Annotated in this window: 47 protein-coding genes and 1 tRNA gene (2 of these 48 only partly in view); 24 read left to right on the forward strand and 24 right to left on the reverse strand. The window is 71.3% G+C overall.

Annotated elements, in window-relative coordinates; translation table 11 throughout:
* Positions 1 to 926, forward strand: partial view of an acetate kinase gene (locus tag FBY41_RS02895; protein WP_141841902.1) — the 3' portion only. It extends 247 nt beyond the left edge of the window; only the last 926 of its 1173 coding nucleotides appear in the window; the start codon falls outside the window, past its left edge; it ends in the stop codon at positions 924 to 926.
* Positions 927 to 1012: 86 nt separating this feature from the next.
* Here FBY41_RS02895 and FBY41_RS02900 read toward each other — a convergent pair whose 3' ends face one another.
* Positions 1013 to 1885 carry an SDR family oxidoreductase gene (locus FBY41_RS02900; RefSeq protein WP_141841903.1) on the reverse strand — a complete coding sequence of 291 codons (873 nt, stop codon included), beginning with the start codon at positions 1883 to 1885 and terminating at the stop codon, positions 1013 to 1015.
* A 161-nt stretch (positions 1886 to 2046) separates the two neighbouring features.
* On the opposite strand from FBY41_RS02900, the gene FBY41_RS02905 reads away from it, so the two are divergent.
* A complete protein-coding gene (locus tag FBY41_RS02905) occupies positions 2047 to 3276 on the forward strand; it encodes an AI-2E family transporter (protein WP_260439525.1) in 1230 nt (409 codons plus the stop codon).
* Between the two features lie 84 nt (positions 3277 to 3360).
* Here the strand turns inward: FBY41_RS02905 and FBY41_RS02910 are convergent, their stop codons facing one another.
* From FBY41_RS02910 to FBY41_RS02930, 5 genes are all read right to left on the reverse strand, one after another.
* On the reverse strand, positions 3361 to 4488 hold the full coding sequence (locus FBY41_RS02910; RefSeq protein WP_141841904.1) for a hypothetical protein: 1128 nt from the start codon (positions 4486 to 4488) through the stop codon (positions 3361 to 3363).
* Positions 4489 to 4558: 70 nt separating this feature from the next.
* Positions 4559 to 5191, reverse strand: a complete 633-nt coding sequence (locus FBY41_RS02915) for a GNAT family N-acetyltransferase (RefSeq protein ID WP_141841905.1) — start codon at positions 5189 to 5191, stop codon at positions 4559 to 4561.
* Between the two features lie 16 nt (positions 5192 to 5207).
* Positions 5208 to 5747 (reverse strand): MogA/MoaB family molybdenum cofactor biosynthesis protein, encoded by a 540-nt coding sequence (locus FBY41_RS02920; RefSeq protein WP_141841906.1) that lies wholly within the window; start codon positions 5745 to 5747, stop codon positions 5208 to 5210.
* Positions 5740 to 6165: a cyclic pyranopterin monophosphate synthase MoaC gene (moaC, locus tag FBY41_RS02925; RefSeq protein WP_260439628.1), complete on the reverse strand. Its 426-nt coding sequence runs from the start codon at positions 6163 to 6165 to the stop codon at positions 5740 to 5742. Before moaC ends, FBY41_RS02920 begins: the two co-directional genes overlap by 8 nt.
* A gap of 145 nt (positions 6166 to 6310) precedes the next feature.
* Entirely contained in the window at positions 6311 to 8956 is a 2646-nt protein-coding gene (locus FBY41_RS02930; protein ID WP_141841908.1) for a UTP--glucose-1-phosphate uridylyltransferase, read from the reverse strand.
* Positions 8957 to 9015: 59 nt separating this feature from the next.
* On the opposite strand from FBY41_RS02930, the gene FBY41_RS02935 reads away from it, so the two are divergent.
* A complete protein-coding gene (locus FBY41_RS02935) occupies positions 9016 to 9633 on the forward strand; it encodes a 5-formyltetrahydrofolate cyclo-ligase (protein ID WP_141841909.1) in 618 nt (205 codons plus the stop codon).
* Between the two features lie 62 nt (positions 9634 to 9695).
* Here FBY41_RS02935 and FBY41_RS02940 read toward each other — a convergent pair whose 3' ends face one another.
* The gene (locus FBY41_RS02940) at positions 9696 to 12305 is read right to left on the reverse strand and encodes a penicillin acylase family protein (RefSeq protein WP_311769350.1); all 2610 of its coding nucleotides are present in this window, start codon (positions 12303 to 12305) and stop codon (positions 9696 to 9698) included.
* Between the two features lie 205 nt (positions 12306 to 12510).
* Here FBY41_RS02940 and FBY41_RS02945 point away from each other — a divergent pair, with 205 nt between their 5' ends.
* The 5 genes from FBY41_RS02945 to mscL all read left to right on the forward strand — a co-directional run bounded on the left by FBY41_RS02945 (position 12511) and on the right by mscL (position 16719).
* Entirely contained in the window at positions 12511 to 13998 is a 1488-nt protein-coding gene (locus FBY41_RS02945; RefSeq protein ID WP_141843048.1) for a potassium/proton antiporter, read from the forward strand.
* A gap of 63 nt (positions 13999 to 14061) precedes the next feature.
* Positions 14062 to 14445 (forward strand): FmdB family zinc ribbon protein, encoded by a 384-nt coding sequence (locus tag FBY41_RS02950; protein WP_141841910.1) that lies wholly within the window; start codon positions 14062 to 14064, stop codon positions 14443 to 14445.
* Between the two features lie 73 nt (positions 14446 to 14518).
* The gene (locus tag FBY41_RS02955) at positions 14519 to 15403 is read left to right on the forward strand and encodes an S-methyl-5'-thioadenosine phosphorylase (RefSeq protein ID WP_141841911.1); all 885 of its coding nucleotides are present in this window, start codon (positions 14519 to 14521) and stop codon (positions 15401 to 15403) included.
* A gap of 16 nt (positions 15404 to 15419) precedes the next feature.
* On the forward strand, positions 15420 to 16175 hold the full coding sequence (locus FBY41_RS02960) for an SAF domain-containing protein (RefSeq protein WP_141841912.1): 756 nt from the start codon (positions 15420 to 15422) through the stop codon (positions 16173 to 16175).
* 160 nt (positions 16176 to 16335) lie between these two features.
* Positions 16336 to 16719, forward strand: a complete 384-nt coding sequence (mscL, locus tag FBY41_RS02965) for a large conductance mechanosensitive channel protein MscL (protein ID WP_141841913.1) — start codon at positions 16336 to 16338, stop codon at positions 16717 to 16719.
* Between the two features lie 161 nt (positions 16720 to 16880).
* Here mscL and FBY41_RS02970 read toward each other — a convergent pair whose 3' ends face one another.
* The 6 genes from FBY41_RS02970 to FBY41_RS02995 form a co-directional block, all read right to left on the reverse strand.
* On the reverse strand, positions 16881 to 17300 hold the full coding sequence (locus tag FBY41_RS02970; RefSeq protein ID WP_141841914.1) for a tetratricopeptide repeat protein: 420 nt from the start codon (positions 17298 to 17300) through the stop codon (positions 16881 to 16883).
* A 126-nt stretch (positions 17301 to 17426) separates the two neighbouring features.
* Complete coding sequence (locus FBY41_RS02975; RefSeq protein ID WP_141841915.1) at positions 17427 to 21605, reverse strand: AAA domain-containing protein; 4179 nt, start codon at positions 21603 to 21605, stop codon at positions 17427 to 17429.
* 193 nt (positions 21606 to 21798) lie between these two features.
* Positions 21799 to 23643, reverse strand: a complete 1845-nt coding sequence (locus FBY41_RS02980) for a CocE/NonD family hydrolase (RefSeq protein ID WP_141841916.1) — start codon at positions 23641 to 23643, stop codon at positions 21799 to 21801.
* A gap of 183 nt (positions 23644 to 23826) precedes the next feature.
* Positions 23827 to 25101 carry an N-formylglutamate amidohydrolase gene (locus FBY41_RS02985; RefSeq protein WP_141841917.1) on the reverse strand — a complete coding sequence of 425 codons (1275 nt, stop codon included), beginning with the start codon at positions 25099 to 25101 and terminating at the stop codon, positions 23827 to 23829.
* A 38-nt stretch (positions 25102 to 25139) separates the two neighbouring features.
* Positions 25140 to 25829 carry an ArsR/SmtB family transcription factor gene (locus tag FBY41_RS02990; protein ID WP_141841918.1) on the reverse strand — a complete coding sequence of 230 codons (690 nt, stop codon included), beginning with the start codon at positions 25827 to 25829 and terminating at the stop codon, positions 25140 to 25142.
* A complete protein-coding gene (locus FBY41_RS02995) occupies positions 25822 to 27096 on the reverse strand; it encodes an MFS transporter (protein WP_141843050.1) in 1275 nt (424 codons plus the stop codon). The genes FBY41_RS02990 and FBY41_RS02995 overlap by 8 nt, the downstream gene beginning before the upstream one ends.
* A 231-nt stretch (positions 27097 to 27327) precedes the next feature.
* Here FBY41_RS02995 and FBY41_RS03000 point away from each other — a divergent pair, with 231 nt between their 5' ends.
* Together FBY41_RS03000 and FBY41_RS03005 are read left to right on the forward strand one after the other, a co-directional pair.
* A complete protein-coding gene (locus FBY41_RS03000) occupies positions 27328 to 28263 on the forward strand; it encodes a threonine/serine dehydratase (RefSeq protein WP_260439526.1) in 936 nt (311 codons plus the stop codon).
* 183 nt (positions 28264 to 28446) lie between these two features.
* Entirely contained in the window at positions 28447 to 29253 is an 807-nt protein-coding gene (locus FBY41_RS03005; protein WP_141841920.1) for a hypothetical protein, read from the forward strand.
* A 257-nt stretch (positions 29254 to 29510) separates the two neighbouring features.
* Here FBY41_RS03005 and FBY41_RS03010 read toward each other — a convergent pair whose 3' ends face one another.
* Complete coding sequence (locus tag FBY41_RS03010) at positions 29511 to 29708, reverse strand: hypothetical protein (RefSeq protein ID WP_141841921.1); 198 nt, start codon at positions 29706 to 29708, stop codon at positions 29511 to 29513.
* Between the two features lie 137 nt (positions 29709 to 29845).
* On the opposite strand from FBY41_RS03010, the gene FBY41_RS03015 reads away from it, so the two are divergent.
* Together FBY41_RS03015 and FBY41_RS03020 are read left to right on the forward strand one after the other, a co-directional pair.
* Complete coding sequence (locus FBY41_RS03015; RefSeq protein ID WP_141841922.1) at positions 29846 to 30679, forward strand: nucleotidyltransferase domain-containing protein; 834 nt, start codon at positions 29846 to 29848, stop codon at positions 30677 to 30679.
* Positions 30680 to 30857: 178 nt separating this feature from the next.
* Positions 30858 to 30933: transfer RNA gene (locus FBY41_RS03020), tRNA-Arg, on the forward strand.
* 138 nt (positions 30934 to 31071) lie between these two features.
* Here the strand turns inward: FBY41_RS03020 and FBY41_RS03025 are convergent.
* Positions 31072 to 31440, reverse strand: a complete 369-nt coding sequence (locus tag FBY41_RS03025) for a VOC family protein (protein ID WP_141841923.1) — start codon at positions 31438 to 31440, stop codon at positions 31072 to 31074.
* Between the two features lie 63 nt (positions 31441 to 31503).
* On the opposite strand from FBY41_RS03025, the gene FBY41_RS03030 reads away from it, so the two are divergent.
* Positions 31504 to 31962: a MarR family winged helix-turn-helix transcriptional regulator gene (locus FBY41_RS03030; RefSeq protein ID WP_141841924.1), complete on the forward strand. Its 459-nt coding sequence runs from the start codon at positions 31504 to 31506 to the stop codon at positions 31960 to 31962.
* Between the two features lie 201 nt (positions 31963 to 32163).
* Complete coding sequence (locus FBY41_RS03035; RefSeq protein ID WP_141841925.1) at positions 32164 to 33198, forward strand: M36 family metallopeptidase; 1035 nt, start codon at positions 32164 to 32166, stop codon at positions 33196 to 33198.
* Positions 33199 to 33276: 78 nt separating this feature from the next.
* Here the strand turns inward: FBY41_RS03035 and FBY41_RS03040 are convergent, their stop codons facing one another.
* Positions 33277 to 34641 (reverse strand): hypothetical protein, encoded by a 1365-nt coding sequence (locus FBY41_RS03040; protein WP_141841926.1) that lies wholly within the window; start codon positions 34639 to 34641, stop codon positions 33277 to 33279.
* Positions 34642 to 35000: 359 nt separating this feature from the next.
* Between FBY41_RS03040 and FBY41_RS03045 the strand changes: the two genes are divergently transcribed.
* The 5 genes from FBY41_RS03045 to FBY41_RS03065 all read left to right on the forward strand — a co-directional run bounded on the left by FBY41_RS03045 (position 35001) and on the right by FBY41_RS03065 (position 40746).
* Entirely contained in the window at positions 35001 to 35384 is a 384-nt protein-coding gene (locus tag FBY41_RS03045; RefSeq protein WP_141841927.1) for a hypothetical protein, read from the forward strand.
* Between the two features lie 87 nt (positions 35385 to 35471).
* Positions 35472 to 36341: an aminodeoxychorismate lyase gene (locus FBY41_RS03050; protein ID WP_141841928.1), complete on the forward strand. Its 870-nt coding sequence runs from the start codon at positions 35472 to 35474 to the stop codon at positions 36339 to 36341.
* Between the two features lie 92 nt (positions 36342 to 36433).
* Positions 36434 to 37123: a GIN domain-containing protein gene (locus FBY41_RS03055; protein ID WP_141841929.1), complete on the forward strand. Its 690-nt coding sequence runs from the start codon at positions 36434 to 36436 to the stop codon at positions 37121 to 37123.
* Between the two features lie 122 nt (positions 37124 to 37245).
* Positions 37246 to 39909 (forward strand): MGH1-like glycoside hydrolase domain-containing protein, encoded by a 2664-nt coding sequence (locus FBY41_RS03060; protein ID WP_141841930.1) that lies wholly within the window; start codon positions 37246 to 37248, stop codon positions 39907 to 39909.
* A gap of 177 nt (positions 39910 to 40086) precedes the next feature.
* Positions 40087 to 40746, forward strand: a complete 660-nt coding sequence (locus tag FBY41_RS03065; protein ID WP_141841931.1) for a DUF1269 domain-containing protein — start codon at positions 40087 to 40089, stop codon at positions 40744 to 40746.
* A 216-nt stretch (positions 40747 to 40962) separates the two neighbouring features.
* Here FBY41_RS03065 and FBY41_RS03070 read toward each other — a convergent pair whose 3' ends face one another.
* The 5 genes from FBY41_RS03070 to FBY41_RS23265 all read right to left on the reverse strand — a co-directional run bounded on the left by FBY41_RS03070 (position 40963) and on the right by FBY41_RS23265 (position 44324).
* Complete coding sequence (locus tag FBY41_RS03070; RefSeq protein ID WP_141841932.1) at positions 40963 to 41541, reverse strand: hypothetical protein; 579 nt, start codon at positions 41539 to 41541, stop codon at positions 40963 to 40965.
* A gap of 1 nt (position 41542) precedes the next feature.
* Positions 41543 to 42289 (reverse strand): hypothetical protein, encoded by a 747-nt coding sequence (locus FBY41_RS03075; RefSeq protein ID WP_141841933.1) that lies wholly within the window; start codon positions 42287 to 42289, stop codon positions 41543 to 41545.
* 27 nt (positions 42290 to 42316) lie between these two features.
* Positions 42317 to 43066: a DUF2589 domain-containing protein gene (locus FBY41_RS03080; protein WP_221629196.1), complete on the reverse strand. Its 750-nt coding sequence runs from the start codon at positions 43064 to 43066 to the stop codon at positions 42317 to 42319.
* 48 nt (positions 43067 to 43114) lie between these two features.
* Positions 43115 to 43492 (reverse strand): hypothetical protein, encoded by a 378-nt coding sequence (locus FBY41_RS03085; RefSeq protein ID WP_141841934.1) that lies wholly within the window; start codon positions 43490 to 43492, stop codon positions 43115 to 43117.
* Between the two features lie 220 nt (positions 43493 to 43712).
* A complete protein-coding gene (locus FBY41_RS23265) occupies positions 43713 to 44324 on the reverse strand; it encodes a LuxR C-terminal-related transcriptional regulator (RefSeq protein ID WP_185748859.1) in 612 nt (203 codons plus the stop codon).
* Between the two features lie 406 nt (positions 44325 to 44730).
* Here FBY41_RS23265 and FBY41_RS03095 point away from each other — a divergent pair, with 406 nt between their 5' ends.
* A complete protein-coding gene (locus FBY41_RS03095) occupies positions 44731 to 46137 on the forward strand; it encodes a WS/DGAT/MGAT family O-acyltransferase (protein WP_185748860.1) in 1407 nt (468 codons plus the stop codon).
* Positions 46130 to 47953, forward strand: a complete 1824-nt coding sequence (locus FBY41_RS03100; protein WP_141841937.1) for an AMP-dependent synthetase/ligase — start codon at positions 46130 to 46132, stop codon at positions 47951 to 47953. The genes FBY41_RS03095 and FBY41_RS03100 overlap by 8 nt, the downstream gene beginning before the upstream one ends.
* Before the next feature lie 80 nt (positions 47954 to 48033).
* Here the strand turns inward: FBY41_RS03100 and FBY41_RS03105 are convergent, their stop codons facing one another.
* Positions 48034 to 48984: an alpha/beta fold hydrolase gene (locus FBY41_RS03105; protein WP_185748861.1), complete on the reverse strand. Its 951-nt coding sequence runs from the start codon at positions 48982 to 48984 to the stop codon at positions 48034 to 48036.
* A gap of 189 nt (positions 48985 to 49173) precedes the next feature.
* Here FBY41_RS03105 and FBY41_RS03110 point away from each other — a divergent pair, with 189 nt between their 5' ends.
* From FBY41_RS03110 to FBY41_RS03120, 3 genes are read left to right on the forward strand one after another with little or no spacing between them, the layout of a single operon-like run.
* Positions 49174 to 50349 carry a toll/interleukin-1 receptor domain-containing protein gene (locus FBY41_RS03110; protein ID WP_185748862.1) on the forward strand — a complete coding sequence of 392 codons (1176 nt, stop codon included), beginning with the start codon at positions 49174 to 49176 and terminating at the stop codon, positions 50347 to 50349.
* Positions 50350 to 50368: 19 nt separating this feature from the next.
* Positions 50369 to 53116 (forward strand): RyR domain-containing protein, encoded by a 2748-nt coding sequence (locus FBY41_RS03115; RefSeq protein ID WP_185748863.1) that lies wholly within the window; start codon positions 50369 to 50371, stop codon positions 53114 to 53116.
* 11 nt (positions 53117 to 53127) lie between these two features.
* Positions 53128 to 53631, forward strand: coding sequence for a hypothetical protein (locus FBY41_RS03120; protein WP_185748864.1), 504 nt, complete (start codon positions 53128 to 53130; stop codon positions 53629 to 53631).
* A gap of 33 nt (positions 53632 to 53664) precedes the next feature.
* Here the strand turns inward: FBY41_RS03120 and FBY41_RS03125 are convergent, their stop codons facing one another.
* Positions 53665 to 54018, reverse strand: a complete 354-nt coding sequence (locus tag FBY41_RS03125; RefSeq protein WP_141841942.1) for a hypothetical protein — start codon at positions 54016 to 54018, stop codon at positions 53665 to 53667.
* Positions 54018 to 57500: the 3' portion of an AAA family ATPase gene (locus FBY41_RS03130; protein ID WP_141841943.1), read on the reverse strand. 2007 nt of this gene lie beyond the right edge of the window; 3483 of the gene's 5490 nt are visible here — the last part of the coding sequence; its start codon lies beyond the right edge, outside the window; the stop codon is at positions 54018 to 54020. The genes FBY41_RS03125 and FBY41_RS03130 overlap by 1 nt, the downstream gene beginning before the upstream one ends.

Genomic DNA, 57500 nt, shown 5'->3' on the forward strand with positions numbered 1-57500 from the left:
TCGTCCACGGCGGTCCGGACTTCTCCGAGCCGGTGCTCATCGACGACGCCGTCGTCGCTCGCATCGAGTCCTTGAGTCCCCTTGCGCCACTGCACAATCCGGCGGCTGTGACCGGCATCGAGGCCGCACGAGCCCACTTCGCGGTGCCCCACGTCGCCGTCTTCGACACCGCCTTCTTCTCGACCCTGCCGCCCGAGGCCTCGACGTATGCGTTGCCCCGTGACCTCGCGGAGCAGCACTCGATCCGCCGCTACGGCTTCCACGGCACGTCGCACCGCTTCGTGTCGCAGGCGACGGCCGAGCTGCTCGGCCGCCCCGTCGAGGAGCTCAACCAGATCGTGCTCCACCTCGGCAACGGCTGCTCGGCCTCGGCGATCCGCGGTGGCGTGGCGATCGAGACCTCGATGGGGCTCACCCCGCTCCAGGGACTCGTCATGGGCACCCGCTCGGGTGACGTCGATCCCGGGTTGCACGCCTTCCTCGCGCGGCAGGTGGGCCTGTCGATCGACGAGATCGACACCGTGCTCAACAAGAAGTCGGGCCTGCTCGGCCTCAGCGGTGTCAACGACTTCCGTGAGCTCGCCCAGCGGGTCGACGCCGGCGACGAGGGGGCACGTCTGGCGTTCGACATCTTCGTCCACCGGCTCACGCACTACGTCGGCGCCTACCTCGCCCACCTCGGACGGGTCGACGCGATCGTCTTCACCGCCGGCGTCGGCCAGAACAGCGCCCGGGTGCGCGCCGCGCTCGCCGAGGGTCTCGAGGGCCTCGGCATCTCCGTCGACCCCGATCGCAACGAAGCCGGCGGTGGCTGCTTCTCGCACGCCGCCGTCATCTCGCCCGACGGCAGCCCGGTCGTCGTCGCGGTCGTACCGACGAACGAGGAGCTCGCGATCGCCCGGCAGACCGCCGACCTCGTGCGCTGACCCGCGATTCGAGGTGATCGCCGCACCCACGCCACCTCCGGCATCACCTTGAATCAGGGTGTGGTGACGGGAGGGGCCAAGGAGGTTCAGGGCTGGCTGTGCTTCGACTGCAGGTGCTCGCGCAGCGACATCGGCCGCCGCCCGGTGAGGCGCTCGACGTCGTCGCTCACCCCGTCGAGCTCGCCCGCGCGCACCGCCGTGTAGGTCGACACCCAGGCGTCCACCTGCCAGTCCGGGGCCCCGTATGCCGCGCGAGACGCATACGCCTCCTCGACCGTCTCGTCGTGGAAGCTGACGTCACGACCGGTCACCTCACGGATGACCGCAGCCATGTCGGCGAAGGACAGCGCCTCGGGACCGGTGAGGTCATAGGTGCGCCCGACGTGCGCGGCCGGGTCGCGCAGCACCGCCACGGCGGCGCGGGCGATGTCGTCGTGCGAGACCACCGCGGCTCGTCCGTCGCCCGCCGGCCCCCGGATGACGCCGTCCTGCCCGACCAGCGCGTCCACGAACTCGAGGTAGAGGTTGTCGCGCAGGAAGGTCCAGGCCATGCCGGACGCCTTGAGGTGCTCCTCCGTCGCCCAGTGGTCACGCGCGAGAGTGAAGGTGGCCGAGGGCGCGGCTCCGAAGAACGAGACGTAGACGACGTGGGCCACCCCGGCCGCGGCGGCCGCGTCGACGAAGGTGAGGTGCTCCTGCAGCCGGTCCTCCTGCTCGGCCGCCGACACCATGAAGAGCGTGCGCACCCCGGCGAGCGCCCGCTCGGCAGCCGCCCGGTCGCCGTAGGTGCACTCGCGCACGGCCGCTCGCTGAAGGCCCGGCGCCCGGGACGCGTCGCGCACGAGCAGCCGTTGCGCCACGCCGCGATTTGCGAGGTCGCCGGCGACGAGCCCGCCGAGCCAGCCCGTCGAGCCGGTGACGGCGAGATCGGGGCCGAGGTCTTCGCGCGTGCGCTCCATCCTCCGACCCTACGCAGCCGCGCCCGTCACGTCACCGGCCCAGCACATCACCGGCCAGCCCGTCACCGGCCCGGAGCGTCTCAGGGCGCCGACAGCGCCAACACGTCGACAGAGCCGAGCCATGCGACACAGACCCCACCGGGCAGCATACGGTGGGCCTCGTGACCGACAACACCACCGACACCGTGGCTGACGACAACAGCCGAGACGTGCCCGACGCCGAAGCCTCGGCGCCCGGCCACACGTCGCACTACGTGCCCGCCCCCGCTCCCGACGTGGAGCGTCCGGCGACGGGGATCGGGGCCGTCCCGAACGGCGTCAAGGCGGCCAGCGAGTGGTCCTGGCGCCTCCTGCTCATCGCCGCAGGCCTCTTCGGCCTCGGCCTGCTCGTGCGCTCGGTGTCCGAGGTCATCGTGCCCCTCGCCATCGCCATGCTGCTCACGGCGCTACTCCGACCCGTCGCGCTGCGGCTGCGCTCCGTCATGCCGGCCGGCGCCGCGGCGGGCCTCACCGTGCTCGGCACGATCCTCGTCGTCTCTGCGCTCCTGACGCTCGTCGGCAGCCAGTTCACGAAGGGGTTCTCGGACCTCACGACCCAGGTCGCCGACGGCCTGGCCCAGATCCGCGACTGGGTGCGCACGACGTTCAAGATCAGCGACGCCCAGTTCGACGGCTACTGGGACACGATCCGCGAGAAGGTCAGCAACTCGGGCAACCTCGGCGACACCGCCACCGCCTTCGGCCTCACGGCGACCCACTTCGTCGCGGGCCTGTTCATCTCGCTCTTCGCGCTCTTCTTCTTCCTCTACGAGGGCCCGCGCATCTGGGCGTGGGTCGTGCGCCTCTTCCCCCGCACCGCGCGTGACCGCGTCGACTCGTCCGCGGTGATCGCCTGGGACCAGCTCTCGGCCTTCGTGCGCGCGACGATGATCGTCGCCTTCGTCGACGCCGTCGGCATCGGTGTCGGTGCGGCGATCCTGGGCGTGCCCTTCGCCTTCGCCATCGGCATCCTCGTCTTCCTGCTCGCCTTCATCCCGATCGTCGGTGCGCTGCTGTCCGGCTTCGTCGCGGTCGTGCTGGCTCTCGTCTCGCACGGCCTCGGCGTCGCGCTCATCATGCTGGCCATCGTGATCGGCGTGCAGCAGCTCGAGTCGCACGTGCTCCAGCCGTTCCTGCTCGGCAAGGCCGTGAGCGTGCACCCGCTCGCCGTCATCCTCGCCATCGCCATCGGCTCCATCACCGCCGGCATCGTCGGCGCCCTCGTGGCCGTCCCCTTCGCCGCCGTCATCAACGCCGTCGGCAAGCACCTGTTGATCGGTGAGTCCCGCGAAGAGCTCGAGCACGAGCTCGAGGAACGGGCCCATGAAGGCGGGTCGCCGGCCACTGCCTGAGGCTGCGACCCGTGTGGCCGACGCCCCGGGACGACGAAACGCCCCGACGCCGTGTGGCGTCGGGGCGTTTCGTCGTGCAGGGGTCTAGCCGGAGACGGCGCGCCGGGCGAAGAGCGCCCGGTCGTCGAGCTCCTCCGCCTCGTCGGCGAACTCCGGGGTGTCGAAGACGTCTGCCGGGATGCCGTCGTCGGTGTAGCGCGGCTCCGCCTTGGCCTTGAGCGCGTAGGTCGGCACCGGCACCGGCACGGGGCTCCAGCTGCCGGGCACCTCCTCCGCGGCCGCAGGCGCCGCTGCCGGCTGCACGTGCACGCCACCCGTCTGGGCCGCCTGCACGTCGAAGACGCCGTCGTATGCCGTCGCCGCGGCAGCCGCTGCCACCGCGGGCTCCTGCACGGGGCCGGCGTGGGCGACCTGCTGCGGGCGGCCCTGCTGGTGACGCGCCCGATCAGCGGCCCGGCGGGCCTCCTCGATGGCGCGGTGGCTGATGACCTGGGTGGCCTCGCTCGACAGGACCGGTGCCGGGGCGCCGCCGGGGCGCCGCCGGTCGGAGCCGCGGTCGGCCCGCTGGTCGGCACGGTGGTCGGCCCGGTGCGCGCGGTCGGCCTGGGCCTCGGTGCGCAGCCAGTAGAGCACCGCGACGAGGGTGACGAAGGCGAAGGGCACCGAGACCCAGAGCAGGACTCCGGTGATGGCGAGCACGATGGACACCGGCAGCCAGAGCAGCGCGAGCAGCAGCAGCGCGGCCCGCAGCCGGCGCTGGGCCATCGAGACCCGGTGCGGCCGGCTCGGGCGCCCCTGGTGGGCTCGGTCTCGACGTGATGGGCTGTGGGACACGGGCATTCGATCCACCTCACCGCGGTGTGCGTCGGACGGATGCTGCTGGTCGATCTCGCGCCGGTCGTCGAGGCGATCGCTCGCTCGCCGGGCGACGAGGGGCGAGCTGGGCCGCGCGGCACCCGCGGGCACTGCGCGCTTGACGTCGACGGTGGCGCGGGAAGCGGCAGCGGGCTTGACGGCATACGAGTTGGGGCGGGGTGCGCGCAGCTCGGTCTGCGGGAGCAGCGGGCGCTTCTCGAGCACGCGCATCGCCTTGGAGAAGCCCTCGACGGAGCGGGTGGCGGCGGCGTCCTCACGGCGACGGACCCAGTGCTGCAACAGGTAGGCAGCCCAGATCGCGACGATCACCACGAAGATCAGGCTCCCCACTTGCACGAACCCCACGGTAGGCCGGGGGCGCTGGCGCACCATGCATATCGGGTGCGTGTCGCGCAAGAGGCTGGTGTTACGGCTGTGACAGACGAGCCATGAGGCTCGAGCCACCGAGGTCTTCCGTCGTGACGGCGAACGAGCGGTGGTCGCGCCACGCGCCGTCGATGTGCAGGTAGCGCTCGCGGATGCCCTCGTCGCGCAGGCCGAGACGGCGGGCGACGCCGAGCGAGGCGACATTGTCGAGCCGGATGTTGACCTCGATGCGGTGCAGCCCCGCGGGCCCGAGCGCGTGGTCGACGGCGAGCGCGAGCGCGCGGCTCGCGATGCCGCGCCGGGTCACCGCGTGCGAGACCCAGTAGCCGGCGGCGCCCGAGAGCTGGGCCGCCCTGATGATGCCGAAGATGTGCACCTGCCCGACGATGCGTCCCTCGACCTCGATGGCCCACGGCATGGCGCGGTCGGCCCGCGCCTCCGTGTCGAGGTCGCGCACGAACTGGCGGAACGACACGGGCGTGCGGGGCTCGGCGCCCGGCGGCAGCGTCGGCTCCCAGGGCTGCACGTGGTGGGCGTTGTCGCGGCGCACCTGCTGCCACTCCGCCTCGTCGGAGGCCCGGAGCGGGCGCAGCACGATGGCCGGCTCCGCCGAGGCGTCGCGCAGCACGACGGGCCACCGAGCCTGCCCGTCGCGGTGCGGCCGCCACGGCATCCTCACGCGGCCGCGCTCACGGGTTGTGGCTGCGGTGGTCGCTGCCGGGGATCTGCGCGAGCGCGTGGCCGAGCACCGGCTCGAGCACGTCGAGAGCGTCCGCCACGCCGCCGCGTGAGCCAGGCAGGTTGACGAGGAAGGTGCGGCCCGCGACCCCCGCGAGACCGCGCGAGAGCATGGCCGTCGGCACACCCTTGGCGACCCCCGCCGCCCGGATCGCCTCGGCGACGCCCGGCACGAGCCGGTCGAGCAGCGGCAGCGTCTGCTCCGGGGTGGCATCGGTCGGGGTCAGCCCCGTGCCGCCCGTCGTCAGCACGAGGTCCGGCTCGCTCGCGAGCGCGTCACGCAGTGCGAGCCCGAGCTCGTCGCCGTCGGGGACGACGACCGGGTGACCGACCGAGAAGCCCCACGAGACCAGCCGGTCGACGATGACGGGACCGGACCGGTCGGCATACGTGCCGTCGGCGGCCCGGGTCGACGCGGTCACGACGACGGCCCGCCGACCGGCTCCGAAGCCGGGGGCGGTCTCGTGGCCGGGGACGGGCGGCCTACTCATGCCAGTCCCCCGAGCGGCCACCCGACTTCGCGGTGACCCGGACGTCGGTGATCCGACCGTGCTTGTCCACCGCCTTGACCATGTCGATGAGGGCGAGGGCGGCGACGCTCACCGCCGTCAGCGCCTCCATCTCGATGCCGGTGCGGTCGGCGGTGCGCACGGTCGCGGTGATCTCCACCCCCTCGTCGACGACGAGCAGGTCGAGTGCCACGCCGTGCACGGCGATCGGGTGGGCGAGCGGGATGAGGTCGGGGGTGCGCTTCACGGCCTGGATGCCCGCGACCCGGGCGACCGCGAGCGCGTCGCCCTTGGGCAGGTCGCCCCCACGCAGGGCCGCGACGGCGCGCGGGCTGAGCAGCACCCGGCCCGCAGCGCTGGCCTCGCGGGCCGTGACGACCTTGGCGGACACGTCGACCATGTGCGCGCTGCCGTCGGCGCGCACATGCGTCAGCCGTGGGGTGTCGGGCGTCTCGGCGCCGGGGCTCTCGACGGCGGAGCCGGCGCCAGCGGTGGAGTCGGTGCCGGCGGTGGAGTCGGCGCCGGGGCCTTCGACCTCGCCCATCTCAGGCCTCGCCGTCGAGGAGGATGACGTCGACGTGCTCGCCGGCGACGAGCTCGGTGATGTCCTCGGGCACGACGAAGAGTCCGTTCGCCCGCGACAGGTCGGCGAGGAAGTGCGAGCCCTGGCCGGCCACCGGCGAGGCGAGCAGCTCGCCCTCGGGCGAACGCGACACGACGGCGCGGCCGAACTGCCGCCGCCCCTCGGGTGAGCGCACCCCGGCGGTGATGCTCGCGGCGCGCAGCCGGCGCTTCTCGGGCTTGAGCCGCATGAGGCGACGCAACGCCGGGCGCACGAAGACCTCGAAGGAGACGAAGGACGACACCGGGTTGCCCGGCAGCGCGAAGAGCGGCACGAGCCTCCCCTCCGGCCCGGTGAGGTGGCCGAAGCCCTGCGGCTTGCCGGGCTGCATCGCGACCTTGACGAAGTCGATGCCCTCGCGGCGCAGCGCGCTCTTGACGACGTCGTAGGCGCCCATCGAGACGCCGCCGCTCGTGATGATGACGTCGGCCACCCCGACGACCTCGTCGAGCACCTCGAGCAGCTCCTCGTCGGTGTCGCCGACAGCCGTGCGGATCTCGGCCGAGGCACCGGCGGCCACCGCGGCCGCCCAGAGCATCGAGGAGTTGGAGTCGTGGATCTGGGCCGGGCCGAGCGGATCGCCCGGGGCGACGAGCTCGTCACCCGTCGACAGCACGACGACGTGGGGACGGCGGTGCACCTCGACGGTGGCGTGACCGCACGCCGCAAGCAGGGCGATCGTGCGCGGACCGACGATCTCGCCGGCCGACACGACGACCGCGCCGGCGGCGACGTCCTCGCCGCGTGGGCGCACGAAGCGTCCGCGTCGCACCGCGGCGCGGCACTCGACCTCGCCCTCGGCGGCCCCGTCGGTGTCCTCGACGGCGATGACGGAGTCGGCACCCTCGGGCAGCTTGGCCCCGGTCATGATGCGGGCTGCCTCGCCCGGGTCGACCCGGAAGCCCGGGTCGTCACCGGCCGCGACCTCACCGACGATGCGCAACCGCACCGGCTCGGTGCCGGCACCCTCGAGCGACTCGGCGACGACGGCATACCCGTCCATCGAGGAGTTGTCGAAGCCCGGCAGGTTCACCTTCGCCCGCACGTCGCGCGCGACGACGAGCCCGAGGCTCTCGGTGAGCGGGATCGGCGCCGTCGGGGCCGGCTCGAGCGAGGCGAGGATCGCCCGCAGGTGCTCGTCGACGGTGCGCACGTCGGACGGGGTCGGGCGGGCCGGGGGCTGCTCCGGTTGGACCGGCTCGCCGAGCACCGCGTGGTCGCGCACCCGGTGGTAGCCGTCGATGAGCACCTCGCCGACGAGCGTGACGTCACGACCGAAGACGGGGTCGCCGATGACCCGCAGGCTCGTGCAGTCGCGCATCGAGGGCACGCCCTGCGGGAAGCGCTGCTCGAAGCCCGACACGAAGCGGTAGGCGGAGTCGAGGTCGACGTAGGGCTCGGGGCGGTCGCTCGAGGCGACGACGTGGTAGCTCTCGTCGAGGGAGAAGAAGTCGGAGCGCAGGACGAGCAGGTCGTTCGTCGTCTTCACCGGGCGGAAGCGGGTGCGCGGCACGAGGATCGCCTCGGAGCCCTCGAAGACCTCGATGGCCGTGCCCATGGCCGACTCCATCTGGATGACCTCGGGCGAGGAGGGGTCGGCGGGGTCGACGGTCTTGTGGTTGACGATGATCGGCAGCCCGAGCACACCCTCGCGGGCCGTCATGCGCTCGCGCAGGACCTCGAGGTTGATCCAGACGTTGTTGGCGTTGAAGGTGCTGTGGCGGCGGATGTCGCGGAAGAAGCGCTCCTCGCCGTCCTCGACCATCGCCGTGTCGCGCAGCACGATCCGCCCGTCCGACTTGCGCACGGCGAGGTGGCCACCCTTGCGGTCGCTCTTGGTGCGGCGGCAGACCTCGGCGACGAAGGGCACGTCGTGCTCGACCATCCAGGCCGCGACGTCCGGGTCGCACGTGGCGCCGAGGTTGTCGGAGTTGGAGAGGAAGGCGAAGCGAATACCCTTCTCCAGCAAAGAGTCCAGCACGCCCGAGGTGACGAGCGAGACGTAGACGTCACCGTGGCCGGGTGGGCACCACTCGAGCTCGGGGTCCTGCGGCCACTTCACCGGCACGAGGTCGCCCGGGGTGAGCTTGGGCTCGGCGTTCTGGATGAAGTCGAGCGGCAGCCCGTCGACGGCGAGCGAGTCGTACTTCGCGAGGATCTTCAGCGACTCCTCCGACGTGCGGAAGGAGTTCATGAGCACGAGCGGCAGCTCGACGCCCCAGCGCTCACGCAGCGCCAGCACCTGCAGCGCGATGATGTCGAGGAAGGTGAGGCCGTCGCGCACCTCGAGGGCCGACTTGGCGCCGGTCATGCCCATGCCCGTGCCGAGTCCGCCGTTGAGCTTGATGACCGCCGTCTGCGACAGCGCGCGCCGGGCCTCCTCGTCGGTGACCTGCACCTCGCCGAGGGCCTGGATCTCGCCGAGGGGCTCGATGCTGTCCTCGGGGATGGTGCCCTGCGCGCCCGCCTCGAGCTGCTCGTAGTAGTACTCGAACACCTTGATCGCCTCGGGCCCGAGGCCGCGCCGGCGCATCAGGTCCACGGATTCGCGCAGCCCCTGGTCACTCATGGCCATCACCCTACGATGGACGGCATGGGCCGGAGCCACGTGAGAGCGAGGAGCGACCCGTGAGCGGCCCGTCGAAGCGTGACCTGCGTCACGCCGCCCGCGCGCGCAGGGCCCGGCTGGCCGTCGAGCTGCGCGGGCGCGACGGCGGTGCGGGGGTCGCCGAGGCCGCCGAGGCGATCGCAGAGACCGTGCTCCGTTTCGTGCCCGACGGCGGCCGGGTCGCGGTCTACGAGTCGCTGCCCGACGAGCCACCGACCGGCCGCCTCGTCGAGCGGCTCCTCGAGTCGGGCCACGAGGTCATCGTCCCCGTCGTGCTCGACGACTTCTCCCTCGAGTGGCGGTATGCCGTCCGGGGGACCGTGGGTGACCAGGGCACCGTCACGCGGCGGCAGGGTCCGCCGGACGCGTCGGAGCGCTCGGGCTGGCTCGGCGTCGACGCGCTCGCGGGGTGCGACCTCGTCGTCACGCCCGGCCTCACCGTCGACCGGCACGGCACGCGCCTCGGGCAGGGCGGCGGCTGCTACGACCGCGCCCTCGCCCACCGCGACCCGGCCGCACCCGTCGTCACCCTGCTGCACGAGGGCGAGGCGAGCGAGCTCGACCTGCCCCTCGACGAGCACGACCAGCCGGTCGACGCCTACGTCACGACGACCGGCCGCCTCGTCCGCCTCCGCTGAGGGCGGCCCGCACGCCGCGCGGGTCTGCACGGCCGACGCGGGAGCCGGCCGGACGGCATACGTCAGCCGGTGGCAGGAGCGCCGGGCGGCACGAGCGTCAGCTCGTCGGACGACGCCTCGCGCACGGCGTTCTCGGTGAAGGGCCACGGGAAGGTCTCGTTCGCGGCCCAGGCGTCGATCTGGTCGGCGTAGTGGTCGGAGTAGGTGTGCCCCGACTGCCCCGTCGAGTTGACCCAGAGCGAACCGTCGAGGTTGGCGAGGTCGACGACCATGCGCATCGACGGGCCCGCGACGACGTCGTAGCCCGGCGACGCGGCGTTCCACGAGTTGGCGTTGACGATGGAGTTGCCGCCGCCGAGCTCGATGTCCTCACGGTTGAAGATGCTGCGCACGACCTGCGGCAGCGAGTCGTCGCCCATGACGGGGTGCTGCAAGTCGAGCTGGTGGAGGCGGCCCCAGCGCCACGTCGCGGGCACCTTGCCGAGCTCGCGGGCGAGGTCGAGGCGGGCATCGACGAGAGCCCGCTTGAGGATCTCGCCCGAGCCCTCGGTGAGTCCGGGAGTCGTCTTGTCGTCCCACCACTCGTTCTTGGGGTCCTTGAGCAGCTGCTCGATGACGATCATCCAGCGGCTACCGCCATCGGGCGCGAGGTCCGGCGGGATCTCGTCGAAGGTGTAGTCGAGCAGGTGCTTCCACACGGCGTTGTAGTAGGCCGCCGAGGCGGAGTCGCGCGACTTGTCGTTGGGCTGGCTACCGTCCCAGTCGCGCAGGAGGCGCTGTGCCTGGGCGGTGAAGCTGTCGACCTGTACGGCGAGGAGCCGCTCGACGAGACCCGGCGCGTAGGTGTTGCGCACGTCGCCCTGGATCTCCGACATGTCCTGGGGCGAGACCTTCGACGTCGCGGCGAGCAGGGTGCGGATGCGCTGGGCCCGGAAGCCGTAGTCCCACTCGGTCGTGAGGAAGGGCTTGGCGCTCGCCGTCACCGCCTGGTTGGCCGTGACGATGAAGCCCTCCTGCGGGTCGAAGGTGTGCGGCAGGTCGGCAGCCGGCACCCACCCCTTCCAGTCCCACTGGCTGTCCCAGCCCGGCGCGGGCCAGTAGCCGGGCGGGGCGCCCGGCGTCGCCGAGCGGCGCACGGGGATGCGGCCCGGCGTCTGGTAGCCGATGTGGCCCGCGGTGTCGGCGTAGACGAGGTTCTGCGAGGGCACGGTGAACTCCGCGGCGGCCGCGCGGAAGTCGTTCCACCCCGCAGCCTTGTTGAGCGCGAAGATCGCGTCGCCGGCGGTGCCCGGCGTGAGGGCCGTCCAGGCCAGCGACACGGCATACCGGTTGGACTGAGGTGCGCCGCGCACGACGACGCGGTCACCCGCCTCATCGACCGAGGCGGAGACGTCGGACATGATCGGGCCGTGCACCGTGCTGCGCACCGTGATGGTGACGTCGGCGCCGCCCGCGACCTTGATCGTCTCCACGCGCTTCTCGAGCGGCATGCGCTCACCGTCGCGAAGGTAGGTGTCACCCGTGACCTGCTCGAGGTAGAAGTCGGTGACGTCGGGACGCAGGTTCGTCATGCCCCAGGCGATGCGCTCGTTGTGACCGATGACGACGCCCGGAACTCCCGAGAAGGTGAAGCCCGACACCCGGAAGGGGCACGCCTGCGTCACCTGACGGCACTGGAGGTTGACCTGCGACCATATGCCGGGGATCGAGAGCGCCAGGTGGGGGTCGTTGGCGAGCAGCGGCTTGCCTGTCGTCGTGCGCGAGCCGGAGACCACCCACGAGTTCGAGCCGATGTCATCGCCCCGGCCGAGGGTGGAGGGCGCCGCGTCGAGGGCCGCGACGGCCGCGTCGACCGCCTTGGCGCCGTCGGCGCTGCGCAGGGCGGTGAGGGCAGCGGGAGCGGCCGGCACCGAAGAGGCCGCCTGGTCGCTCGCAGAGTCCTTCGCCGCGCCCGGCGTCCAGTCGTCGCCCGAGAGGATCGGCTGGTTGCGGTCGAAGGGGTAGGGCGGATAGAGCAGCGCGATCTGGCGCAGCGAGATGCCGCGGCGGGAGAGCCGGGCGCGGGTCAGCTCGTCGTTGTAGTCGCCCCGCAGGTCCCAGGCGAGGGCCTTGAGCCAGGCCAGCGAGTCGATGGGCGTCCACGGCTCGACGCGGTAGCTCGGGTTGCGGCGCTGGAGCACGGTGTACTCGAGCGACATCTTCTCGGGCGACTCGACCTGGCGGATGTAGGCGTTGACCCCGTCGGCGTAGGCCTGGAGGTACTGCCGGGTCTCCGGTGCGAGCCGCGGCAGCTCCTGCTCGGCGACGCGGCGCCAGCCCATCGTGCGCACGGCCTTGTCGGACTCGAGGCCGGCTGAGCCCACCATCTCGGACAGGCGGCCGGCCGTCAGGTGGCGCCGCAGGTCCATCTCGAAGAAGCGGTCCTGCGCGCTGACGAAGCCCTGGGCCCGGAAGAGGTCGCTCGCGTTGTCGGCATAGATCGTCGGCACGCCGCGGTCGTCGCGCAGCACCGAGACCTTGCTCGTGAGCCCCTCGATCGTCAGCTCACCCGCAGTCTGCGGGAAGCTCTGCCGCACGGTCGACACGCCGAGCACCCCGACCCCGACGACCGCCATGACGAGCAGGACGGCGACGATGATCAGGACCCGACGAGCTCGCTTCAACCGTGGCACGCACCGAGCCTAGGACACCGCCGGGACCACCAGACGCAGCCGTGCGCCGCCGGTGCCACATCGTTGCCGAACCGTCGATCTTCGCGCGATCTTCGCGCGATCTTCGCGCCGGACTGCCCGGCGAGGCCGGTGGGCCAAGTGGTTTCATGGGCGCACACGTCAGGAGCTGCCCGTGATCTCGCTCGCGTCCATCACGTCGTCGGGAATGGATCTCGACGACCTGACACGCGTGCTCCTCATCGGCTCGATCGTCCTGCTCGTCGCCGTGGCCGCCGTGCGCCTCTCGGTGCGCTCCGGTCTGCCGTCGCTGCTCATCTACCTCGCCATCGGCCTGGCCCTCGGCAACGCCGGGCTCGGCATCCAGTTCGACAACGCGTCGGTGACGCGCGTGCTGGGGTATGCCGCCCTCGTCCTCATCCTCGCCGAAGGTGGCCTCACGACGTCGTGGGGCAACATCAAGGACTCCGTCGCGCCAGCTGCGCTGCTCTCGACCGTCGGCGTCGTGGTGTCGGTCCTCGTCGTCGCGGTCGCCGTCCACACGCTCCTGCCGCTCAGCTGGACGATCTCGCTGCTCGTCGGCGCCATCGTCAGCTCGACCGACGCGGCCGCGGTCTTCTCCGTGCTGCGCAACGTGCCGCTGCCGAAGCGCCTGTCGGGCATGCTCGAGGCCGAGTCCGGCTTCAACGACGCTCCGGTCGTCATCCTCGTCGTCGCGTTCTCCGCGCAGGGCGTGCCCGGCGGCGACTCGCTCTCGTGGTGGCAGCTCATCCTGTTCGCCGCGCTCGAGCTCGCCGGCGGAGCCGCCGTCGGCATCGGGGTGGGAGTGCTCGGTGGCCAGCTGCTGCGTCGGGTCGCCGGTGGGTCGTCGGCCCTCTTCTCCATCGGCGTCATCTCGCTGACGGTCCTCGCGTATGCCGTCGGCGCCTCGCTCCACGTGTCGGGCTTCCTCGCGACATACCTCTGCGCCCTCGTGCTCGCCAACATGGGGCTGCCCAACCGCACGTCGTTCCAGAGCTTCGGCAGCGCTCTCGGGTGGCTCGCGCAGATCGGCCTCTTCGTGCTGCTCGGCCTGCTCGCCGACCCGACCGTCCTCGCCACCCAGCTCGTCCCCGCCGTCATCATCGGCCTCGTGCTGCTGCTCGTCGCACGACCGCTGTCGGTGTTCGCGTCCGTGTCATGGTTCCGGATGTCGTGGCGCGACCAGGCCTTCCTGTCGTGGGCGGGCCTGCGGGGCGCCGTGCCCGTCGTGCTCGCGACCGTGCCCCTCACCGAGGGCACACCCGACACGGAGTGGATCTTCGACCTCGTCTTCGTGCTCGTCGTCGTCTTCACCATCGTCCAGGCGCCGACGCTGCCGTGGGTGGCGAGGCGGCTCGGCCTCACGGAGCAGGTGCACTCTGTCGACGTCGACCTCGAGAGCACGACCCTCATCGAGATCGGTGCCGACGTGCTCCAGGTCTCCGTCGGCGACGACTCGCGCCTGCACGGGGTGGCCGTCTTCGAGCTGCGCCTGCCCAAGGGCGCCAACGTCACGCTCATCGTGCGGCGCGGCGAGGGCTTCGTGCCCGAGCCGCACACGACGATCCGCCACGGTGACCGGCTGCTCGTCGTCACGACGTCGGCGGTGCGCTCGGCCACCGAGCGGCGCATCCGCGACGTCAGCCGTGACGGGCGCCTCGCCGGCTGGCCCTAGCCCGGCTGGTCGTAGACTGACGGGCGGTTCCATCCCCCCACCTTTCGAGCTCGAGGTTCACCCATGCCCACCTACTCCTACGCGTGCACGGCCTGCGGCCACGCCTTCGACATCCGCCAGTCGTTCACCGACGACTCCCTGACGGTGTGCCCGGCGTGCGGGGAGACGACGCTGCGCAAGGTGATCCACCCGGTCGGCATCGCCTTCAAGGGCTCGGGCTTCTACAAGACCGACTCGCGCGCCTCGGGCTCGGGCGGCGCGGGCAAGCCTGCCGCGGCTGCGTCCGGCGGGTCGGGCGAGTCGTCGGGGTCTTCCGGGTCGTCCGAGACGTCGGGCTCCGGCGGGGCCGCCGCGAGCACCTCCGACTCCGGCTCCAGCACGGCCCCGAAGCCGGCCGCGTCCTCGCCGTCCAAGCCCGCCGGCAGCTCGTCGTCCACACCCTCCTGACCGTCGAGGGGCGTTGTCCCCAACCCGGTCGTATGCCTCTCGCCGGGCACCGCTCGCGTCCTAGGCTTCCCGCATGACGACGATCGCCGACCCCGACACCTCCGGATCCACCTCGCCGACGCCGGCCGTCCCGCTCGGGGCGCGCGCCGAGATCGGCGTGATCGGCGGGTCCGGGCTCTACGACTTCCTCGAGACCTACGAGACCGTCGAGGTCGAGACCCCCTTCGGCCCACCGAGCGACCCGCTCGTCGTGGGCGAGGTCGAGGGGCGCATGGTCGCCTTCATCGCGCGCCACGGCAGCGACCACCGCTTCGCGCCGCACCGGGTCAACTACCGCGCCAACCTCTGGGCGCTGCGTGCGCTCGGCGTGCGGCAGGTCCTCTCGCCGTGCGCGGTCGGGTCGCTGCGACCGGAGTACGGCCCGGGCACGATCGTCGTCCCCGACCAGGTCGTCGACCGCACGTGGGGTCGGGCGCAGACGGTCTACGAGGCCGAGGGGCCGGTCGTGCACGTGTCCTTCGCCGAGCCCTACTGCCCCAACGGCCGCCAGGTCGCCGTCGATGCCGCGCGGCTCTCGCCCCTCGAGGTCGTCGGCGACGGCACGCTCGTCGTCGTCAACGGGCCGCGCTTCTCCTCGCGGGCCGAGTCGCTCATGCACCAGCAGATGGGCTGGAGCATCGTCGGCATGACGACGATGCCCGAGGCGGCCGTTGCCCGCGAGCTCGCCCTCTGCTTCACGACGATCGCCATGGTCACCGACCTCGACGCCGGGGTCGAGGGCGGTGAGGCAGTGACCCATGAGGAGGTGCTGCGCGTCTTCGCCGACAACGTCGAGCACCTCAAGGCGCTGCTGCGCGACGCGATCGGCCAGCTCCCCGCCCACGAGGACGACGCCGAGGCGACCTGCCCGTGCCGCCGCGCCCTCGACGGCCTCGAGCTGCCGATCGCCCTGCCCTGATCGGCAGGGTCGACACGTGGGGTTCGCACGACGCGTGCGGGGCCGTGCGATGCGGAGCGGGCAACGGAGTGCCGACACCCTGATGGGCGCGGCGACGGGCACCGGCCCCTCCCCCGCACCGCGTCGCCGGTCGCTCAGCGCCCGGCAGCGCCTGGCCCGGCGGGCTCGCTGGCGGCGGTGGGCCGCGGCACTGCTCGCGGCTGCAGCCTCCGCCGTCGCCGTGTCGGCCGTGGCCCCGCGAGCGACCCAGACCGGTGGGCGCGAGGTCGTCGTGGCCGTGCGCGACCTCGCTGCAGGAGCCGTCGTCACCCGCGACGACGTCGAGGTGGTCGCGCGCCCGGAGGGCACGGTCCCCGAGACCGGCCTCACGGCATACGCCGACGTCATCGGTCGCACGACTGCAACGGTGGTGTCGTCGCGCGATGTCCTGACCGCGGAGCGGCTCGTCGGGGCCGCCCTGCTCGCGGGGCAGCCTCCGGGCTCGGTGGCGATGTCGGTGCCGGTGCTCGACGTCGGTGACGCGACGCGACCGGGCGCGAGGGTCGACCTCTACACGACAGCGGCCGGCGAGGCCGCGGCGACGGACGTCGTCGTGCTCGCGGTCCGCCGACCCACGGAGTCTGCGGCTCTGCTCGGGGGAGGCACCTCACCGCAGCTGACCGTCGCCCTCGACGCGGCCGAGGCGTCCGCGGTGGCACGCAGCCTCAGCGGCCTCGACGGCGGGCAGGGACTCGTCGTCGCCGTCCGGCCACTGACCGGTCCGTCACAGTAGGCTCGGCACGCACGGTGGCAGGGGCACAGGTCGGCCGCAGCCATCGCACGATCGACCACGACGACCGTGCCGGCGGCGCTGCCGGGCAGAGGTCACCTCACCGCACCGCGCCGCGGTCGCCAGAGACCCCCTCGGGGGCGCAGAGAAAGGGATCACCTTCATGCTCAAGGGTTTCAAGGAATTCGTCATGCGAGGCAACGTCGTCGACCTCGCGGTCGCCGTCGTCCTCGGCACAGCCTTCACCGCGATCGTCACCGCGATCGTCAACGGGCTCATCAACCCCATCATCGCCGCGATCTTCGGCAAGCCCGACCTGACGCAGGTCGCGAACTTCACCATCAACGGCGCCGAGTTCTCGCTCGGCCTCATCCTGGCCGCTCTCTTCAACTTCATCGTCGTCGCTGCGGCGATCTACTTCATCGTCGTCCTGCCGATGAACAAGCTGCTCGAGCGGCTCGCCCAGCGCCGCGAGCCGGAGCCTGACGCTCCGTCGCCCGAGGTGCTGCTCCTCACGGAGATCCGCGACTCGCTGCGCGCTCGCTGACCAGCACACGACGAAGGGCGGGAGCCACCCGGCTCCCGCCCTTCGTCGTGCCGCAATCGAATCGAAAGAGCAGTTCGTCGCCGCCCCACGCAACCGCGCGGGCACGCTCCACAGCGCGACGAACTGCTCTTTCGATTTCCCAAGGGGGCCGGGGCGGACCGTCAGTCGGTGGGCTGCCGGGCGGGCGCCGCATACGCCTGCGGACGCTCAAAGTCACCGAGGATCTCGGCGAGGGCGAGCGGGCGCGCGGCCTCGTCGTGACGGCCGGCGCGCTGGAGCGTGCGGCCGAGGAGCAGGTGGGCGTAGCCGTCGGTCGGCGACTCCGCGGTGATGCGGTTCAACGTCGCCTCTGCGCGGCCGAGCTGCGCCGAGTGGAAGTACGCGCGTGCCAGCAGCAGCCGCAGGTCGTCGGTGCCGTGGAGCACTCCGTCCTCGGCGACGGCCGTTGCGCTCTCGGACGTGCCGCCCTCGATCTCCTCGACGAGGTCGGCCAGCGCGAGCGCGGCCTCGCGGAAGTCACCGCGCTCGAAGAGACCCTGGGCGATCGAGAGCCGCAGGGTGAAGGGCGTCATCGTGTTCATGCGCCCGTCAACGCACGCACGACCACGCTCATTCCGCCGCCACCCCATCGACGCCCTCCCCCGATTCGAGGTGATCCCGGCACTGAGGTCGGTGCCATCATCACCTCGAATCGGCGTGAGGTCGGGTCACTCGTAGTGCGGAGGGCGCTGCTCCTGCAGCCAGGTGTCGCCGACCCCGGACCCGGCGGGCCGCTCGCCCCAGCCGAGGTCGAGCTCGTCGCTGCTGCGGCCCAGACCCGTGCCCGGCTCGGCAGCGGCGCCGCCGGCAGCCCCGTCTCCGTCGGCGGCCGGCCCTGCCGCGGCACCGGTGCCCTTGCGGAAGACCCGCCGCCGCTTGCGCTTCGACGCGGCGCCGGCCGACTTGCCGGGGGCCTTGCCCTTGGGCGACGTGGCGTCGGCTGCGGCTCCCGCACCTGTTGCCGGGCCGTCTCCTGCCGTGCCGTCGGGGGGCTCCTCCTCTGCGGCGGCTCCGGTCGAGTCGGCTGACACGTCGACCTGGCCTGCGCCGTCGCCGGTCCGGTCGGGGCCGGAGCCGGAGCCGCTCTCCCTCGGCGGCGGCTGGATCGCCTTGACGATCGTGACGATGCGAGCGATCTCGCGGGCCGGGTCGCGGAAGAGGTCGGTCGTCCACGCACGCTCGTGCAGCCAGCCGAGCCGGCGCAGCTGCTCGGGGCGCAGGCGGTCACGGTCGCGCGTGCTGTGCAGGGCGGCATACCGCGGCCCATCGGTCTCGACGGCGAGCAGCCCACGCCCACGGTGGTAGGGGTCCTCGACGACGAGGTCGATGCGGTGGGTCGCGGTGCCGAAGTCCTCGTGCACCGTAAGCCCCTCGCGCCGCAGGCGGGCGGCGAGGTCGCTGCGCAGCGGATCGGTCGTCATCGGCGCGTTGGCGAAGAGGGTGTCCTCGTCGCCACGCCCACCCCCGGCCTCGGCGTAGGCGAGGAAGTCGCGCAGCATGATCGCGCCGCGGGCCTTGAGCCGCGCGGGGTCGAGGTCGGACGCGCGCAGCGCCGACACGACCGTCATGCGGGAGCGGGCACGCGTGATGGCGACGTTGAGACGGCGCTCGCCACCCTCGATGTTGAGCGGTCCGAAGCGGTGCAGGACCCGACCGTGAGGCGTCTTGCCATAGCCGATCGAGAGGATGATCGCGTCGCGCTCGTCGCCCTGCACCCGCTCGAGGTTCTTGACGAAGAAGCGCTCGTCGCGGTCGTCGGCGAAGAAGGACGCCAGCTCGGGCGCGCCGCGCAAGGCGTTCGTGACGGCTTCGTCGAGCCGGTCGGCGTGCGTGATGCCGAGGGCGATGACTCCGAGCGACTCGTGCGGGCGGGTGCGCGCGTGCTCGAGCACCAGCTCGACGACCCGCGCCACCTCGCCGTCGGTCGTCTCGATGGTGTCGACCCCGGCCTGGACCACGGCCTGCCCGTCGACCGGCTCGAAGACGACTGCGGAGTCGATCGCGGTGCCGGGGAAGGTCGTGAGCCGCCCGTCGTACATCTGCGTGTTGGCGAAGGCGATGAGCCGCTCGTCGCGGCTGCGGTAGTGCCACGTGAGGTCACGCGTCGGCAGCGCGGCGGCCAGCACGTCGAGCACCGACTCGAATCCCTCGGTGAGCACGTCGTCGGCGGGCGTCGCGCTCGCGCTCTGGTCGTCGGACACGACGGTGAAGAAGTTCGTCGGAGGCAGCTGCCGCTCGTCACCCGCGACGACGACCTGCCGCGCGCGTGAGATCGCCGAGATGGCCTGGGCCGGCTGCACCTGCGACGCCTCGTCGAAGACGACGACGTCGAACCACTTGCCCGGTGGCAGGGTCGACGCGACGACGAGGGGGCTCATCGCCCAGCAGGGCTTGATCGCGGTGAGGGCGGATGACGCCTGCGGCATGAGATCGCGAAGAGCCTTGTGCCGCCGCGCCTTCCCACCCTCGGCGCGCACGAGCGCCTCCTGGGCCGGGTTGTCGGCGAGCACCTCGCGCACGTTGCGTGCGACGGCCGCCCGCACGCGCTCGACCGTCGCCTCGAGGTGGGCGCGGTCGGCGGCCGCGAACTCCTCGACGTCACGCCGCAGCCCCGCGCCGTCGTGGGCGCCGTATGCCGGGTCGCGCACGGTGATCTCCTTGGCCAGCGACGCCCACCACACGTGGTCGACCTCCGCGATCACCTGGTCGGTGCCGATGCCCCGCCGGGCGAGGTCCTCGACGAGCTCACCGAGGCCGACGCCACGCAGCTCGTCGAGGACCGCCGTCACCTGCGGCAGGACCGCGATGCGCTCCGGCCGGCTGGCGAGGTCGGCGAGCCGGGTGCGCAGGTCGCCGAGCGGCAGGGCGGCGAGCCGCAGCCCGTCGCGGCCGGGCCGCAGCCGGGTGTCGAGCCACGCGAGGTCCTCCTCGAGCCCGGAGAGGACGGCGAGGCCCTCGTCGAGCCGCGGGGAGATCTCCGGTCGGCCTCCACCGCCGACGAGGGCGAACCAGCTCTGCCGCTGCTCGCTCGCCGCGACGAGCTCCGCGTGGAGGTTGGCCGGCGGGCGGCCCGGTCGGAGCAGCCGCTTCGTCTGCCGGCGGACGCGCCACCGGTCGAGCCAGCCCATGTCGATGTTGCGGGTCTGGCGCCAGTCGCGCGACCCGGTCGCCGCGATGAAGTCGTCGAGCGGGGTGTCGAAGACCTCGGGCCGGAAGACCTCGAGCGTCTGCCTGACCATCGACATCGTGTGGAAGGCGGACGACCAGTCGTCGACGGAGTTCGCGCCGGGCACCCGCGACTCGGCGAGGATCTGGTTGAGCTGGTCGCCGAGCGCGTCGAGCCCCCCGCTGCTGCGCCGGCTCGTGATGTCGAGGGCGCGCAGGGCGTCGTCCTGCGTGAGGATGCGCGCGCCGAACCACGGGTCGTCGTCGTCGCGGGTCCAGGCGCCCAGGCCGACGGCGTCGCGCAGTCGCCGGGCGAGCTCGGTGATGCGGGTGCGGCTCAGCTTCGCGAGGTCGGCACTCGTCAGGCGCACGTGCGACAGCGGCGCGGGCCGTCGGCTGCCGAGCTCGACGAGGGCCTGCTGCACTTGGTGGGCGCTGACGCCCCACGGCTCGCGCGTCTTGTGCAGGGCTTCGACGTGCCGCTGGAGGCGGGCGCGTCGCTCGCGCAGCGTGGCGACGGCGTCGTCAGCCACGCTCGGGTCGTGCGCGAGCGCGCCGTCGAGGGCCTTCGAGAACTGCTGGGCCGTCGCCCGCTTGTTCGTCGGGCCGTCGTAGGCGTCGAGCACGAGGTCGCCGAGCCCGAGCCGGTCGAGCCGGGTGAGCACGGCGTCGATGGCCGCGCGCTTCTCGGCGACGAAGAGCACCGACTTGCCCTCGGCCGCCAGCGTCGCGATGAGGTTGGCGATGGTCTGCGACTTGCCCGTGCCGGGAGGGCCCTTGACGACGAGATGGGCCCCGGCGCGTACGGCCTCGATGACCGCCTGCTGCGACGAGTCGGCGTCGAGCACGAGGTGCTCGTGCTCCGGGTCCGGGTCGGGGTCGGGATCCGGCAGGCGCAGCCGGACGGCGGCGAGCGCCTGCTCGTCGCCCGCGAGTGCGGCGACGACGTCGTGGTCTGCGAGCGAATCCCCTTGCAGCGCAAGGTCGGCCACCATGGGTAGTTTGGCGTAGGAGAAGGTGCCGAGCACGAGGCGCGGGGCGATCGAGAAGTCGGGCACGCGGGCGCACTCGTGTCCGAGGGCGGCATACGCCGGGTAGGGGTCGAAGGTGTTGCCGACGTCGGCGAGGTCGGCGAGCGCGTCGCCGTCGATCTCGATGCCCTGCTCGGAGCGGAGGTACTCGCGCAGCACGGGGTTGAACTCGACCTCGGGGCCGAGGTCGATCTCGAAGTCGTCCTGGGCGGCTCCGACGGCGCGCAGCACGCAGGACCGCAGCAGCACCGGCGCTGCCGGCGGACGGGCCGCCCGCGGCACCGACCACGTCGCCATGCCGATGGCGAGGAAGCCGGCCGCGATGCCGCGCTCCTCCTTGAGCTCGAGGGCCTTGGCACGGATCGCGCGGGCGCGGCGCCGGGCCTCCTCGAGCGCCATCGGCTCGCGGACGAGCTCGGTCAGGCGCGTGCCGTGGCCCGCGAGCAGCTTGGCGACGCCGCCGGGGTGGGCGGTCGTGAGGTCGAGCGTGCCGGAGGGGAGGTCGCGATACCAGAGCAGCGTGTTGCGGCCTCCGAGGTCGACGAGCGTGCGCCGCCACGCCGTGACCGCCGCGGCGACACGGTCGGCCCGCGGGTCGCCCGAGGTCGACGCAGCCGGGAGGGCAGGGTCGTGCCGGGGGGCGTCCGTCATCCCTGCAGGCTAACGAATAGGAGGGCGCCGCCCCGGCACCGACAGCCGGAACGACGCGGATGCCCCTCCCCGCAATCGAAAGAGCAGTTCGTCGCCCCTCTGCGCGACCGCGCGGGCGCGCTCGAGGAGCGACGAACTGCTCTTTCGATTGCCTGACGGGGGCAAGGAAGAAGCCTCGAGCTCGGCCGAGACCTCAGCCCTGCGCCACCGTGAGCGGGAAGGTGCCGGGGGCGGTCGCCTCCCACGTCGTCGTGTAGGCCCGCAGGTAGCTGTCGAGGTAGGGCGAGCGGGCCCCCTGCGTCGGCACGTCGGTCCGCGGGCTCTGCAGGTCGAGCGCGAGCGAGGCCTGCGACACGGTGATCGCCTGGCCCGACGGCGACGCCGACCACGAGCGGGTCGTGTTCGTGCCGACCCCGACGACGAGCTGGTGCCCCTTGCGCAGGGTCCAGTCGGTCGACTTGAGGTCGAAGGCGACGACGCCACCGCGCACGAGCGACATCTGCTCGTCGAACATCACCGCCGTGCCGTCGGGCGCGACGTCCCAGAGACGGACGAGCACGTTGCCCGTGCCGCTCGTGTCGAGGGAGACCCGCGGCGTGCCGGTGACGCGCACGTCGTTGACGACCGGCTTCGACCACGAGTAGTACGCGTTGCCGTCGTCGGTCGTGCGCGACTTGGGGCCCTTGGCCCGCTCAGTCGGGCCGGACGGCATACCGGGGGCACGCTCCATGTCGTAGGTGCCCGCGTCGGCCGCGGCCACCCCGGCGACGGGGCGCCCCGCGTCGTCGACGTAGCTGCCCGGCTGGAGACGGACGCTCGTCGAGCGCCGCGCGGCCGGCCACGTGTCCTGCGCCCGCCAGGTGCCCGTGCTGTCCTCGATGACGTATGCCGGGTCGGTGACTCTCGGCGTGACGCCGAGAAGGTGCGCGTCGTAGAAGCGCATCACCTCGGCGAACCAGCCCTCGCGGCCCATCCGCAGCACGCCGTCGGCCCCGGTCTCGTTGCCGCGCACGTGCTCCCACTGCCCGAGCCAGCCCCGCTCGGGACCGGTGTGGTTGTCGAGGTACTGCTCGATGTCCTCGGGCTTCGTGTTGGGCTCGATGAAGCCCTGGGTGACGAAGAGCGGGACATCCGAGCCCTTCGCCTGCTCGGCGAGGTTGCGTGCCTTCCAGTAGGCCGAGTCGGGGTCGGGGTTCTGGGTGTCGGTGAGGTTGTTGGCGAGGCATTCGGGGTGCGCGACCTCGTAGGCCGCGTTCTGCTTGTAGCGCTCGGAGTCGTCGGCCATGCCCTTGAGGTTCGCGATGCCGTTGTAGGCCCGTGGGGTGCCGAGGTAGTTGGGGCGGCGGACGCCGTTGCTGAAGAGGTAGTTGTACATGTCCCACACGGGCTCCTGCGCGACGACGGCCTCGAGGCCCTTCGGTGCGAGGTTGGCGCCGACGAGACCGGTCGAGGCGTCGTAGGACTTGCCGTAGAGGCCGACCTTGCCGGTCGACCACGCCTGGCTCGCCGACCACTCGACGGCCGCCTTGACGTCGGCCTGCTCGCCGGGGCCGACCCAGTCGAGGCAGCCGGTCGAGCCGCCGAATCCGCGCAGGTCGACGAGGACGACGGTGTAGCCGCGCTCCATGAGGTTCGCGCCCTCGATGAGGTCGTTGAAGCGCTCGGAGGGCCCGGTGCCGGTGAAGCCGTCGTCACCCGTCTGGCCGCGGTGGGCGAAGTACGGGCCGACGGAGAGGATGACGGGCGTCTTCGCGCCCGCGGGGAGCCCCGCCGGGCGGAGCACGTCGGCGTGCAGCTCGACGCCGCTGCCGTCGGAGGAGGGGAAGTACTCCTCCGACCACAGCGCGCCCACTGGCACGCGGGGGTTCTGCTCGTGGGAGACGGGTGCGCCGGGGGCCGGGATGACGGCGGTGGGCGCGGCGGCGACAGTGGCGACAGCGCGGATGGTGGTGGCGCTGGCTGTCGGGATGGCGACGGCCGCCATGGTGCACGTGAGGGTGGCGGTCGCCAGCATGGCGAGGGAGCGGGAACGCTGCATGAGGTGCCTCTTCGGTGTGAGTGTCCTGGCCCTAGCGACGCTAGAACCGGACAAATCGCCCAGCAACTCGAAGCCGGCGACTCCACGCAATCGAAAGAGCAGTTCGTCGCCCCTCGGCGCGACCGCTCAGGCGCGCTCCACCGCGACGAGCTGCTCTTTCGATTGTCCGAGGGGCCGCTCGGCTCAGCGGAAGCGGGGTGGCGCGTAGGCCTTCGTGGCGGGCACGTCGTAGTCCCAGCGCCGGAGGATGTCGTATGCCGTCGTGAGCCGCCGCGTGAGATCGGCGTGGTGCTCGTGGTCGGTCTCAGGCCAGTCGGTGCCGGGCCGGCGCACGTGGTCGACGTTCGTCCGCCCCATGAGGGTCTCGCGGAGGAACTCGGCCTGGTAGGCGCCGGTGCGGATGGACAGGACCTTCTCCTGGCTGTGGTGTCGCACGATGCCCTGCGGCTCGAGGCTTCGCAGCAGGCGCCCGATCTGCTGGCACTCGAAGGCGCCCAGGTAGGGCGAGTTGAGCGCGAGGGCATCGTCGAGCTCGTCGTGCGGCACCTCGAAGGCGAACGCGAGCGCCTGCTGGAGGCTGCGGAACTGAGCCGCGTCGATGATCGGCACGTCGACGAGCGGCAGGAGCCCGCCCGTCGCAGGCGGTCGCGGCTCGCCGCGCTCGTCGCCCCGGTTGCCGAGGGAGACGATGCGGGGCAGCCAGTCGGCGCGCGGCTTGTCGTGGTCGACGGCGCCGTCGGGGCCGACCGTGGCGTTCATCGTGTCGTGGACGCACTGGACGTGGAGCATGCGAGCGCTGTTGAAGTCGGCGACTGTGGCGGTGTCGAGGTCGAGGGCGTGCAGGTGGGCGCACTTGGCCGCGAAGACCTGGGCGATGACGTCGTCGCGCACCTGGGCGTAGCGCTGGGCGCCACGGCTGCCGAGGTCGGTGACGACCGCCATGAGCGCAGCCCACTCGGCGTCATCCGCCGGGCGACGGAGGAACGGGACGCCGCTGAAGGAGATCGGGCGGATCGAGTCGACGCCGTTGAACGAGACCTTCTCGCCGCGGGCCTGCGCGTCGTGGCGCTCGAAGAACGCGCGCAGCCCTGCCTCGGGGTCCGCCGGCCAGTCGCGGTTGGGGTCGAAGAGGATGCGGTGGTGCGGGAACTCGACGTAGACGGCGTGCTCGTCGACCTCGACCCAGCGCTTGCAGAGGTCGCTCGTCGTCATGTCGGAGAAGTCGTGCTGCTGGCGCTGGGTGAGTCCCGGCTCGAGGAAGGGCGCGAGCTCGCGCGGGATCGCGGCCGTGGCGTGCGGGCCGGTGAGGATGAGGTCGATGCGAGGGGCGACGTCCTCGAAGGGCACCTCGCCCTTGCCGCGGTAGAAGACGATGTCATCGACGCCGAACGTCGTGCCCTCGGGGATCCAGACGAGGCCTCCCGGATGGTCCTGCTCGAACGTTCCGACCTGGGCCACGACTGCCTCCTCGACAACGCTGGCTGGCTGGTTCGAGTCTAGGGAGGCGGGATGACGGTGTCCGGCGACTCGCCCGTCTCGACCCGGATGCCGGCCACCCGCCACTCGAGCACGCCCTCGGCAGCGCGGCGGGCGTCCAGGCCGTGCGCGGTGAGCAGGCGCACGGCGTCGTGGGCGAGCACGCAGTAACGGCCGCGGCAGTAGGCGACGACCTCTCGGTCGGGCGGCAGCTCGGCCAGCCGCTGGGGAAGCTCCTCGAGGGGGATGTGAACGGCCCCCGGAAGGTGGCCGGCGGCATACTCCGGCGCGGGTCGCACGTCGAGAAGCGTGGCCGTGCCGGCGCGGAGCCGGCGCAGCAGCTCCGCGGTGTCGACCGCGGTCGTGTCGTCGGGGCCGAGGTAGGCGCGGCGGGCCGCGTCGGTCTGCGGCCGGTGGCGCTGGGCGACCTGGTGGAGGAGCTCCCAGAGCCCGGCGACGTCGTCGCCGCTGAGGGAGTAGTAGATCCGCTTGCCCTCGCGCTGCGACGTGAGAAGGCCTGCCTCGCGCAGCGTCTGGAGGTGGGCCGAGCACGTGCTGATGCCGACGTCGGCGGCGGTGGCCAGCTGCTCGACGCTGCGGCGGCCCTGCGCGAGCAGGTCCAGCAGCTCGAGGCGCTTGGGGTTGCCGAGCACCTTCCCGACAGCGGCGAACTCACCGAAGAGAGCGTCCTTGGCAGCGCGGTCACCCATCGGCGTCTCCTCCTGACACGACGGCCTCCGGCCGGTGGAGCGTCTCGTACATGCGCACCGCGACGACCAGGCCGGACAGCGCGGTGAGACCGGCGACGACCCAGACGGCCGCGCGGACCCCGAGCGCGTCGGCGACGACACCGGCCAGCAGGGCTCCGGCTGCGAAGCCGGCATCGCGCCAGAGCCGGTAGGCGCCGACGGCGCGGGCGCGCCACGCGGGGTGCGCGACGTCGCCGATCGCGGCGAGCAGGGTCGGATAGACCATGGCGGTGCCCGCGCCGAGCAGGGCCGCGGCCGCGGCCCAGACGGCGAAGGAGTCGACCGCGGCGATCACGGCGAGCGCGAAGGCCTGGAGGAGCATGCCGGAGGCGATCATCCACTTGCGCCCGACGCGATCCGAGAGGCCGCCGGTGACGAGCTGCCCGAGCCCCCAGACGGCCGGGTAGACGGCGGCGAGGATCCCGATCTTCGCCACCGACAGGCCGGCCGAGGCGAAGATGATCGGGAAGATGCCCCACGCGAGGCCGTCGTTGAGGTTGTTGACGAGTCCGGCCTGGCTGGCTGCCGACAGCGCGGGCTCGCGGAAGCTCGTCTGGATGAAGACCTGCCTGTTGGTGAGGTCGCCGTGCAGGTGGTCGTGGCGGCCGTCAGGCCGAGCGACGTGACTGGTCGCCTCAAGGCGGGCGTGCTCGCGGGTCTCCCGGACAGCCAGGGTCGACAGGCCGAGGCCGAGGGCGGCATACGCGATGCCGAGGAAGAACGGCTCGGGGCGCAGGCCATGGGCCTGCGCGATGTAGCCGGTCGCGAGGGCCGTGACGGCGACCGCGGCGTAGCCGGCGGCCTCGTTGAAGCCCATCGCGAGCCCGCGACGGGCCGGGCCGACGAGGTCGATCTTCATGACGACCGTCGTCGACCACGTCATGCCCTGGCTGACACCCAGCAGCACGTTGGCCGCGATGACCCACCCCCACGAGGGCGCCCAGATGAGCAGCAGCGGCACGGGCAGCGCGATGACCCACCCGGCGACGAGCACCGGCTTGCGGCCGAAGCGGTCCATCCACGTGCCGGCGAGGTAGTTCGTGGCCGCCTTGGCGAGGCCGAAGACGAGGATGAAGGCGAGGCCCGCCGTGTAGCCCGAGAGGCCGAAGACCTCCTTGCCGAGCAGCGGCACCACGGTGCGCTCCTGGCCGAGCATGCCGCCGACGAGGGCATTGACCGCGACGAGGAGGACGAACTGCGGGAGGTTCTGCCGCAGGCCGAGGACGATGGGGTGGTCGCGAGGGCCGTATGCCGCCGGGCTCGGTGCCGGGGCGGCGTTGGGGTCGGGGTGCGCGGTGGGGCGCGCGCGTGGGGTGGCGTTCACGAAGTCTTCTACCGGGGGTCGGGGCGTGGCGTGGTTACATCATTCCATGGATCTACAGAACGTATGCCGTCCGGTCGGCTCAGCCGGTGCGCGGACCGACACCTTGTGCGGGGCCCTGGGCCCGATACTTGGCCCGTGAGAGTCACCAGGCAGGACGTGTTGGTCGCCGCTAGACGCATCGAGGGTCACGTGAGGCGGACGCCGTTGTTGCCTCCGTCCGACCGCGACGCCGTGTGGCTCAAGTGCGAGTTCCTCCAGCACTGCGGCGTGTTCAAGACCCGGGGCGCCTTCAACCGGCAGCTCGCGGCGCTCGAGACCGGCGAGATCGGCGACGCCGGCATCGTCGTGGCCTCCGGCGGGAACGCTGGACTCGCGCAGGCCTTCGTCGCGCGCGAGCTGGGCATCCGGGCCACGGTCTTCGTGCCGGAGTCGGCGCCCGAGGTCAAGGTGGCCCGCATCCGTTCGTACGGCGCGGAGGTGCGGCGCGCCGGCACCGAGTACGCCGAGGCCTACCAGGCCGCCGTCGACTTCGCGGAGGAGGGAGGCTCTGTCTTCGCCCACGCTTATGACCAGTTCGACGTCGTGGCCGGGGCGGGCACTCTCGGGGAGGAGATCCTGGCGGACGAGCCGTCCATCGACACGATCGTCGTCGCCGTCGGCGGTGGGGGCCTCTACGCGGGGATCGCTGCCGCGGCCTTGGGGCGGGCTCGGATCGTCGCGGTGGAACCTCAGAGTTGCCCGACCCTGAACGCGGCGATGGCGGCCGGTGAGCCGGTCGATGTGGCGGTGTCCGGCGTGGCGGCGGACTCGCTCGGGGCGCGCCGGATCGGCAAGTTCGCGTTTGCGGCTCAGGCGGCCGAGGCGCCGGTGTCGGTCCTCGTCACCGACGAGGAGATCATCGATGCTAGGGCGAGGCTGTGGAGCGAGTACCGCACCGCGTCTGAGTTCGGGGCGGCCGCGGCATACGCGGCACTGACCTCGGGTCGTTACGCGCCGGCCGACGGCGAGCGCGTTGCGGTCGTCGTGTGCGGAGCCAACACCGATCCGGCCACCTTGGCGCTGGGCGGCTGAAAGGCGCACTCGGGTGGCGCGGTCAGCGAGGCGTTCGTGCTCGGGGGCGGGCGTCTCGGTGTGCGGTGGCAGTCATGCCGAGAGTCGGACGTTCGCGGTCTGACCTCGCAGGCACTCCCCGGCGAGGATTTCTCGACGCGATGCGGAACTCGCCGCCTCTCCTCGAGCCTGGGACAGTGGCGTATGCCATGGACGACAACGCGAGAAGTCGATCGGTTCCTCGACCGAGCAGCTCACTTCCTGGCCGAAGATGTGGTCGCCAACAACGCCTTGCTCACCGAAGCGCACTTCTGGTCTCGCCTGCCGGGCGGCACTGACGATGCATGCTTCGGATGGTGGGAGAAGGACGATGTCGTCGCCGCCGCCTTCGTTCTCTTACCTGACCACCCCGTCCTCTGCTCGCCCCTGCATCGGTCCGCAGCCTCAGGGCTGCCAGCTGCGGTGCCCGGCACAGATCTTGTTGGCGTCGACGCCACAGATGTCGGTGCCGTGACGGAGGCGTTCGCGACGCGAGGACGAACCTTTCGACCGCGGTCCAGGCTGAGCCTTCTGCGGCTGGGACAGACCGGGATCCGGGCTCATCCTCGGCCCGAAGGCCACCACCGATTAGCCGACGTGGATGATCTCCCCCTCCTTCGGACCTGGTTCGCAGCGTTCCACGAGCAGCATCCTGAGGACCGCAGCCACGTCGCCTTCGTCATCGACCAGCCGCTGGACGATCGCGGCCTGCTGGTCTGGGAAGTCGGCGGCCAACCGGTCGCTATGGCATCACGCACCCCAAAGATCGCCGGGATGGTTCGCATGGGGTTGGCGTTCCAGCCAAGTCAAGGAACCAGGTACGCCGACGCGGCCTTCGACGTCGCTTGCGCAGAGGCGGCGCGTGGTGCCGAGACCGTTCTCGTGCTGAGCGGGTCGCCCGAGGCCACCGACACGTACACGGCGCTGGGCTTCGACTGCGTCATGGAAAGGGTCGTGCTGCAGGAGGCGTAACGCTCACCACGCTGCGCGCTCATGCCCCTGATGGCACCTCGGCTCATGGCACCTCGGATCATGGGGCCGCGGGCTGGCGGACTGCTGGCGCAGCTTCGCCAGATTGCCGGGCCTGAGCATCCATACGACAGTCCCAACGCGTTGAGCCCGACCCAACCAGCCGGAGGGAGCGAGTCCCGCAGGATGATGCGGCGGCGTCGGCAGAGTCAATGCATCCGACTGCTTCTTCGTCCGAGGGGCAACTGTCCGGAGCGACATCAGAACTCGGTGACCGGACGGATCTCGACGACGGGGTGGACGTTGACGAGCACCCCTGCCGCCTCGACCAGCGCGTCGTAGTCGTCGCACGTGACGAGGAAGAAGCCGGTGAGCTGCTCGGGCCCGGGCCGCCATGGCCCGGCCGAGACGGCCGTTCGAGAGTCCGAGCCGCGGCTCAGGGTGTCGGCCCACGCCACGGCGCGAGGCTGGTAGCCAGCGCAGACACACCAGAGACGCACTCATCCGCCGCCGAGCGGTCGTAGCGACGTCATTCGTCGTAGGGCCACGGCCCACAGACGTTGTCCATCGACGGCGCCTGGATCAAACTGCGTCGGTGATCACGAACGAACGACTCCAGCTCATGGCGGATGCCCTCGTCCGTGTGCCCGGCCTCGAGGCGGTCGTCTTGGGCGGTAGCCGAGCCCGAGGCACCCATCACGACGGCTCGGACGTCGACCTCGGGCTCTACTACCGGGCTGAGGACTTGGACCACAACGCACTGACGCGCGAAACCGGGGCCTTCAGCGACGCGGGCCGGGTCGAGGTGGCAGGCCCTGGCGGTTGGGGTCCGTGGGTGAACGGTGGGGGTTGGCTCACGGTGGACGGCACCCCGGTCGACTGGATCCTGCGGGACCTCGCTCGCGTTCGCGAACAGTGCCACCGAGCTGTGGCCGGTGAGTATGCGTTTCACTCCCAACCGGGCCATCCGCTGGGCTTTCTTGACGTCAGCTACGCCGGTGAAATCGCTACGTGCGTCCCGCTCGCAGATCCGGAGGGCGTCATCGCCGACCTCCGCACGACCCTCGATCCATACCCGCGCGCCTTGCGCACCGCCCTCGTCGACAATCTGTGGCAGGCCCGTTTCCTTGTGGACGCAGCTCGCAAGGGGCTGCCCAAGGGCGACAGCGCGTACGTGATGCTCTGCTGCTCGACTGCCCTGATGGTGTGCGCCCACGCCTGGCATGCCGTGGCCGGCTCGTGGCCCACCAACGAGAAGGGCCTGGTCGTCGACGTGGCACGGCTCGACCTCGACAGCCACGACTTCTCTGCCAGAGCCGACGACGCCATGCGCCGCGCTGGACACGATGACGGATCGCTCGAGGCCGTCATCGACCGTGTGGCGCAGCTCGTAGCCGAAACACAACGCACTCTCGACACCAGACCCTGAGAACACGTCCGCTCGTGCAGCGGATGGTGCGTGACCTGTGGGTAGCGGCAGCCAGGCGCGAGACCGCCGCCCCGGTCCAGTAGCCTGTCCCCGTTGGCCGGCCCGGCAGGGCCTCGCAACAGCGCGGGGTACAGCGCCCCTCGCAGCGAGGTTCCAGCAAGAGTTTCAGCCATGCCCCGCCCTCGTAGCTCAGGGGATAGAGCACCGCTCTCCTAAAGCGGGTGTCGCAAGTTCGAATCTTGCCGGGGGCACCACACACGTTTCCGCAGGTAGATCGGCGAATTGGGCCGCTTGAGCCGATCCCTGCCAGCACTCGACGTTCGCCAAGGTGCCATCCGGGTGCAATCGACCACGGTAGATGCCAACGGTCCCGCTCCGCAAAGCAGCGTCGGTCAGGCGCGGTCGTGGAGCGTGACCTGGTAGCCGTCCGGATCGGCGAAGGTGAAGGTGCGACCGAAAGGGCCGTCGATCGGCGCGGAGACGATGGTGTGACCGTCGGCGACCAGAGCGTCGTGAATGTCCTGGACGTCGGTGGCGTGGAGCCAGATCGCGGCGCCGATGCCGGGCTGGACAACGGATGCGAGGTCTGTTCCGGGCACGAGGTCGCGGAGCGCGAAAGCGATCGGCTCCGTGTCGAAGACGACGGCGTGGGGCGGTCCGGCCTGCGACCGGACCAGACCGAGGTACTGCTCGTAGAACGCCTGAGAGGCGGCGAGGTCTCGCGCCTGGAGCGAGATGAAGTCGGGGCCGGTGACGGGCATGGTGGTCTTCCTCCGAAACGTGTCAGTTATTTGACACGAATGAATATATGTCAGAATACTGACATGGGTCAACACAATGTCGGCGTCGACCTCGAGACGTCAGTGGGCTACCTCCTGAAGGAGGCGTCGAGCGCGCTCCGGGCAGCGATGGAGGACGTGCTGCGGCCGCTCGGGATGACCGTGACGCACTACTCCTGCCTCGAGCTGCTCGCCCAAAGACCGGGCCTGTCGAACTCCGAGCTCGCGCGGGGCGCCTTCGTGACGCGGCAGTCGATGAACGTGCTGCTTCATGCCCTGGAACGGGAAGGTCACGTGACCAGACCGGCGGAGGCACCTGTTGGCAAGGTCCTCCCCACCCGGCTGACCCCCCGCGGCAAGCGGATCCTCGCGAAGGCCACCGTGGCCGTCCGGTCCGTCGAGGACAGGATGCTGACGGGCCTCACCGAGACCGAGCGGTCGGACGCGTTACGGCTGCTGCAGAGCATGACCCGGTCCCTGCGGGCCGGCGATGACAAGGCCTAGGTCAGCGGCGGTGCACTCTCGAGCGCCTGGTGGACGAGAGCAACCCACTCGGGAGCGAATGCGGTGCTCGGCACCTCGGCACGTACCTAGCCGGCCGGCGAGCGAGATGGCGTGCAATCCCACTGAGGCACAAGCCGCCACAGCCGGCGCGTCGGGCCTAGCCTGACGGCATACGCGCTTAACGCTGAGGGGTGATGCACGATGGCCACACGTCGAACTGCAGTTGGTATCGCGATCGTCGGCGCAGCCGCGCTGGCCGCCGTGTCGATTCCGGCCCAAGGAGCTCAGCCGGCCTACACCCGGACTGCCACCGGGACGGTGTTCATGCCCAACCCCGTGCAGGAGCTCGGGGACGAGTCCCTCACGGACCAGAAGGATGCGGACTACCCGGCACTCGCCCCGGCCTACCACCGGGAGACCCTCACGCACCTTGACGGGTCCGGCACGCTCACCGGGGCTTATGTTCGGGTCAAGAGCTCGACCGGTCAGCAGGCGACGTCGACGGGCGCAGTCTTCCCGGACTGGCACCGCAACAGCGACCAGTTCGAGCAGGTCATGGGCTACTACTGGGTCACGACGGCGCAGGCCTACCTCCAGCACCTCGGTTTCGGGTCGACGCTGCGTCCGGTCAACCAGCGCCAGATCGAGCTGCGCATCGACCAGTACGGCGGCGACAACTCGTTCTTCCGCGACGACAAGGCCAACATCACTCTCGGCAAGGGCGGGGTGGACGACGCGGAGGACGCCGAGGTCATCGTCCACGAGTACGGCCACTCCGTGCAGGACGGGCAGGTGCCCGGCTTCGGGACCACCCTCGAGTCCGGCGCGATCGGGGAGGGTTTCGGCGACTACCTCGCCGTCGTCGTCACGAGCTGGGCTGCCGGCGCCCCGACCCGCACCCCAGAGGCCTGCGTCGCCGACTGGGACTCCGTCTCCTACACCTCGACCGTCCCGCACTGCCTGCGGCGGCTCGACGGGACGAAGGTCTACCCGACGAACCTCCGGGGCGAGGTGCACGCCGACGGGGAGATCTGGTCGCGGGCCCTGTGGGACATCCGCGGCGCGCTCGGTGACGTCAAGGGCACGACGGCCATCGTCGAAGCGCAGTTCGCCTTCGCGAAGGACACCTCCTTCCACGACGCAGCCCTCGCCACCGTGGCCGCGGCCCAACGGCTCTACGGTGCGTCGGCGGCCAAGCAGGTGACCACGGCGTTCGAGGCACGCGGCATCCTCTGACGCGCCAGCCCCCGGACTCGCAGTGCAGACCTGCCCTGACAAGCCGGTAACCGCACCACTCGATTCTTGACGCGGGCCTCACAGCGTCGGATAGAGCTCCGACTCGCCGACGAGGATCGGGTAGTTGTAGCCCCCCGAGCTGTCAGCGGCGAAGAGACCGATGACGGAGTAGCCGGTCCGGTTGTAGTAGGCGATCGCGCGGTTGGCAGCCGCCATCATCTCCGCCTCGTCCGTGTCGGTGACAAACTTCTGCAATCGAGTGTGCGGCGTCGTGATCCAGTAGCCGTTCAGCTTGTAGTACGAGTTGTCGGCGTTGAGCCCCCACTGCCACGTCACGTCGGACCCCTTCTGGAGGTAGCACGCGACTGACGTCGTGGTCGTGCCCCCGGAGATCAGGTTCTTGACCTGGGCCACCATCTCGGCGTCAGAGAAGGGATAGACGTAGTCGTAGTTGTTCTTGTCGGGCCACTGCCCCGCGTCTCCACCACGGCGATAGACGTTGTTCTCTGGGTCCGCCCAGAAGAGCGGCGCGTAGTTCGGCCCCCCAGGAACCGGCTTGGCGCTGAAGTCCAACGTCGGCACGTACTGCAGCGCGGCGGCCGACGCACCCGGCGCCACGGAGCCGGTCACGAACGCCCGGTAGACCTCGTCGGCGGAGGCCTGCGTGGCCGCGACCGCCATGGCGAAGTTCGCCGCGTTGACCGAGTCGAGCTCCTTGCCATCGCCGTAGGCGGCCCAGGTGTCACCCCTCGCGTTCTGGACGTGCAGGCCGTTCGAGTTGTCCTCGTTGTGCGCGGCCCGCGCCAGCAGGCCCGTCTCCCCCGCGATGGTCTGAGGCGTCGCCCACAGGGCCCGTCGGGGCGTCCGCGTGTGCCCGGCGGCGAAGAGGTCCGTCAGGAAGTGGTCGGCGAAGGCATTGATGCCGTATGCCTGCAACAGCTTCATCTGCACCGCCGTCGAGTTCGGGTCCTGGCCGTGCAGCTGGGCGGCCTGAGTCATCGCGAGCCCGTGGCCCGCAAGGTATGCCGTGACCGCGTCCTTCCCGAAGTGGTCCATGTTGACCGAGGCGAGGTTGATGTACCGGCCCGGCATGGTGAGGATGCTGACGACTCCGAGGCTCGCGGGGCCTCCACCCGTGATCTCGTTCCACTTGTACGAGAGGCTGTCGCCGAGCTTCTCGTAGGCGACGGACGGCTCGACCTTGTCCTTTCTCGCTGCATCGATGGCAGCCTGCTCCTCGTTCATCACGGCGAGGATGCCGTCGAGCTCGCTGGCGGGTGCGCCCACGAGCGTGAGGTAGGCGGAGGAGAAGGCCTGCGCAGGGTTCACGGACGAGGAGATCGGGTCCAGCGCCGCGAGCGGCGGGTGCCCCGGCGACTCCGCTTCGGCACCGACCCCGTAGAAGTCGCCGCCCAGGGCGATCAGGTGGCCGTAGGACAGCATCCGGCTTCCCACCGGGAGCCCGGTTGACGAGGCCGGGACCTTCGAGCCGTCCGCGGCGGACAGGGTGATGGCGTCTCCGACTGCAACGTGCTCGCAACTCTCCACGGCGTGCCTCCGAATGTCCAGGAATGGGCGAACTCCCTCACGGTAGCCCGCGACATGGAGGCATGTGGCAATTTCAGGAGATCATTAGACATTACGGAAACCGCCTGCGGCACACCGAAATACGGCTACCGTTCAGACTGCCCTGCATGCGAGAAATGATGGATTGGTCCCGCTTCGAAGACGTCCCTTTCGGCTGAGAGAACAGCCAATTTGATCGTTGGACAGGTGAATCACTGCAAGAATTGGAGGCTCTCATGACGTTCAACGCGATTCCGGTGCGATCGGCCGAAGGTGAGGCCCTCAGCGCCGTGGCGGTCAGCACGGCCGCCCCTTCAGGCACCACGACGTCGGTGGCCTGCTACCTGCAGAAGGGCTCGGACATCACGTGGCAGTGGGGCCTCAACAACGACAACTCGTGGTTCGTGCTCAACGGCCGCTGGATCACGACGCCCTACACCGGCCTGACCAAGTTCGTCACCGACACGAGCCGAAGCGAGCTGCTCGCCGCCGCGGCCAACGCGATCCGCTACTACAACAAGAGCGGCTACACGGTCGAGTCGATCTTCGCCGCGGACGGCATCGGCGGCTACAACTATCCGATCGTCGCCAACGGCGTCGAGCTCTACCCGAAGTTCTAGCCGGGCCGGAGGACCCCCGGAGGACCCCAGCCCATCGATGCGACCGTCGGCATCCCGCGTCAGTCGCCGGCGTGGAAGTCTGTGACCATGAGCGAGGTCCCGCACCTGGTGGCAGTCCTCGGGCGCGGCGTGGTCAGCCCGGACGACCCCGTCGTCACCGCCGACGACCTCGGCCTCACTCGCGGCGACGGCTGCTTCGACTCCGCCCGTGTCGTGACCGACCCGTCCGGCACCGCGCAGATCGTCGACCTCGACGACCACCTCGACCGCCTCGCCGCGTCGGCCGGCGCCCTCGACATCGCCATCCCGCCGCACGACGCGTGGCGATCTCTCGTGTCCGAGGCCGTCGCGGCCTGGTCGACACCCGGCGAGGCCGTGCTCAAGCTCATGCTGACCCGCGGCCGCGAGTGGCGGCCCGCCGGCCCGACGGCCCTCCTCACGATCACGCACCGAGCGCCGTCCCCGACCCCGACAGGACCGCCACGCACCATCACCGCGGTTACGCTCACGCGCGGCCACCCCTCCGACGCGTTCACCGATGCCCCGTGGCTGCTCGGCGGCGTCAAGACCCTTTCCTACGTCGTCAACGCCGCCGCGACCCGCGAGGCGAAGCGGCGCGGAGCAGACGACGTCATCTTCACGACGACCGACGGCTTCGCCCTCGACGGCCCGACCTCCGGCCTGCTCCTCGCCCGCGGCCGCACCCTCCTCAGCACCCCGACGGGCGGAACCGGCATCCTCGAGTCGCTCACGGTGGCAGCGATCATGGACGCCGCGCGCGCCGACGGCTTCGAGACGCGCTTCGAGCTCATCCCGGTCGAGGACCTCTACGCCGCCGACGCGCTGTGGCTCGTGTCGTCGGGCCGCGGGCCGGTGCTCATCACGACGCTGGACGCGCGCCCTCTCCGCACCGACACCGCCCTCGCCACCGCCATCGCGAGGTATGCCGGCTTCTGACCCCCGCCGAGAGGACCCCCGTTCCCGGTTCAGGGACCTTGGCCCCTGCCCGCCGGCACGGCCCACGACCACGCTGGATCGTGGAGGCAACCATGAGTCCCAAGACATCCCGTGCGTCCCTACGCCACCGCGCCCTCGCCCTCGCGGGCGCTCTGGCCCTCACCCTCCTGCCCAGTGCCTGCAGCTGGGGCTCGACCGGCGGCATGGTGGTGGGCTCCGGCGAGGTCACGTCGCAGACGCGGAGCGTGCCGGCGTTCACCGAGGTCGAGGCCGGCGCCGGCATCCAGCTGGAGCTGGCGCAGGGTCGGCAGCAGGTCGTCATCACCGCCCAGCCCAACATCCAAGAGATCGCGACCGCCGAGGTGTCCGGCTCCCGCCTCATCCTCGGCACGACGAGCGGCTACGTCTCTCCGCAGGGCCTCGTCGTCAAGGTCACCTCTCCCAGCCTCAAGGTCGTCGAACTGTCCGGCGGCGCAAGCGGATCCGGCACCACCGGACGCACCGACACCCTCGGTCTGCAGATGTCTGGGGGCGCACGCGCCACACTGTCCGGCACGACCACGACCCTGGACCTCGGCGCGAGCGGTGGCGCCATCCCGAACCTCGGCGACCTCCGGGCCACCAACGCGACCGTCGACCTCAGCGGCGGTGTCGTCGCCACCCTCACCGTCAGCAGCTCGCTGACGGGGACGGCATCCGGGGGCGTGGTGCTCACCCTGACCACCCAGCCCGCGAGCTCCACCGTCGAGACGTCCGGTGGCGCCGTCGTCCGCAACCAGTGACGTTTCCCTTCCGCGCGTAGGGATGCTCGCATAGCGTTCGTGACGGAACCGAACGCGGCGAGAGGACTCTTCGTGGACGCGCACCCACCGATCGAGGGCTTCCGGCCCGGGAGCCACCTCTGATGCCCGGCGCGGAGCGCGAGCGCGTCGCGTCTTTCGGCCACCCCGAGGACGGGCTCTACGACGCCACGCCCTGGTACCACTGGGGCCCGTACCTCTCCGAGCGCGCCTGGGGCACCGTCCGTGAGGACTACAGCCCCGACGGTGAGGCGTGGACCTACTTCCCGCACGACCACGCCCGTTCACGCGCCTACCGCTGGGGCGAGGACGGCATGGGCGGCATCAGCGACGTCGGCCAGAACCTCTGCCTGGCGCTCGCGCTGTGGAACGGCCGTGACCCCATCCTCAAGGAGCGGATGTTCGGCCTCAGCGGCCCCGAGGGCAACCACGGCGAGGACGTCAAGGAGTACTGGTGGTTCCTCGACGCCCTGCCCAGCCACGCTTGGCTGAGTTGGCGTTACCACTACCCGCAGTCCGAGTTCCCGTATGCCGCCCTGCTGGCCGAGAACGCCCGCCGCGACCACGCGCAGCCGGAGTTCGAGCTCATCGACACCGGGATCTTCGACGACGACCGCTACTGGGTCGTCGACGTCGTGCACGCCAAGGCCGACCCGCACGACCTGCTCATGGAGATCCGCGTGACCAACGCGGGGCCCGACGAGGCGACGCTGCACGTCCTGCCACAGCTGTGGTTCCGCAACACGTGGTCGTGGGACGTCGGCGCCGTGACGCCCTCGCTCGCGGCGACCGGCCCGGCACAGGTGACGGCGCAGCACCCCCGCTTCGGCGAGCTCGAGTGGGAGCTCGCGCCGGGGCCCGACGGCTGCGCGCCCGAGCTGCTGTTCTGTGACAACGAGACCAACACCGCGAGGCTCTACGGCTCACCCGGCGGGACGGGATACCCCAAGGACGGCATCAACGACCACGTCGTCGGCGGGGCGCCGACCGTCAACCCCGAGCGTGTCGGGACGAAGGGCGCTGCGTGGTACCGGCTGACGGTGCCGCCCGGCGAGACGCAGGTCGTGAGGGTGCGCCTGCGACCGCCGACCCCCTCCCCCGCCTTCGGCGGGGAGTTCGACGCGGTGCTCGAGCAGCGGCACGCCGAGGCCGACGAGTTCTACGGTGAGGTGATCCCGGCCGACGTCGACGACGACGCCCGGCTCGTGGCGCGGCAGGCCTTCGCGGGGATGATCTGGGGCAAGCAGTTCTACTGCTACGACGTGAAGCGCTGGCTCCAGGGGGATCCCACGCAGCCGCCACCGCCGCCCGAGCGCCGGGGCGGACGCAACGCCGGCTGGCTCAACCTCGACGCCCGAGACGTCCTCTCGATGCCGGACCCGTGGGAGTACCCGTGGTTCGCGGCGTGGGACATGGCCTTCCACACTGTGGCGCTCGCCCATGTCGACCCGGCCTTCGCGAAGTACCAGCTGCTCGTGCTGTGCCGCGAGTGGTTCCAGAATCCCAACGGCGCGCTGCCGGCATACGAATGGTCCTTCAGCGACACCAACCCGCCGGTGCACGCGTGGGCGGCCTTGCACGTGTGGGACATCGACGGTCGGCGCGACACCGACTTCCTCGCGCGCCTCATGCCCAAGCTGCTCATGAACTTCACGTGGTGGGTCAACCGCCTGGACCCGGAGGGCGACCACCTCTTCGGCGGGGGCTTCCTCGGGCTCGACAACATCAGCGCCATCGACCGGTCCCATCTCCCGCCGGGTGGCCGCCTCGAGCAGGCGGACGGCACGACGTGGATGGCGTTCTACTCGCTCACCCTCCTCGAGATCGCCGTCATCCTCGCGGAGAAGGACGACGCGTGGACCGACATCGAGGTGAAGTTCATCGAGCACTTCGTGCTCATCGTCGATGCCATGCACTCCCAGGGCCTCTGGGACGAGACGGATGGCTTCTTCTACGACGTCTTCCACTCGAGCGACGGCGAGACGGTGCCGATCAAGGTGCGCTCCATCGTCGGCGTGCTGCCGCTCATGGGCACGGTCATCATCGGGCCGGAGCTGCTGGCGACGATCCAGACGCTGCAGAAGCGCTTTGCCGGCTTCCTCGGGCAGGACTCGTCTGCGGACGTCCCCGACTACGGTCGCGTGGTGCCGATCCCCGGCACCGACGCCGTCGCGCTCGGCGTCGTGCCGCCGGGCGCGGTGCGCCGCGTGCTGTCGCGCGTCTTCGACGAGGCCGAGTTCCTCTCTCCCTACGGGCTTCGCGCGCTGTCGAGGTATCACCTCGACCATCCCGTCTGGGTCGAGCTCGGGGGCTCTCGGCTCGTCGTCGGCTACGAGCCCGCCGAGTCGCGCACCGGCATGTTCGGCGGCAACTCCAACTGGCGCGGCCCGGTCTGGATGCCGGTCAACTACCTCGTGCTGCGCAACCTCCAGCGCTACTCCCGGTCGCTCGGCTCCGCGGGCGAGGTGGAGTACCCCACGGGCAGCGGCCGCACGCAGACGTTGGCCGAGTGCACCGAGGACCTCCGCACACGCCTCATCTCCTTGTTCACCAGGGGCGCCGACGGTCGCCGCCCCTGCCACGGCTGGGTCGACAAGCTCCAGAACGACCCCCGCTGGCGCGACCACGTGACGTTCTACGAGTACTTCCACGGCGACAACGGCGCGGGCCTCGGAGCCAGCCACCAGACCGGCTGGACCGGACTCGTCGCCGACCTCATCTGCCGCCCCGACCCCTTCGCCGGCGCCAAGAGTGCGTGGGACCTCTGAGCCGGGACACACGTCCGGCAGCCCGACGCTGTATGCCGTCCGGCGGGGTCCGAGGGCTCGCGTCCTCGCGTTCTCGCGACTTCCGCTGTCGACCGGACCGGGCCCGGAGTACGGTCCAAGGACAGGAGCGCCGGCTCCGATGAGCCGGGGCACGAGTTCGTCTAGCAGGAGGCGTGGATGTCAGAGAACCCGAGCACACCCGACGAGGCCGAGGTCACGATGACGGGAGAGGCGGTGTCGGACGGCGCCTACACGCTTCTCGTCGCAGACTTCTCGGACACCACGAGTGCGCGCGAGGCCTACGAGGCGCTCAAGGAGGTCGAGGACGGACGACGCGTCCAGATCGACGGCGTCATCGTCGTCAACCGCTCGACCGACGGCAAGCTCACCATCGAGAAGGCCACCGACCACACGACCCGACGCGGCCTCAAGTGGGGACTCGTCGGCGGCGCCGCCCTCGGCCTCATCTTCCCGCCGTCGATCCTCGGCAGCGCCGCGGTGCTCGGCGCGGCCGGAGCCGCCGCAGGCAAGGTCGGCCAGCTCCGCAACCGCAACGAGCTGTCGCGCGAGCTCGAGTCATCGGTGGTCCCCGGCCACTCCGCGATCGTGGCCGTGGTCTCAGACCCCGCCGTCCTCGAGCTGCGCAAGGCGCTCGACCAAGCCGACGCCATCGTCGAGTCCGCGGTGGACCGCGTGGTCGCCGATGAGCTCCGAGCCGCTGCCAAGGAGGCAGACGACGAGACCCCGGCGGTGGAGGCCGGGTCGGACGCCTCGGCTGGCTCTGACAGCGACTCCGGATCCGGCTCCGGCTCCGACTCCGGATCCCAGAAGGCCTGAGCCCCCGGCCGAGGCTGGCCCGGACCAGCCTCGGCCGGTCGGCCCCGTCGAGCTGCTTGATGCCGCGCTCGGTGTACTGCCCGTTGCTGCACATGTCCCACTCGCCGATGGCGCAGTTGCTTCACGGCACCGGATCGGGGCGCCGACCGAGGCGCCGCTTCAGGTCGTCTCTGCCTCGGCGCGGGCCTCCCACGAGATGTCGACCTGGACGAGAGGTCACGCCCCGTTGAGCGAGGCGAGCAGATCGGCGAGGAGAAGCAGCACATCCGGAGCGGCGACCTGCAGCGCGACGAGCCGAGCCGACGGTGCCGCCTCGGGATCGTTGAGCAGTCTCAACCACATCTTCTCCAGCTCCGGCTGGGTCAACGTGCCGTCGGGCCGCGGAACCACGAACCCGCCTGCGAAAGCGTGGAGCACGAGGGGTGCCAGCTGCTCACGCGCGTGGTCCAGTGCGGCCTGGACACCATCGACATCGGTGCGCAACCGCTCCCCAGTGAGCAGCAGGACTCGAAGGGCGATGCCGCGCTCCATCTCCCGTCGGCGCACGGTGACCCGTTCGGAGGTCATGGGGTCGACCCCTTCGTGCGCCGAGGTGAACTGGGCGAGCAGCGAGACGAGCTCGTTCTCGCCCGAAGACAGACCCATGGCGCGGTACTCGGCGGCGGCGCCGTCGAGGAAGGCGAGAACCACGTCGGAGCAGCCGAGATCGCGTGATGTGTAGGACCGCAGGGCCGAGGTCGAGGACTCGATGAGCTGCTCGAACCTCTGGCCGCGGTCGTGGAGGAAGGGTTGCACGTCAGTCGAACTCCACCACTTGCGACACGTTGCCCTCGTCGTCCTGAACGCTGTGGAGGTAGAAGCCCTCCTCGAGCATCTGTGCGCTCACGACGAAGACGCTGCTCTCGTTGCTGCCGCCCTTGACGACGTTGGTCTCCGGGTTGACCAGCAGGCTCTCGATCTCCGTGCTGTCGACGACCGTGCGGCTCAGAACATAGGCGAGGACCTCCGCGGTCGTCCGCGCGAGGAGGTCCCCCTCGCCCTCACGCTCGAGGTAGTACGTCACGAGTCGTGCTCCGGCGAGAGCCGCACGGAAGATGCCCCGCCACGACTCCGCCACGATGGCTTGGGGGTGGAGGGGATCGGGATTCTGCGCGAGCCGGCCGTGGAACTCGCGCGCCAGCTTCTCGACCGCGGGCGACCCACCGATGCCGGACGGGCGCATCGGTCCCGGGCGGGGCAGGCCTCCCTGCGAGAGTGCCACCTCCGAGCGCACCGCCTCGGCCCGCTGCCCGATCGCGGAGACGAAATCCGACTCCGCCTCCGCGAAATGGACAGTCTGCTTGAACCGGGCACCGGAAATGAGCACCGGAACGGTGACATCGATCTTGGGCGTCTTGAACCGCGGCACGGAGAAGTGTCTGAGCACCTCATCCTCCCGGTAGCGCTCCGCCACGGCCCGGGAGTAGGCGTCGGCCGTCTCCCGGGCCTTGACCAACTCGGTGAAGATGTAGCCGGCGTAGTCGCCCAACGTGATCTCAGCCATCGTCCCACTCCCAGCGGCCCGAGTGGATCAGGCCGCCAACATCCCAAGGATCTTCTCGAGCCCAGCGGGCATCTCGTCCTGCACCGCCTTGACGTTGACGTTGAGTGCGTACTCCTTCTTGACCTCGACGTTGGTCGCCGTCTTGCGCTGGTAGGACGCGGACACCTTGAAGCTCACGGGGCCCCAACCGCCCTTGACCTCGGCGTTGACCCCGAGCGCGTCACTGGTGCTGGATGACTCGACCGAGTTGAGCTTGACGTTGAAGTCGATGATGACGTGCTCGATACGCAGAGACGGGATCGGAAGCATGGCCAGCAGCGGCACCTTGACAGCCACGTTCTTGCTCACGGTCTTGCCGTCGGCATCGACGTCGTTGCGCGTGTGCGAGAAGTCGACCATGACGAGCTCGCGCGGCTTCGAGGTGTCGGGTTGGCCGTCCGCGCCGACCGGCTGCGAGAAGCCCACCTTGTTGATGAAGTCGATGGTCGCGAGCGACGACGCGACCTGCGCGTCGACAGCCGCCTGCAGGGGTCCGCCGATCATCTTGCGGAAGTCGATGTTGTTGAGCTCCGCGGTGAGGTTGGTCGACACGGCCGCCATCGGTGCGAGCCCGGCAGCCGTCGCGTCCCGCATGACGTCCGCGGCCCGTGAGGTCATCTCCACAGCGGTCTCCTCCGCTTCACGGGCGCTGGGTGAGGTCTCGGCCGACCGCTCGGACTTCGTCGGAGACTTCGTGGTGCTGGCTCCCCGACGGGGGTTGCTGTCATTCTCGGACATGGTGGTTCCTCTCTCGTTGGTCGTTCGGTGGTCGATCCAGGTGAGGGCTCAGGTGTGGTGGGCTCGGGCGCCGTCAGTTCGCGAACGCGCCGCGTCCCGAATCGCCGCGAGCAGGGAGTCCGGGGTCAGCTCCCCGATGGGACGGGGGACGGGGCGCAGCTCCCACAGCGCGGCACGCCGACCGTTGTCCAGGGTGGCGACGACCGTCGTCGTGCGGGCCTGGGTGAAGAGAGCCGGCTCGCTGCCGAGGAAGCCGTCGTCACCGGTGTTCCAGACGACGACGTCGGGCTGCACCGCGCCGACAGTGGCGGCGGCGGTGGCGGGATCAGCCGGATCGGACAGGTCAGCGACCACGACGAGGTCCGGCTGCGTCGACAGGGCACTGCGGATCAGCGAGCCCAGCAGGTCGTGGCACCCCACGAGCATCAACCGAGTCGACCGCGCCGGACTTGGCGACGCCCCCTGCCGCAGCGGCTCCGCCGCCCCCGCGGGCCCCACCGGCCGCGCTGCACGCCCCGGCCCCGCTTTATCTTCCGATCCCGACACTGACACCGATCCCCCGTAACGCGTTGCTCCTTACCTCCATGAAGGCCCAGCAAGGGCGTCTCAGGCCATGGATCATCGGATCCGTCTTCGATTCAGCGGACTAGTACTCACCCGGACGTCGTTCACGGACGAGGACCTTGGTCCGCCGGTCCACCTGCAGCTTCTCGAGGATGCTGTGCACGTGGTTCTTCACCGTCGGGAGCGCGATCGTCAGGGCCCGTGCGATCTCCTTGTTGCTCAGCCCCCGTTCGATGAGACGCGCGATCTCCAGCTCGCGGCAGGTGAGCTCCTGTCCGACGACGGGCTGGAAGCTGGCGGGGCGTGTGGCGACCTGGCGCAGCAGCACTGCCGACACGCGTGGGCTGCACGCAGCCCCGCCGGACCGGACGATCCGGATACTGTCTCGCAGCTGCTCGAGGGAGCCGTCCGCGGGCACGAAACCGGAGACCCCGGACTCGGCCCACAGGACGATCGAGTTCTCCTGGTTCGACACTGCGAGGGCGATGCAGGCGGGAGGCAGGGGGCGGCCGCGGATGGCGCGCACCAGCTCGGGCCCACTCGGCACGGGTAGGTGGACCAGTGCGACGTCCGGGCGGTGGAAGTCCACAGCCCGGAGCGCCACCTCTGGGGCAACCGCGTCGACGACCCGTTGGCCCGGCGTCTCGCCCAGTGTCCGGGCGAGCCCCTCCCGGAAGAAGCGGACCCCGCTCACGACCAGAATGCCGCTGGCGGTGGCCTCTGCTTCACTCCCGCCACAGAACGAGCGGGGAACGGTCGTCCGCAGACCCGCCCCCGCAGACACATCGCGGCTCGTGGGCGCGGGTCCCGGGTGTCCCCGGATGCCATGTGAAGCCATCCTGCCCCCTGCGCGACGCTCGACCCCTGCAGCGTGAGGGCGGTCGTGCCTGTGGCGACTCCTGTCACCGACCGCCGACGCCTGTGGTGTTCCAAGACCACCGTAGTGGCGGCTCGATCCGCATGAGGCTGAATCGGACGCATCCACCCAGATCGGCCATCGCGTTGCCGTCGGCTCGGGTGCCGAGACGATGCTTCGTGTGACACGACGCCGGGACCTATGGCCCGTGCCGGGCCGTCGCGCGTCGACCACGCTGGACCTCATGCAGCGGCTGAGTCCTCTCGACGTGTCCTTCCTCCACCTCGAGCGCGACATCCAGCAGCTCAACGTCGGGTCCGCGCTGCTCTTCGAGGGCCCACCACCGACCTACGACGAGTTCTGCACGGCCATCGAGGTCCTTCTCCCGGCCTTCCCGCGCTACCGCCAGCACGTGCGCCGCGTCCCGCTCGACCTCGGGCGCCCGGTCTGGGCCGACGACCCGCACTTCCGGCTGCGCGACCACGTCGGCCACCGCAGGCTGCGGGCGCCCGGGACCGACGACGCCCTGCGCACCCTGGCCGTCCGCCTCATCTCGCAGCCCCTCGACCTCGACCGCCCCCTCTGGCGCTCGTGGCTCGTGACGGGGCTGCGCGGCGGACGCTTCGCGCTCGTCAACACCAACCACCACGCGATGATCGACGGCATCTCCGGCGCCGACATCATCGGCGTGCTCCTGACGGCGAGTCCCGAGACGCCTGCGACCCCGCCGCCCCGCTCCCCCGAGTGGACGCCCGAGCCCGAGCCGAGCCCCGCCCACCTCGTCACCGACGCCGTCGTCGAGCTCGGCTCGAGCCCCGTCCGGGCGGTGCAGGGTCTCGCGCACGCTCTGCGCCCGGCCGCGCTGACGGAGAGCGTCGCCGAGGTCGTCGGTATGGCGCGCTTCGGGGAGCAGCTGGCGCACCTCGAGCTCGGGCTCAACGGACCGATCGGGCCGCAGCGTGACTGGCGCTGGGTGCGCGCGAGCCTCGACGACGTCAAGGCCGTCAAGAACCACCACGGCGGCACCGTCAACGACGTCGTGCTCGCCGCCATCGCCGGCGGCTTCCGGGCCCTGCTGCTCTCCCGAGGCCAGCGGGTCGACGGGCGCACCCTGCGCAGCATGGTCCCGGTGTCGACCCGGCACACCGACGAGCACGGCACGCTGGGCAACCGCGTCTCCGCTGTCTTCGCGGACCTGCCTGTGGGAGAGGCGGATCCGCTGGCGCGCTTGCACGCGGTCTCAACCCAGCTGCATACGCTGAAGACCGGTGGCACTGCCCTCGGCGTGGACGCCCTCCTCGGCGCCGCCGACCTGCTGCCGGGAGGCCTCTACGCCCTCGGAGTCAAGGCCTGGGCCCACAGCCCGCAACGGATCTTCAGCACGGTGACGACGAACGTGCCCGGACCCCAGGTGCCGCTCTACCTGCTCGGGCGGCGGATGACCGACATGTATCCCTACATCCCCCTCGGCGCAGACCTGCGCATCACCATCGGTATCGCGTCGTATGCCGGCGGGCTCGCCTGGGGGGTCACGGGCGACCACGACTCCGTCCCCGACCTCGAGGTGCTCTCCGACGGCATCGACGACTCCGTCACCGAGCTCATCGCTCTCACCCCACCATCGACCCGCTCCGAGGTGCGTCATGCATGACATCGCTGAACCGGCCCGCTACACCCCCACCCCCGACGAGACGTTGACGGACGACCTCTTCGCCAACGCCCGCGCCCACGGGCCCGAGACCGGCTACTCGCGGCGGGTGGGTGACCGCTGGGTGCGCGTCACGCACACGCAGCTCGCCGACCAGGTGACCGACGTCGCGGCGGGCCTCATGGCCTGGGGCCTCGAGCCGGGCGACCGTGTTGCCATCATGGCGGGCACGAGCTTCGAGTGGATGGTCTGCGACTACGCGATCTGGACCGCCGGGGGCGTGACCGTGCCGATCTACGAGACGTCGTCGGCCGAGCAGGTCGCGTGGATCCTCCACGACTCCGGAGCGGTCGGCGCGTTCGTCGCGAACGCCGACGCAGCGGCCACCGTCGCGTCGGTGAGCGCCGACGCGACCGACCTGAGGGCCCTCTGGTCCTTCGACGGCTCCGACCTCGACGAGCTGGCGGCGTCCGGCCGCGACATCGACCGGTCCGAGGTCGAGGCACGCCGCACCTCGCGCACGAGCGACGCGCTGGCGACCATCATCTACACCTCCGGCACGACGGGCCGCCCGAAAGGCTGCGCCATCACGCACGCCAACCTCCTGTGCCAGGTCCACAACGTCGCAGCTGCGAAGAACGTCACCGAGCTCGTCTTCAACGACCGCAGCACGACGCTGCTCTTCATCCCCGTCGCACACATCCTCGCCCGGTCGATCCAGCTGACCGCCGTGCACAGCCGGGTCCACCTCGCGCACGGCAGCGATGCCAAGAAGGCCGCCGCGCTCTTCGCCGACTTCAGGCCGTCCGTCATCCTCGCGGTGCCCTACATCTTCGAGAAGATCTACAACACGGCCAAGCACAAGGCCGCCGCCGAGGGCAAGGGTTGGATCTTCACCCAGGCCGAGGCCACGGCCCGTGACTACAGCGAGTCCATCGACCGCGGCGGCCCCGGCCTGCTGCTGCGGCTGCGGCACGAGCTCTTTGATCGGCTCGTCTACGGCAAGCTCCGTACGGCGCTCGGCGGGCAGGTCGACTACATCGTCAGCGGCGGCGCTCCCCTGGGCGCCAGGCTCGGCCACTTCTTCCGCGGCATCGGCATCAACCCGCTCGAGGGCTACGGCCTGACCGAGACGTGCGCCGGCGTGACCCTCAACCTGCCGGGCCAGCAGCGCATCGGCACGGTGGGTCGCCCGCTGCCCGGCTGCTCGGTGCGGATCGCCGACGACGGCGAGGTGCTGCTCAAGGGTGGCGTCGTCTTCCAGGGCTACTGGCACAACGAGGAGGCCACCCGCGAGGCCTTCGACGACGACGGCTGGTTCCGCACGGGCGACCTCGGCGCGCTCGACGCCGACGGCTACCTCACCGTGACGGGTCGCAAGAAGGATCTCATCGTGACCGCCGGGGGCAAGAACGTCGCGCCCGCCGTGCTCGAGGACCGCCTCCGCGCCCACTGGCTCGTCAGCCAGTGCCTCGTCGTCGGAGACCGTCGACCCTACGTCGCGGCGATGCTCACCATCGACTCGGACGTCCTGCCCCAATGGCTCGCCGAGCACGGCCACCACGAGGACACGGCGGTCGAGCGCATCCACGAGAGCCCGGAGCTGCTCGCCGAGCTGCAGAAGGCCGTCGACGACGCCAACAAGGCCGTCTCCAACGCCGAGGCCATCAAGCGATTCGTCGTGCTCCCAACGGACTTCACCGTCGACGAGGGGCTGCTCACCCCCACCCTCAAGGTCAAGCGAGCAGTCGTCACGCAGCGGTATGCCGCCGAGATCGACAGCCTCTACGCGCGCCCCCGAACGGGCAGCCCTGTGTGACCACCCGCGCGGTCACGTCCTCGGCGTCACGTCCTCGGCGTCACGGCGTCACAGAATCCGTGTGTCACCGCGTCACTGCGTCACGGGCGCGCGCTGAGGACGGCGACCATGCCCTCGGACGCCATCCAGTCGTGGATCTGCTCCAGCGTCCAGTCGGGCACCTCGAGCTGCGGCACGTGACCGACGTCCTCGGCGACCTCGAACCTCCACGTCGGGTTGCTCTTCGCCACTGCTCTCGCCGCTGCGATCGGCACGAGCCGGTCCTTCGCTCCGTGCAGGAGCAGCACGGGCACGCTGATGCGGCGCATGAGCTCCTGGAGCCACCGCCGTCGAGCGAGGACGAGCACGAGGGAGCGCCCGGCGACGACGAGCTCGGCGTCGACGTCGGGATAGTTCTCCCGCTCGCGGGCGAGCTCGAGGTGCTGGTGCAGGACGTGCTTCGGCACGCGGGTGGTGTCGACGCAGCAGAGCCGCAGCACCGCCATGGCCTGCGTCTCTGCGGAGAAGAGGCTGCGGCGGCGGGCCATGAAGACGCGCGCGACGGCCGGGACGGCATACGCGCCGAACATCAGCGTGACGAGGGGGTCCGGGCGGGCCGAGGGCCCCACCGGCACAGCGGGATCCACGAGCACGAGGCCGGCCACGAGGTCGGGGCGGTCGTCGGCGAGCAGCATGCTGATGAGCCCACCCATCGAGTTGCCGACGAGGATGACGGGGTGGCCGATGACGGCATCGACGAAGCGCGCGAGGAGGTCGCGGTTGTCCTCGATGCGCGGTGAGCGCCCGAGCGGCTGGGTGCGCCCGAAGCCGACGAGGTCGATCGCCATGACCCGGCAGGTCTCCGCCAGGGTCGGGGCGATCGCGGCCCAGTTGAGCAGCGAGCCGCCGAGACCGTGGACGAGCAGGAGCAGCGGACCGTCCTCGGGGCCGCCGTAGTCGACATAGTGGACGGGGCCGCCGAGGTCGACCCACCGGCTTTCGGGGGCTGGGTGCTGCGACGGCGAGACGTCGTCAGCGGGCGAGGCTGTCACAGTCTCATCGTGCCCACGGAAGGCTGCTGCGCGACCACGTGACGGCCCACATGTGACGGACGGCACCCCGCCCGCGAGCCCAGCGGCGCCCGTCCGGGGGCAAACCGGGCCCAATGGCCCTCCCCCAGCCCGGCCCGCGCGGGTAGACGTGGGATGTGGCCCCGATCGGGCCACAGGGGAGGGATCCGCATGAGCCACGACGTCTTCATCTGCCACTCGTCGGTCGACCGGGTGATCGCCAACGCCGTGTGTGCACGTCTGGAGCAGAACAAGATCCGGTGCTGGATCGCCCCGCGCGACGTCATCCCTGGCCGTGAGTTCGCCGCGTCCATCATCGAGGCCATCCACGGCAGCAAGCTGACCATCCTCGTGTTCTCGGCGAACTCCAACGACTCACAGCACGTGCACAAGGAGATCGAACGGTCGGTCAACGCCGGCATCCCGATCCTGCCCTTCCGGGTGGAGGACGTCACGCCCTCACCGGCGCTCGAGTACTTCATCTCCGACGCCCACTGGCTCGACGCGCTCTCGCCTCCCCTCGAGGAGCACCTCGACCACCTCGTGGGCACCGTGCAGCTCCTGCTCAACCGGGGAACGCCGGGTGACGAGGCCACCCTCGCCCCGGTCGCGCCCGGCCGGGTCACACCCGAGCCGCCTCCCCGGCGCAGCCGCATCGCCCTCTGGGTCGGGCTCGGTGCAGCCCTCGTCGCCATCGTCGTCCTCGCCGTGGTTCTCCTCACGCGCACCGGTGGCGGTCCGTCGGACACCGCCGGGGCAGCCCCGCCGCCGTCGACGACGAGCCAGGCGGCGTCGCAGCCCTTCACCGACGAGTTCACCGGGAGCGTCGACAAGAGCTGGACCTGGGTCAACGAGAAGCCCGAGGCGTGGAAGGTGACGGCGCAGGGCACGCTGGAGATCGTCGGCCAGCAACCGCCGCCGTTCCGGAACGTCCTCGTGCGGACCGCCCCGACGGGGTCCTACTCGGTCAAGCTCAACCTCACCTTCCCGACGAAGGGGAAGGGATTCACCGGGCTCGTGCTGACCGGCAAGGACCCCGACACGCGCCTGCAGTTCGGCTGGACGGAGACGGCCCTCGTCACCCAGACCTTCACGAACGGCGACATCGCCGACGACAGCGAGATGATGACGGCTGACCTGCCCGTGAAGCCGGGTGGCGACGCGCAGCTGCTGCTCGAGGTCAGGGCCGGCCTCTACATCACGAGCATCTACGACCCGAAGTACGACACCTGGTACGACATGGGCACCGGGCACCTCGATCCTGGCTTCACCCGGCTCGGGCTGCTCGTCTACTCGAAGACGGGAGCGGTCACCGGAACCTTCGACCGCTTCGAGATCTTCTTCTGAGCGAAGGATGAGTGGGGTCATGGGCAACCCGCACGGCGAGCCGCAGGCTCGACCACAGACCGTCGTCGTCGCTGGTGACGTCGTCATCGAGCACCGCATCTACGAGGGAGTGCGCACCAGGCCGCATACCCACGCTGAGCAGGGCACTCGGATCGAGCAGGAGGCCGGCGGGGCAACGCTGCTGCATGACCTCTTGCGCAGCGTGGAAACCGCCTCGCCGCAACCCTTCTCGACCGAGCTCGCCATGGGGGCGACCCCCCAGCCCCGACTCGTCGGCTCCTACTCGCTCCTGACGCCCTGCCCGGCCGCGCCCGGCGGCAAGGGCTTCGTGTGGCGCGTCACGCGCGACCTCGGCTACGGCGACAGCCTCGAGCCCAACACGAGGTATGCCGTCTCGCCGCGTCGCGAGGCGATGCCCGCCTCCGTCGTGGTGGTCGACGACGGCGCCCTCGGCTTCCGCCACTCGACCAACCGGCTGGCGTGGCCGGAGGAGCTGCGCGAGGGCGCAACGTCTGGAGTGGAATGGGTCGTCCTCAAGACGTGCACCCCGCTCGCTCAGGGCGACCTCTGGCAACGGCTCAGCCATGAGTTCGGCGACCGCCTCGTCGTCGTGACCTCGGCCTCCGACCTGCGCCAGGAGGAGGTCGGCATCACGGAGGGCCTGTCGTGGGAGCACACCGCGCAGGACCTGCTGCAGGAGCTGACCCTCAACCAGAGCATCTCCGACCTCACCCGCGCGCGGCACCTCGTCATCACCCTCGGCACCGACGGGGCGCTGTGGCTGAGCCGCACCGCCGACGGCTCCGCCCGGTGTCGCCTCGTGTTCGACCCGGGCGGCCTCGAGGGCGCCTGGGCCCGGAGGGTCCACGGCCAGGTGTGGGGCGGCATGTCGTGCCTCGTCGCGGGGGTCGTCGCGGAGCTGACGGGGTGCAGCCCCACGACCGCGGGCGTGCAGCGTGCCGCCGACGAGGTCGGTCCCGACATCGGCGCGGGCATCGTCCGCGGGCTCTCCGCGGCGCGGCACCTCCTCGCCGTCGGATACGGGCCGGCGACGGACACGGCCTCCGAGGACGCGACCACCCCGACGTTCCCGCCCGCGGCGGTCGTCGCCGACCTGCTCGACCCGTCGTTCCGCTACCGGGTCGCCGACGTGCCGACGTCGGTCGCCTCCATCGGCCGCTCCAAGGCCTGGACGATCGCCTCGGGAGACCAGGCCGTCGCCGGAGGTCGCCCCCTCTACGGCCTCGCGCGCCGCGTCGCGCTCTTCGGCCCGAGGGCGCTCGTCGGGGAGGTGCCGTATGCGGTGTTCGGCAAGCTGACCGCGGTCGACCGGGTCGAGATCGAGAGCCTGCGTGGCCTCGAGCGCCTCGTCAAGAGCTACGAGGACGACCCGCACCCGTCGAAGCCGCTGTCGATCGCCGTCTTCGGCCCTCCCGGATCCGGAAAGTCCTTCGGCGTCAAGCAGATCGCGAAGACCGTGCTCGGCGACAAGGTGCCCATCCTCGAGTTCAACCTCTCGCAGTACTCCGACCCCGCCGAGCTCGTCGGTGCCCTGCACCAGGTGCGCGACAAGGTCCTCGGCGGCACCACCCCGGTCGTGTTCTGGGACGAGTTCGACTCGCGGGAGTACCTCTGGCTGCAGTACCTCCTCGCGCCCATGCAGGACGGCGCGTTCCAGGAGGGACAGATCACGCACCCGATCGGCAAGTGCGTCTTCGTCTTCGCCGGGGGGACCAGCCACGACTTCGCGAACTTCTCGCCGCGCGAGGAGTCCTCGTCGCGGGTCGCCGGCGTCGCCGCACGCAGCGGCCTCACGAGACAGGAGAAGTTCCGCCTCGCCAAGGGTCCCGACTTCGTGAGCCGGTTGAGCGGCTACCTCAACGTCGCCGGCCCCAACCGCCGGCAGCGCTACGACGCCCTCATCGGCTCCTGGGTCGACGACGACGCGCCCCCGGACATCTCCTTCCCCGTGCGCCGCGCGCTCCTCATGCGGGCGACCGGCGGCTTCGTCGGCGCCGCCGAGAACGCGGAGATGGACATCGACAGCGGCCTGCTCAGCGCCTTCCTCGAGATCGGTCGCTACGAGCATGGCGCGCGGTCACTCGAGACGATCATGAAGCTGACGCGGAGCGGCGGGCAGGCCGGAATCCGCCGCTCTGCACTGCCTCCCGAGGACCAGCTGTCGCTGCACGTCGACGCCGACGAGTTCATGGGGCTCGTCGACCTCGACCTCCCGTTCAAGATGCACAGCGAGGAGCTCGCACCAGCCGTGCACGGCTTCTACCGCCAGGCGGTCGAGGGCGAGTCCGTCCCCTACGACGTGGCGTTCGAGGCACTGCCTGACGGTGCGAAGGCCGACAACGTGGCGGCCGCCGCCCGCATCCCCCGGGTGCTCGCCCTCGTCGGGCTCGTCATCGTGAGCCAGGACCACCCGTCGACCGCGCAGGAGGACCTCGTGGCGAGGCTCATCGAGAGCAACATCGAGCTGCTGGCCGAAGCCGAGCACGACGGGTGGATGGAGCAGAAGTACCGCGACGGGTGGTCACACGGCTCCACCCGCGACGACGACGCCAAGACCCATCCCTGCCTCGTCCGCTACGCGATCCTCAGCGAGCAGGACAAGGACAAGGACCGGGGCGCCGTGCGCCACTACCCCGACATCGTCACGTCGTCGGGCCACAAGATCGTCGAGGCCGGCTGCGCGACAATGACCCCCGCGCAGCGCGCCAACACCGCTCTCCCCCAGCACCGGCCCGCCCGACGATGAGACCCGAGCGCGTGGTCCGCGTCGGCGTGACCGGGCACCGCACGATCCGCGACCCCGAGCGGGTGGCGAGGCGGGTGCGGGACGGGCTGCACGGCATACTGCGGCTGACGGACGCCGGGGACGGTGCCGGCCCCGCACGGCTCGAGATCGTGGCAGCGCTCGCCGAGGGCGCCGACCGCCTCGTCGCCCGTGAGGCTCTCGCCCTGCCGGGCACGACGCTCGCCGCCGTCCTGCCCTTCCCCGCCGACGACGAGGGCGACGTCGAGACCCCCGAGGCCCGCGCGGGGCTCGCCGACCTGCTCGAGCGGGCCCACACCGTGGAGGTGATGCCCACGACCACGACCCGCGAGGCCGGCTACGCCCTCCAGGGCCGCTGGGTCGTCGACCACAGCGACGTGCTCGTCGCCGTGTGGGACGGCGAGCGGTCGCGCGGGCAGGGCGGCACGGCCGAGATCGTCGCGTATGCCGCCGATCGCGGGGTCCTGCTCCTCTGGGTGCGGGCGAGCCGCGCCTGACCGCGACGTGTGCCGATGCGACCCGACGACCGGTCACCAGGAGCCGACGAGGCCCAGCCCCCGGTCGGCGCAGAGGCGAAAGAACCTCCCGAGCTCGACGACCTCGAAGGGCGAGCAGTCGTAACGCCCCTCGGCCGAGGAGGCGACCACGACGGGGTCGCACTGCTCCAGCTGGGCAGCCATGCGCCGCACCACCTCCGGGGGGATCCACTCCCGGAAGAGCGAGACCCCGGTGACGTCCTCGACGAGACCGGCATAGACCTTGCCGCGGAAGGACGTGTCGCCCTCGCACTCGCAGAGCAGCACCTTCGCCCGGTCGAAGGCGTCACGGTCCGCCTCGGTGAGCGCGATGTCCGGTGTCCGGCCGGCCAGGGTGTCGAGTCCCATCAGAGCCTCCCCTCGAGAGTGGTCAACGCCGCCTGCTCCTCGCGGCTCACCTTCGGGCGCAGGAACGTCCCGCACGCGGCCGCGACGTCGCGGGCCGAGCCGAGGAGGACGGCAACCAGCTCGGCATACTCCGCGTCGTCGAGGCGACGGCGCAGGATCGCCCGGCAGTGGCCCAGCTCGTCGTCCTGACGGACGAGCGCCGGGTCGGGCAGCGGCCCTGATGCCGTCGGAGCCGTCGCCGGGTCGTGCTCGTCGACGAGCCGCGCTGCGAGGCGCTCCGCGCTTGACGTGAGCGCGCTGCGCCGCTCGTTCGAGAGGGTGAACTGCTCGACCTCGGCGTCCTGCACCGTGCCGTCAGCCGCGGCGACGAAGCTCCACAGGACTCCCGGGAGGCGGCGCACCTGGTCCCACTCCGCATCGGTGAAGCGAGCCCGCAGCGTCGCGTCCTCCTCGAGGACGGGGTCGGTCGTCACGACCAGCTGGAGGGTGTCGCTGTGCCCGCCCACGAGCACCGTGACGCCGTCGGGGTGCGCCGCGAGCGCGTTGACCGACCAGCCGAGCCGGCGCAGCAGGCCCCGCTCGACGCCGGCCTCCACGTCGACGAGCCGGACCTCGCCGTCCGTGGAGGCGGTCATGACCAACGCCTCGTCGGGCAGGACGGCCAGGGCGGTGATCACGCACCGGTGCCCGGTGTCGAGCGACCACCGCAGCCGTCCGGTCATGACGTCCCACGTCTCGAGGGCGGTGCCCCGCGCCACGCACAGGTCGCCGGCCACGACGCCCACCACCCATGCCGGGTCCCCGGGCTCGGAGCACCACGCGACCCGGCCGGACTGCGCGCCGTGGACGGCGACCGTTCCCGCAGTCGACACGGAGCCGACCGCCGACCCACCGAGCTGGGCGACCCCCGTCACCGCTCCGGCATGCACGGCGACCCGCTGGGGCCGTGCACCGCCGGGCTCCCACAGAGTCACCCCGCCGGTGCTGTCGCCGACGAGCCAGGCGCGGCCCCGGGCCGCAGTCAGGCACACCATCCCGGCAGGCACCTCGGTCTCGGTCACGAGCTGGTGCGAGCCCACCCCCCAGACCCGGACCCGGCCGTCTGCCGAGGCGGCCGCGACGTGCGTGCCGTCGGCCGACCACGCCGCTGCCGTGGCCCACTCGGCTCCCGGCTCGGCGAGCGTCTGGCTCCTGCCGTCGACGAGGTTCCAGGAGACGACGGCTCCGTCGGACCCGGCAGTGAGCCCCCGTTCGCCGTCGGGGCTCACCGCGACGGCCTCGACCCACGGATGCTGCGTCTGCAGCATCGTCCGCCGCGGCCGGTCGGCGGCGTAGACGGCGTCCCACCCGCGCTCTTGGACGTGCGCGCGCACCGCAGACTCCCGCTCGACCGGGCCGAGGCCGTCCGGCCCGTCCGGCCGGGTGGGCCGTGGCGGCCGCTCGATCCGCAGCAGGTGCACCCGACCGCTCGCCTCACCAGCGACGAGAGTGAGGCCGTCCGGCGCGAGGTCGCAGGCGGTGACCCGCGAGTCGAGGTCGAGCTCGGCCACCACCTCGAAGGTCTCGAGGTCCCAGACGCGCAGCCGGTGGTCGTCGCCGCCCCCGACACCGACCCGCCCTCGGGCGTCGAGAGCCAGACAGCGCACCGTCTGCGCGCGCCGGTTCGACATCGACGACTCCACGTCGTGCGACAGCACCCGCAGCCGCCGCCCGGTGCCGAGGTCCCAGAGCCGCACCCGTGACTCGTCACGGGTCACGTTGAGGCGGTAGAAGACGAGGATGCTGTCGGTCGACGACGTGAGTGCTCGGGAGCCGTCCCTCGAGACCGCCGTCGTGACGACCTCGTGGGTGGCGTCAACGGACGACCGTGGCGCCTGCTCGTCGAGCCGCGCCGCGAGCGCCAGCAGGTCGGCATCGCCCGGGGTGCGCACAGCGAGCTCGCCCGGCGAGCTCCGCTCCGGCGTCGCGCCAACCCCTCGGCCGGCGAGCAGATCCCAGCGCAGGACCGAGCCGTCGGCCCCCACTGACACGGCGACCGTGCCGTCGTCGCCGACGGCCACCGCGGTCACCGCTGCGGTATGCCGTGGGGGCGCCGGGGTGCTGACGGCCAGCGGGTGCTTCCCGAGGTCCCAGACGTGCACGCTGCCGTCCTGGGCGCCGGAGAGCACCCGCAGACCGTCGGGGGTCGCGGCGATCGACAGGACCGCGGTGCCGTGGCCGAGGAGCCGGCGCACCTCGCGCCCGACGGTGAGGTCCCACAGCCTGATGCTGCCGTCGTCGCCGGCCGAGACGAGCCGGTCTGGGGCGAGCAGGACGATGGCCCGGACCGCGCCGACGTGACCGGTGAGGGTCGTGAGCGGTGTGGAGATTTCGGGCGCGGGGCGCACCTCGATGGTGCCGTCTGCCTTGCCGACCGCTGTCATCAAGGCGTCAGAGGAGAGTGCGAGCGACGTGACACCAGAGACCTGCTCGCTGGATGCAGCCCGCCCGCCGACGAGGTCCCACCGGACGAGCGGGGCGCTCCTGCCCCACGTCACCGCCACCCGGCCGTCGGAGCTGAGCGCGATGAGGTCGCTCGTCGCCGCCGCGCCGGACAGCGCGCCCTCGAGCTCCGGACCGGACCGGCCGTCGCTGAGGCTCCAGCACTGGACGGACCTGGCGCCGATGCCCCAGATGTCGCGCGGCGCCGCCGCGAGGGTGCCGGCCTCCGGATCGAGCGACACGGCATACAGGTTGTCGGTCTCTCCGCGAACGACCATCGAGCCGACCCCGGTGCGCCGGTCGATCCGGTAGACGCAGCGATCCGCTGAGGCCGCGAGCACGTCGTCTCCAGCGAAGGCGAGCGCGGAGATCGTGTCGCCGCCCGCGCCCTCCGCAAAGCTGCCGCTCGGGCGGCCCCCCTCGAACGCCACGACCTCGAGCCCGCTCTCGAGGTCCCAGACGCGCACGCTGCGGTCGGTCGTGCCGGCCGCGGCCCAGCGCCTGTCCGGTGAGAAGGCCACGGCTCGCACCGGCGAGAACGTGCCTCGGAGGATGCGGGTCAGCTCACCACCCGGTGGGGTGAGGCTCGCCGTGAGCGGGCAGAGCCAGGCACCGTCCGACCGCTGCGCGAGGCTGCGGACGAGCTCCGCCAGGTGCGGGTCCGACACCGTCAGCAACCGCCCGACGAGCTGGCCGGCGAGCTGTGCGGGGTCGCGCGTCACGGCGGTCATCGAGAGCAGGAGCGCCTCACGCAGGACGGCCAGGGTCGCAGCCTGGGGGGAGGCAGGGTCGCACCGCCGGGCCACCTCGTCGATGTCCTCCACGAGCGTCGACGGGCCCGTCTCGCCGACCTTGGCGCTGACGAAGTCTCCGTCGGTCAGCAGGGTGACGGCCTCTGCGCCCCGGCCGGCCCTGGCCAGCTGGAACGCCAGCTCGGCGAGCACCCGGGGAGCGAGGCCCGCGGGGCCGAGCCGGACGGCGTCGAAGTAGTCGGCCAGTTG

Origin of the sequence: Humibacillus xanthopallidus (assembly GCF_006716675.1) — a bacterium.
GTDB lineage: Bacteria > Actinomycetota > Actinomycetes > Actinomycetales > Dermatophilaceae > Humibacillus > Humibacillus xanthopallidus_B.

Coding starts and splice junctions, on each gene's coding strand:
- FBY41_RS02955 (WP_141841911.1), top strand. CDS start 14,519: ATGACGACGATCGCCGACCCCGACACCTCCGGATCCACCTCGCCGACG.
- FBY41_RS03065 (WP_141841931.1), top strand. CDS start 40,087: ATGTCAGAGAACCCGAGCACACCCGACGAGGCCGAGGTCACGATGACG.
- FBY41_RS03110 (WP_185748862.1), top strand. CDS start 49,174: ATGAGCCACGACGTCTTCATCTGCCACTCGTCGGTCGACCGGGTGATC.
- FBY41_RS03060 (WP_141841930.1), top strand. CDS start 37,246: ATGCCCGGCGCGGAGCGCGAGCGCGTCGCGTCTTTCGGCCACCCCGAG.
- FBY41_RS03115 (WP_185748863.1), top strand. CDS start 50,369: ATGGGCAACCCGCACGGCGAGCCGCAGGCTCGACCACAGACCGTCGTC.
- FBY41_RS02990 (WP_141841918.1), bottom strand. CDS start 25,829: ATGGGTGACCGCGCTGCCAAGGACGCTCTCTTCGGTGAGTTCGCCGCT.
- FBY41_RS03100 (WP_141841937.1), top strand. CDS start 46,130: ATGCATGACATCGCTGAACCGGCCCGCTACACCCCCACCCCCGACGAG.
- FBY41_RS03040 (WP_141841926.1), bottom strand. CDS start 34,641: ATGCTGTCCTACGGCCACCTGATCGCCCTGGGCGGCGACTTCTACGGG.
- FBY41_RS03005 (WP_141841920.1), top strand. CDS start 28,447: ATGCCATGGACGACAACGCGAGAAGTCGATCGGTTCCTCGACCGAGCA.
- FBY41_RS03025 (WP_141841923.1), bottom strand. CDS start 31,440: ATGCCCGTCACCGGCCCCGACTTCATCTCGCTCCAGGCGCGAGACCTC.
- FBY41_RS03030 (WP_141841924.1), top strand. CDS start 31,504: ATGGGTCAACACAATGTCGGCGTCGACCTCGAGACGTCAGTGGGCTAC.
- FBY41_RS03080 (WP_221629196.1), bottom strand. CDS start 43,066: ATGTCCGAGAATGACAGCAACCCCCGTCGGGGAGCCAGCACCACGAAG.
- FBY41_RS03050 (WP_141841928.1), top strand. CDS start 35,472: ATGAGCGAGGTCCCGCACCTGGTGGCAGTCCTCGGGCGCGGCGTGGTC.
- FBY41_RS03035 (WP_141841925.1), top strand. CDS start 32,164: ATGGCCACACGTCGAACTGCAGTTGGTATCGCGATCGTCGGCGCAGCC.
- FBY41_RS03125 (WP_141841942.1), bottom strand. CDS start 54,018: ATGGGACTCGACACCCTGGCCGGCCGGACACCGGACATCGCGCTCACC.
- FBY41_RS02900 (WP_141841903.1), bottom strand. CDS start 1,885: ATGGAGCGCACGCGCGAAGACCTCGGCCCCGATCTCGCCGTCACCGGC.
- FBY41_RS02930 (WP_141841908.1), bottom strand. CDS start 8,956: ATGAGTGACCAGGGGCTGCGCGAATCCGTGGACCTGATGCGCCGGCGC.
- mscL (WP_141841913.1), top strand. CDS start 16,336: ATGCTCAAGGGTTTCAAGGAATTCGTCATGCGAGGCAACGTCGTCGAC.
- FBY41_RS02980 (WP_141841916.1), bottom strand. CDS start 23,643: ATGCAGCGTTCCCGCTCCCTCGCCATGCTGGCGACCGCCACCCTCACG.
- FBY41_RS03045 (WP_141841927.1), top strand. CDS start 35,001: ATGACGTTCAACGCGATTCCGGTGCGATCGGCCGAAGGTGAGGCCCTC.
- FBY41_RS03085 (WP_141841934.1), bottom strand. CDS start 43,492: ATGCTCGTGGGGTGCCACGACCTGCTGGGCTCGCTGATCCGCAGTGCC.
- FBY41_RS03095 (WP_185748860.1), top strand. CDS start 44,731: ATGCAGCGGCTGAGTCCTCTCGACGTGTCCTTCCTCCACCTCGAGCGC.
- FBY41_RS03075 (WP_141841933.1), bottom strand. CDS start 42,289: ATGGCTGAGATCACGTTGGGCGACTACGCCGGCTACATCTTCACCGAG.
- FBY41_RS02970 (WP_141841914.1), bottom strand. CDS start 17,300: ATGAACACGATGACGCCCTTCACCCTGCGGCTCTCGATCGCCCAGGGT.
- FBY41_RS03055 (WP_141841929.1), top strand. CDS start 36,434: ATGAGTCCCAAGACATCCCGTGCGTCCCTACGCCACCGCGCCCTCGCC.
- FBY41_RS02950 (WP_141841910.1), top strand. CDS start 14,062: ATGCCCACCTACTCCTACGCGTGCACGGCCTGCGGCCACGCCTTCGAC.
- FBY41_RS02945 (WP_141843048.1), top strand. CDS start 12,511: ATGGATCTCGACGACCTGACACGCGTGCTCCTCATCGGCTCGATCGTC.
- FBY41_RS02975 (WP_141841915.1), bottom strand. CDS start 21,605: ATGACGGACGCCCCCCGGCACGACCCTGCCCTCCCGGCTGCGTCGACC.
- FBY41_RS02920 (WP_141841906.1), bottom strand. CDS start 5,747: ATGAGTAGGCCGCCCGTCCCCGGCCACGAGACCGCCCCCGGCTTCGGA.
- FBY41_RS02915 (WP_141841905.1), bottom strand. CDS start 5,191: ATGCCGTGGCGGCCGCACCGCGACGGGCAGGCTCGGTGGCCCGTCGTG.
- moaC (WP_260439628.1), bottom strand. CDS start 6,165: ATGGTCGACGTGTCCGCCAAGGTCGTCACGGCCCGCGAGGCCAGCGCT.